This is a genomic window from Kribbella turkmenica (assembly GCF_004348725.1).
In the GTDB taxonomy this organism is placed as follows: Bacteria; Actinomycetota; Actinomycetes; order Propionibacteriales; family Kribbellaceae; genus Kribbella; species Kribbella turkmenica.
On sequence record NZ_SMKR01000042.1, the window covers coordinates 1 to 45,055 of the forward strand.

The following is a 45,055-nucleotide window of genomic DNA, read 5'->3' on the forward strand; positions in this document are numbered from 1 at the left end:
GGAGACGGGTGGTGGCACCCGGAGCGTCGAGCGCGCACTGTCCCTGCTCAACGCGTTCACCGAGGAACACCCCGAACGGCGAGTGTCGGAGCTGGTCGGCCTCACCGGCCTCGGCCAGTCGACGGTCTCCCGGCTGCTCGGCGCCCTGGAGGTGCTCGGCTTCCTCATCAACGACGGCCGTTCCGGCTTGTACCGGCTGGGCCCGCGGGTGGTGAGCCTGGCGGGTGCCGCCCTCAATCAGTCGCAGGTGTATCTGCACGCTCGCCAGATCGTCCAGAACCTCGCCGCCGAGCTCGGACTGGGCGCGAACGTCGCCGAACGGGATGGCAGCAGGCTGTTCTACCTTTGTCACTTCGAGGGTCGGTTGGCCCCGCGGGCATTCACCTTGATCGGGCATGCCATGCCGCTGCACGCCACCGCGATGGGCAAAGCACTGTTGTACGAGATGCCGGCCGAGGAACTGCAGGAACTGATCGGCACAAGCTATCCGGCCTACACCCCCGGACGATCTCCGATCTCCAGGGACTGATCGAAGCACTGGGGCAGGTCCGCAGCATGGGGTACCCGACCGAGCTGGAGGAGTTGTCGTTCGGTCGGTCGTGTGTCGCGGCAACGATCCGGAACCGCTCCGGCAATGTCATCGCCGCGTTGTCATTGTCGGGGCCCGCTGTCCGCGATGGACCTCCTGGCCTGCCAGGACGAACTGGCGATGAAGGTCATCGAGCACGCCGACCAGATCTCCACCTACCTCGGCTGCCACTCGATGTCCGTCGCCGGCTATACCCAAACAGGTTTGCTCATCGCTTGCGTATCCATAGTGTGAGGCAGCAGCCCATACGGCTGTTCTTCGATTGCCCTCACTCAGGGTCTCTTCTTGGCGTTCCGCACGTTGTGGATGGGTGACCTGCGCTTATGGGCTCTGCAAACCAGACTGTGGATACCAATCCTACTATGTCGTTGACAGAGTCACATTCGGGCCCTAGCGTCGCTGCTATGCCCCACACCCCGCCCGTCGTCGGAGCGCGGAAATCTCTCGGAACCTCCGCGAGCCGCTTCGATGGCGATCAGACCGGGCCCCCAGCCCTCGTACGCACCCGGCGGATCGCCATCTCGGACCGATCCTTCGGCATCCTGCTGGCGGCGCCCGCCTTCGCCCTGTTCGTCGTCATCGCTGTCTATCCGTTGGTGGCGAGCATCGGAATGAGCGTCTTCGACCAGACCCTCCTGCGTGAAGGAAGGTCCTTCGTCGGACTGTCCAACTACGCCGAGGTGCTCTCTGAAACGTTCTGGGGGCGGTTGCGCACCACCGTGGTGTTCAGCCTGTTCGCGACCGTCGCACCGCTGGTCATCGCGGTAGGCGCGGCGCTGCTCCTGAACAGCAGGCTGCGCGGCCGGACCATCCTGCGCGGCGCGTTGATGGTCCCGTGGATCCTTCCCAGCGTGGTGACATCGTTCCTCTGGGCCTGGATCTTCAACACGAACTATGGGCTGTTGAACCAACTGCTGCTCCGACTGGGCCTGACGGACGGCGCGACGAGTTGGCTGGGTGACGACCTGGGCGCGATGGCTGCCGTGGTAGTCGCCAAGACTTGGCAGTCCTTCCCGTGGATGATGGCCGTGACACTCGCGGCTCTGCAGACAGTGCCCGCCGAGCACCTCGAGGCAGCGGTCGTGGACGGCGCCAACCGGTGGCAGCGCTTCTGGCATGTGACACTGCCGCACATCTCAGTCGCCGTCGGACTGGTGAGCCTCCTGGAGTTCATCTACAACTTCGGCAACTTCGACACCATCTTCGTGATGACTGGCGGCGGGCCGGGAGAAGCGACCTCCACGCTCGCACTGAGTGTCTTCGACATGGCCTTCCAGACCTTCGACCTTGGCGGGGCAGCGGCACTCGGCTCCCTGTGGCTGGTCGTCCTCGGTCTCATCTCGGGCGCGTACCTGTTCCTCAACCACAGGGCGGAACAACGATGAGAAGGCGTGATGTCGGCACCGACATCGTCAACCCGCGGCTGACGCCGCTCGGCTGGGTGGGCCTGGTCGCGGTGGTGGTATTCGGCTGCCTCCCTACCTACTGGCTCGTGGCAACCGCGCTGATGCCGCGGGAGGAGGTCTTCGCACCGAACCGCTCGTTCCTTCCTCGGGCGATCAGCCTGGAGAGCTTCCGCACGTTCAGCGGAAACGCTGAGTTGATGCAGAACCTCCTGAACAGCGTGATCGTTTCCAGCCTGACCGCGATCCTGTCCGTCGTCGTCTCGATCCTTGCGGCATACTCCCTGTCGAAGTTTCGCTATCGGGGCCGTGGGGCGTTGATGGTGCTCCTGCTTTCTGGTCAGCTGTTTCCCGGTGCGTTGCTCCTCATCAGCCTCTATCTCCTGCTGAACACCGTCGGCCTGCTTTACACCTACACCGGACTTGTGCTGGCGTTCACGACGTTCACGTTGCCCCTGACGGTCTTCCTGCTCAAGGGATTCTTCGACGCGTTGCCAGACGAGATCCTCGAGGCGGCCCGACTCGACGGAGCGTCGAACCTGGCTGTGCTGCGCCGGATCGCGCTGCCGCTGGTCGCCCCCGGCATCGCCACCGCCGGTCTGTTCGGATTCATGCGCGGATGGAACGACCTGCTGTTCGCGCTGACCCTGGGTGGACAGGACAAGCGAACTCTGCCGGCCGGTCTGGTGCAGACGTTCATCTACCAGGGCGCCGCGGACTGGCCCGCCCTGATGGCCGCATCGATAGTCACGTCACTGCCGATCGTGGTGACGTTCGTCATTCTCCAGCGATTCCTCGTCTCGGGCCTGTCCGCCGGGGCCGTGAAGGGCTGACGGCCCCATCCGGTCGATCGGAACCGGCCTCTCTGCGAAAGGAACTCCGTTATGTCCAACCTTCGTCAACTCAATCGCAGAACCCTCCTGATGGGGGTGGGGGCGTCAGGCCTGCTCGCCGCGTCCGGATGCTCTTCGAGTCCGCCGCGTCCCGACGCCGGCGGAGACGCGGATGCGAAGCTCATCAACTTCTACGGTGACTCACTTGGCGGCGAGACCACCGGAAAGTTTTGGAAGCGGGCGCTCGAGAGGTTCGAGACAGATCGCGGCGTAACGGTCAAGCCGGTGACGTACACGTTCGACCAGGCGCCGACCCAGCTCCTGCTGGCCGCCCGGTCCGGCAACGCCAGCGGCGTGGGTGAGGCGGGGCCTTGGCAGGTCCTCGTGCCGCTCGGTGTCCTGGCGGACCTGTCCGAAATCGCCAGCAAGCATGACTATCCGAAGGCGCTGCTCGACGGCTTCACCGTGGACGGCAGGTTGTACGTGTTACCCCAGTATGTCGACGCGATCGGCCTGGTCGGCAACGGCTCCATCCTGTCGTCCGTCGGCTTCACCGGGGACAAGGTGTCCGTCGATGACTTCGCCGCCACGCTGGAGAAGATCAAGGCGCAGGATCGCAGAGTTATCCCGTACGCCGGGGCGACCAAACAACCCGCCCTCAAGGACCTGATTCCGTGGATGTGGACGTTCGGCAGCGAGGTCATCACTGCCGACCTGAAGGTGACGCTCGGCGACGCCGCGAGCGTCAAGGTGCTCGAATGGTATAAGCAGCTGGTGTCCGCCGGCCTGATCGGCAAGGAGGTCCACCGCGACGACGCGCGGGTGCTCCTCGCGCAAGGCCGGACAGCGCTGTACGACGACGTGGGGCTCGCGCGGTCGTTCGCGAAGACCAACGGTGCACCGAAACCGTTGCAGGACGGCTTGCTCTCGATCACTCGCCCGGCGCTCAAGGCCGACGGCGACTCCTACAACCGGGGCTCGGCTGGCGGTCTGTTCGTCTTCGCCGGAGCAGGCGAGGCGACGTCCCGCGGCCTGGCCGAGTGGATCTGCACCGACCCGGCGCTGGCCGGGGACTTCTTCACCCTGAACTCGCGGGTGACCGCGCTGTCGTCCGTGGCATCGGCCATCCCCGAGATCGGCAAGGACCGGTTCCAGACCAGCTGGAACGAGCGGTCGATCGGACACGCACGGTTCCCCGCGTACAACAGGCTGCCCACCTCGGCCGCACTCGACGACCTGATCGGTCAGGGAGTCGCCAAGATCCTGGCCGGCGAGCAGACCTCCCAGGAAGGGCTCAACGCACTGCGGGCCAAGGTGCAGAAACAGGTCGACGACAGCAAGTGACCGCAGCACGCCATCCGTCCAGATCGAAGTCAGGAGTCTCACATGCTGCAGGATCCCGATCGATGTGTACGACGCCGCGTCGCCGTGGCGGCAACGCTGCTGGCCGTGACGGCGGCAGTCCTCACGGTGCCGCCGGCCTCGGGTGCCGGGCGCCCGGAGCCCGTCGGATCGCAGACCGGACGGACGGTCTTCGTGGACGACCATGGCGCCACCGCGAACGACCAGGTGGACGATGGTCCGGCGATCCGGAACGCTATCGAGGCTGCCCGCACGCTCGGACCGGGTACCACGGTTGACTTCGGGGCGGGGTCCTATGTCGTGAGCCCACCACCACGCTCGTGGGAGTTCCAGAGCAGCGAGGGATGGACGAGTGACGATGGGGTGCCGGCGACGGTGGTCGCGGGTGCGGTCACGATTCCCGCCGGTGCGGACGGCTCGATCGACTCTCCGAGAAACCTCAACGTCGAGGCCAGTAAGCACCGGCTGGCAAAGTGGCGCCTGAGGAACCCGACCCCGGCCTCGACCCTGCGGATCAGCTGGACCACGCAGACCTCGCCCGAGTGGAGCGATGAGCAATCGACCACGGTCGCGATCGCGCCTGGTTCTGATGGCTTCACGGACTACAGCGTGGACCTCGGCACGAGGACCGGCTGGTCGGGCCTGATCAAGCAGGTCCGGTTCAGCCTGCCGGACGGCCCGTCCGGCGGCGCAGCCGAGCTCGACGCCCTCCAGTTCGACCCGGCGTCAGCGCCGCAGACCGGCAACTTCGCCTTCCTCTACGAGGGACTCGACGACCTATCGTTCCGAGGCCGCGACACCCAGATCGTTCTGACGGACCCGCTCGCCGGCGGCTTCCGACTCGTGCGCTCCAGCCAGGTGTCCTTCCGTGGCTTCACCTTCGACTACTCCACTCCGCCGTTCGCTCAAGGTGAGATCACCGCGACGGACAAGGATCTGGGCACCTTCGACTTCCGTCCCGAGGCCGGGTATCCGATCCTCGAGGATCCGCGCCTGCGGCAGGTCCCGGACACCTGGGGCACGACCCGCGATCCGCTCAACCCCTTCTTGCAGAAACAGACAGCGAAGGACTTCATCCGGGTCAGCTCCTGGACCGCGCTCGATAGCGGGGTGTACCGCTTCACCGTGCCGGCCAACACCAAGGCATTCATCGGAAACCCGGCCCACCTGGTAGCGGGCGACAAGTTCGTTCTCAACCAGCGCGGTACAGCACCGCTCATCAACCTCACGGACACCACGGCTGTCTCACTCCGAGACGTCGACGTCTACGCCTCGCCGGCGTCCACCCTCTCGGCGCTGTACAGCGACAGCATCACGGTCCACAACCTTCAGGTACGCAGACGTCCCGGGAGCGGTCGCTGGGTGAGCACCAACGCGGACGGCGTGCATGTTCAGTCGGCCCGAGTGGGCCCGATCATCCGAAACTCCAGCTTCGAGGGAATGCTCGACGACGGCGTCAACATCTACACGACGCCGAGAGCGATCGTCGAGGTCCTCGCCGACGACAAGGTGGTGGCGGTCGCCACCGGAAGCGGGAGACTCCCGCTCGTCGGTGACTCCGTTCAGGTGTACGACCCGATCCTCGGGCGGGTGAAGGGCACCGCCGAAGTGGTCGACGTAGCGGCGGTGCCCGGCCACACACCCGACCGACGCGCCGTCCTCACGTTCGATGGAAGTGTGCCTGGGATGGCCGCCGGAGCCGACGTCCGTTCGGGCGACACCTTGTACAACCTCAGTACCAGCGGAGCCGGATTCCAGGTCACGAACAACGACTTCCGGGACTCCCGCCGCCACGGCGTCTACGTGAAGTCCAAGGACGGCCTGATCGCCGGCAACCGGTTCTCCTACCTCGGCGGCGCCGCCGTGATCAGCCAGAACGAACCCAACTACCCCGAAGGCCCAGGATCCACCGGGATCACCATCCGCGACAACGTCATGGATCACGTCGGCCACCTTCGCGCATACGACTCCCCCGAGTCGGCGGCCATCAAGATCCGGGCCGACCGTCTGCCCTACCGACTGGCCGAGGACCGCGCCCAACGAGACTTCCTCATCGAGGGCAACACCATCAAGCATCCGCCCCGCAACGGCATCTACATCGGTGGCGCGGAGAACGTTCAGATCCGGGGAGAGAACCGAATCGTGTCCAGCAGCGATGACTACGCGTTCGGCGGGGACATCACCGCAGTCAAGCTGGAGAACGTCGCCTCCCTCGGCATCGACTCCCTGAGCGTCGAAGACCCACGCACAGCCCTCAACGCGGGCGTGCAGATCGGCTCAGCCGCACATGACGTCAAGACGTCGAACCTCACGTTCAAGCTTGCCGACGGGGTCCCGTCGGTTCTACGGCTCGCCCCCGCGGCGCCGACCAGGCTGAGAGCGGCCAGGGCGGAACCGGACGATGTCTCGCTGACCTGGTCCGGCGACGGTGGGACGGATGCGCCGACCTACTCGGTCTACCGAGGGGACATCCCATCCTTCGTGCCCTCCTGGCGGAACCGCGTGGCTGCGGGGATCACGACGACCGGATTCGTCGACCACACGTCCGCTGGGTCGGCCACCCACTGCTACCGGGTCACGGCCGTCAACAGCTCGGCGCTGGAGTCCGCAGCCTCAGCCGCGACCTGTGTCCGGCGTTGACCAGGCCCAGGTCGACGGATGCGGTCCCGAGGCCAGGCGCGGCGGGCGGCTCAGACCTATCGCCTCGACCGGCCTAGCCAGGTCCAGCCGGTCGCAGATCGCGCAGGTGCGCGTCGTACGGCCCGCTCCGAGAGCCCCAGACGCTGGGCCACCGACTCGACCGACCGACCGGTCACGAGCAGCCTAAGCAGATGCAGGTATTCCTCCGAAGACACGGATCTCCCTGCACCCACGCGGCGGCCATTGCCCCGAGGTTGGGACTGCTGCACGGCTAGGTGATATCTGAGATGGCTTGCCGTGAGGTGGGCCTGGAAGGATGTTGCTGTGCCGAAGCCCTACCCTCGCGAGTTCCGAGACGATGTTGTTCGCGTTGCTCGTGACCGGGAGCCCGGAGTGACGGTCGAGCAGATCACCAAGGACTTCGGGTTCACCCGATGACGTTGCTGAACTGGCCGCGCCGGCCGAGGTCGACGAGGGCGCCAAGAGTGGTGGGCCGGGTGTGGCTCGTGGTGAGTCGGCCGAGCTGCGCGAGGCTCGCCGGCGGATCAGGAGAACGAGATGCTGCGCCGCGCGGCGGGTTACCTATCGCAAGCGCACTACCGGGAGAAGGCTCTACCTGCTCGTGAGCGAGCTGGCTGCCGCCGGGGTCTCCGGTGGGCGGTGACCTGCCGGGTGCCGAAGATCGCTCGCCAGCCGTACTACCGGTGGCTGGCCCAGTCGGTCACTGCGGCCGAGCTCGAGCGGGCCTACCGGGCGAACGCGTTGTTCGACGTGCACCGCGACGATCCGGAATTCGGGTACCGGTTCCTTGGTAGACGAGGCCAGCGCCTCACCGACCGCCGCCAGTGACTCAAGGAGAGCCTGCGCCACCAGGTGGTCATCGCCGTCTTGTCCGCCGGTTCTGTCGATGCCCGGTGCCCCCTTGTCATCAAGCGGATCGGAGAGGTCGATATGACCAGCAATACAGACGCGCGAGCATGGACTGGCGGTGCGTGTCCAGGGAGCTCGGTGACCGTTGCTCTTCGGCGACGAGCTCCGCGAACCTTGTTCCTCGAGCGATCGCGTGCCGGATCTTGGGCATCGCGGTCAGCTGACCCGCGAGGCTGATCTTGGCGAGCTCCTTGAGCTTCGGGTCGCAACCATCGGAATGGTCGACGGCGGTCGGACGGTCACGGACCGTCACTGCACATCGCCTCAGCTGGCCTCAGTCTCGCATGAACCTTGAGTGTCTGGCCTGGACGACGCCCAACTCGTGCCGGGAGTGGAACACGCCAACCAGGCACCGACCCTGAAAGGTAGGCCCGCCGGGGCTGCCTGCGTTGGAGCAGACAGGCGACAGGTTCCGGTCAGGTGGAACACTGAGCGTATGGCATCTACGATATGGAATAGAAAGCCAGATCATTCGAAGGGGCCCCATGGCGCGCACGATCAATCGGGAGACAGGCACTGGAACACAGAGCGTCGAGCGGGCTCTGTCGTTGTTGTCGGCGTTCACGGAGGCGCATCCGCAGCGCCGGGTCTCCGAACTGGTCGAGGTGACCGGTCTAGGTCAGTCCACGGTGTCCCGGCTCGTCGGCGCGCTGGTAACACTTGGCTTCTTGTCGTACGACCAGCGCAGCGGCCTATACGGCATCGGCCCGCGGGTGATCACTCTTGCCGGTATCGGGCTCAACGAGATGCCCGTTCATCGGCAGGCTCGACAAGTCGCGCAGACCTTCGCAGCCGATTTGGGCCTAGGGGTGAATGTCGCTGAACGGTGTGGTGCCGAGTTGTTCTACTTGTGCCACTTCGAGGGCCGGGCGGCCGGCCGGTCGTCGACGCTGGTCGGCCGGACTGGTCCGCTGCACGCCACAGCGTTGGGCAAAGCATTGATCAGTGAGTTGCCCTCGCCAGAAGTGGAGGATCTGCTTGGCCATGGATTGGCCCGATACACTCCGCATACCGTGACCAGCTTGGACAAGCTTGAGGCAATACTGCAGGAAGTGCGAGACCGTGGCTATGCAACGGAGGTCGAGGAGCTAGCCTTCGGCCGAGCTTGTCTGGCGGCACCTATCCGGGACCGGACTGGAACCGTTGTCGCGGCCTTGTCGGTTTCCGGACCCTTGTCGGCGATGGACCTGCCGACGCGAGAGAATCTGCTGGCCCTACAGGTCATCGAGCAGGCGGATCAGATCTCGTCGGGTCTGGGATACCACTCCGCCGCCGCGGTGAGCTGACGTGCCGTCTCAGACCGAGAAGGCGAGCTCCAGCAGGGTGCCGGCGAGCGCGCGGCCGGGACGATCGACAGTAGTGCCGAGAGCGCAACGGTCAAGATCGTTCGGCGCGTGACCGGGTGATCCTCGAGTGGTAGCCAGGCTCCGACGTCCGGCTTCCCATAGGCAAGCCCGGGCAAAACTCGTCCCGTCGTATCCCGCCAACATCTGGATCAACGGGCACGAGTGGGCCAAACGTCACGCAATCCAGGTCGGTATCGGGTTCGCCGGCCTGTCCAACGGGGTTCGCCGCCACTGACAACCCGGTGGGCCTACAGGCGATCTCTGACCGGCTCGGGTCAGGCACGATCACGGTGTTCGCCGAGCGCTGGTGGTCGATTCTGCTGCTGCCCCCTGACCGATCACGATCGCATGCACGGCTACTGGTGGGAGCTGTCGATGCATCAGGTCAGGTTTCGCGCACCAGCGTGTTCACCCAGCCGCGGCACGCCGGGGCTTCTTGGAGGCGCTGGTCGCCACAATCTCGACATCGGCCGCCCAGAACAAGTCGAGGTCACCTTCAACCGCCGCAGCCACGCCCCCGATCCCGGCGGACGCGTTCGAAACCGAGGTCGTCATCCGCGGTATCGACGTCACCGTGAACGCCTCTACAAGCACTCCACGGATCGAGTGACACTCAAAAGACGGCCGCGCGCTACGGATCGAGAGCGTCATTGGCGACGCCTACGACCTAGGCTGTCAACGCCGCCTGCACAGTTTCGACGAACTGCGAACCAGGGCCCGCGCCGCAAACCGCCGACTGTTGGATACTGAACGCATCGGCCAGGGCTGCGTCCCCGAGTCCAGCCTCTGAGTGGATCGCGCATCCCACCCTCACCGAGGATGGCAGGAGGGCCCCGGGCCTACGGTTGGGCGCCCCCGGGCCAAGTCCTGGCCGGCGCCCCTGTGCCACGCCCTGCTCGCCGTCACCGGCATCACCAACAAGAGCCTGCGCGCCTTGACGACCAGACTCCACGACACCAGCTGAACCATGATCCAGGCCAGCTACGACCTCACGCGACTCCGCCGCAACGGCCTCATCCAACGCGTCGAAGCCGCAACCGCTACTACACCCTCACCCCTGATGGACTCCGCTTCAGATCTTCTACACCAAGGTCGGCCACTTGGAGCTGCCGCCTAAGCGATGCGAGTGCTAGTGCCTCGCCCGGAACCGTTGGGGTCGTAACTGTTGACGAGCGTGGTCGCGTGGTGGGTGCCTGCGCCGATCCTCCGACACCTGATGGGGACTGGGGCATCTGGTCGGCTGTCCCCAGTCCTGATTTGCTGTCCGCGGTTGGGGGATCCGGGGTGATGTGTGCAGTTCGACAGGAGGTGTCCGGCGATCGAGCCGGATTGCTGGTCTGCTCAGGCGTGCGTCGTCGGCAGTGGGCGCATACGTCCTGTCGAACTGCAGCCAACGCGGGCTACGACCTCAACGTTTCTGGACGCGGCACTAGGTCAAATCCACCTCAGGGACGTTTCGCCTCAGTCGTCAGCTGAAAGCCGCGCGCGTAGATCCGCTCGACCGACGGCTGATGGCGAGAGCACCGACAATCCTCCATCGACAGGGAGTACAACTCCCGTGATCGCGGATGATGTCGCCCCGGCGAGAAACGCCACCGCGGCGGCGACCTCCTCCGGCCTGATCGTGCGGCCCAGCGGGTAGCCGGCGGCGGCATCAGGCAGCCCTTCGCCACCGACAATTCCTGGTGATACCGAATTCACCCGGATGCCTCGGCGGCCGTAGTCGACCGCGAGCTGCCTGACAAGCGCGTCGATGCCTCCCTTGGCCGCGGAGTATGCCGCCGTCCATGGAGCGGCGAGGAACGCATTGACCGAGGACACCGCTACCACGCTCGCGCCGCTGTGGAGGTAAGGCAGTGCGGCACGGACGGGGAAGAAGAAGGTGTCGAGAGTGTTCGCCAACGCATCGCGCCATTGTTCATCCGAGGTTCGGTGGGCGGGGGCAATGGGCATGTAACCGGCAGCGGTGACCAGAATGTCAAGTACGCCAAGGTGCGCCAGCGCCCGTCCGACCGCTTCAGCCGCACCAGTCGGGTCCGCGCAGTCAATGGCGAGGTGGAGCTCGAGTCCGTCGACATGCTGATCGTGCAGTGATACACCTACGACTCTGCAACCGTCCGCAACCAATGCTCGCACGATCGCCGTGCCGATCGGACTTGTTGCGCCGATCACCAGCGCGCTGCGACTCATGCCACGCACGCCGCGCGAACGGCGTCCTCGTCGACCGTGATCCCGAGTCCAGGGCCGTTCCGTACTGCAAATCCGGTGGGCCCGGGTTCAATCGGGGTGTCGAGAATATGGTTGACTGGTTCGAACAACGTCGGGTGGAACTCGTAGGCGAGCAGATTCTGTACCGCCGCGCTGACTTGAATGCTTGCAGCCATCGCGATCCCGAGCCCGGCCGAGTGGTGCGGGGCGAGCGGCGTGAACCAAAGGTCGGCCATGGCAGCCAAATCGACCAGCTCGGTGATCCCTGTCCGACCCACGTCGGGCTGCAGGATCCCGGCGGCGCCGGCCTGCAGCCAGGGCCCGAACTCCAGCCGGTGCCGGAGGCTCTCGCCGATCGCGATCGGCGTGTCGATCCGGCGGGCGACCTCGGCATGGCCCTCGATGTTCTCGAATCCGACCGGCGCCTCCAGGAACCAGGCACCGATCCGATCCAGTCCGCGCCCGAGCTTGACCGCGTCGGCGACGTCGTAGACGCCGTGAACGTCCACCCCGACCTGCAGGTCGGGGTGGACGTCTCGTAACGCTTCCACGGTGGCGAGGTCGGCACGCACTCCGTGCCCGATGCCGATCTTGATCCGGCGCACATCCTGCTCCACCCAATCCCGTGCTTGTGCGACCCTCTCCGCGTCAGACTTCCCAGGCAGCCCGGACACATAAGTGGGCACAGTGTCTCGGTAGGCGCCACCCAACATCTGTGTCACTCCCACACCCGCGATCCGAGCCGCCAGATCCCAGAGCGCGATGTCGACGGCAGCGATGGCGTCGCCTTGGTGACCGCCGAGGTGACCGCGCTCCCGCATCAGTGCGCGCAGCGATCCGACGAGCGGGCGGACCCTGGTCGGGTCAGCGCCGAGCATGGCCGGTTGCAGCAGCAGTTCGACAATCTTGGCAGGCACCTCGGGTGCGACCGGGGCAAGTGCCTCGCCCCAACCGACAGTCCCGTCGTCAGCCGAGACCCTCACAACCAGCGCCTCCCGGTGGGAGCCGTAGATGCTGGGCCACGGCGGCTTGGTGGTGTAGCTGCGTGCTGATGCTTGGTCCGACGCGGCCAGGACCAGCGGGAATGCCTCTACAGCGGTGATTTTCGGCATCAGCGAAGTCCAGTCTGTGGTGTGAGCCGCGTAAGGCCGAGTCGGTCAAGTATCGCACTCAGCCCCACCCGTCCACGTGCGTCGAGAGCGCGGGCCGGCAGCCGCACGGTCGGGTGCTCGATCAAGCCACGCCGGACCAGTACCTCCTTGTGTACAGCCCAGGCGATGCCTGGCTGCAACCCGTACGCCAGCAGTGGGAGTAGGAGGTCGAACTGCGTCCTGGCGTCGTCGTACCGACGCTCTCGCCAAGCGGAGATGACGGGTTCGAGTAGGTCCGGTATCTCACAGGCAGGCATGGTGCCGACCGCGCCCGCGGCCAGTTCGTCTAGGAGAAACTGCGCGTTGAGGCCGCCGAGGACGACGAAGTCAGGCTCGGCGATCTGGTCGACCACTGCAGCCACCTTGGCCGCGGTCGGTGGTGCTTCTACCTTGACGGAGCTGACGCCAGGGATCCGGCTGAGGTCTGCGATCTGCTGTGGTGAGATCGCGACCCCCGTGACACCGGGCGCGTCCTGCACCATCACTTCGCTGCCCGTCGCCGCGACCGCAACGTAGAACTCGATCAGTTGTGCCGGGTCGGCCTGGACCATGAACGGCGGCAGGACCATGACCGCATCGGCGCCGGACTCAATTGAGTCAGAGGCCTGTTCTGCAGCAGTCACAGCCGACGTCGCTGCCACTCCGACGATCAGCGGTACGGCGCTGCCGACAACCGTTGACACCTCCTCGGTGACAACGCGGCGCTCCGCTGAGGTCAACGCGAAGGCCTCGCTCGCCATCCCGAGGACGGCGACCCCGTCCACCCCGCTGGCGAGCTGGAACTCGGTCAGTCTGCGCAGGCTAGGCAGATCAAGGCTGCCGTCGGGCGAGAACGGCGTCGCAAGAATTGGGATCAACCCTTGGGCGGTGGGTGACATTCAGTACTCCTCTGCGAGCGCGCTGACGGCGTCGTAATCGATCTCGACGCCTAGTCCTGGGCCGGACGGAACTGCGACTGCCGCAGGCTGGAAGACCAGCGGGTCGGTGAGTATCGAGGCACCGACCTTCACAGACGTCGGCTGGTATTCGAACGCGAGCAGGTCTTCGACGACGGCGGACAACTGGATGCCGGCTGCGAGCGCGATACCTAAGCCGCTCGAGTGATGTGGCGCAATCGCGACATGTCGGGCCGCCGCGAGTTGTGTCATCGCCATTCCCTCGGTGAGGCCGGTGCGGCCGACGTCCGGCTGGAGCAGATGGAGCGCGCCTGACGTCAGCCAATGGTCAGCCTCGAACCTGTTGCGCAATGACTCACCAACTGCGATCGGGAGGCGCGCCGCCAGCGCCAATCGTCGGTGCCCGTCTACGTCTTCGGGATTCAGCGGTGCTTCCAGAAAGGCCACTCCCCGTTCGGCGAGCGCGTCCGACAGCCGCAGTGCTTCAGGCAACTGGTACCGCCAGTGCGCGTCGACGGCCACCGTGAGACCCGGTGCTGCATCGATCACGTCGTCCACAGTCTCAAGGTCGGCTGCGATGCCATGTCCGAGGTGGAGCTTCACTGTGGTCGCGCCGTCATCCAACCATCGCTTGGCCAGGTCGCGGCGGCCCTGACGCGTCGACTCGGGCAGGCCGGACACATAGACCGGGACCTCGTCTCGTAGTGCACCACCCATCAGTGCCGAAACTGGCCTCGCGGAGACGCGTCCTGCGAGGTCCCAGAGGGCGATGTCAACTGCCGCAAGAGCGTCAGCCTGGTGGCCGACCAGATGACCACGCTCCCGCATCAGGTCACGCAGCCGGAGGAACGTCGGCCGCGGACGAGTAGCGACCGACCCAAGCACCACCGGAGCCAACAGCGTTCGGATAGCCGCGGCGACGATCTCCGGGCCGACTGGTGCCAGCGCCTCGCCCCACCCAGATGTGCCGTCCTCCGCGACGAGCCGCACGAGCACGGTCTCGTATCCGCCGGAGTAAAGACTGCGCCATGGCTCCCTGAGGAAGTAACCGCTTCTCTCGGTCTCTTCTTGCTTCTGACCCAAGTACGTGTCCCCGCGCAGTTTCAGAACGAATACCTCAACCTCGGCAATTAGCATTCGAAATCCCCGAGATGCTTGACTAGATCCACCATGTGCGCAAGATTGCCATATGATGGATGCCAAAGTCCATGGTTGAGGCTAGGAGATGCTGTTGAGCGCCGAGACAGGAACGAACCGGAGCGTCGAACGCGCGGTAGCTGTCTTGCGCGCCTTCGCAGATTCGAGCAGGCTTCGAGTCGCCGAAGTGGCCAGGCTCACCGGGTTACGGCAGTCGACCGCTTCGAGGTTGTTGAGCACGCTCGAGCAGACAGGTCTGGTCGAGCGGGACCACGACGGGCGGTACCGGCTCGGCGTCGACTTGATCAGCCTGGCTGGTGTTGTCATGAACGGTCACCCGGTGCACCACGCTGCCCGGCAACCCGCGCAACTCCTGGCAGTCGCCACCGGGCTCGGTACCAACGTTGCGGTTCGTCACGGCATCGACGTGTTCTACCTGTGCAACTTCGAGGGCGCTGCCGCGCCACGATCCGTCGCGCTGGCCGGACGACGCAATCCCTTGCACGCGACCGCGCTTGGCAAGTGCCTGCTACTCAGCCTCACCGCCACTCAACGAAGACAGGTGCTCGGATCGCTCACAAGGTTCACCGCGCAGACGATTACAGACCATGCCAGCCTCGACGCCGTCGTCGAACTGGTCGAATGGCGCGGCTACGCGACCGAGACCGAGGAATTCGCTCTCGGCCAGACATGCCTCGCGGCGCCGCTGCGCGACCGGACAGGACGAGTGATAGGAGCACTGTCGCTCTCCGGTCCCTCCAGCGTTGTCGATCTCCCCGGACGAGAACTGGAGCTGTCCCGGCTCGTGGCCGAGACCGCCGACGCCATCAACTCGCAGCTGGGTTACCACAGCCCAGCAGACCACCAGATCCCGGCGCCCGCGCGCCACGACCTACGGAGCTGATCATGAAGGTCCGCCCTGCTCTCACCGCGTTCACGTGCGCGGTGGCACTGGCCCTCTCGGGCTGCAACCTCGTCGGCGGCAGTTCCGAGTCCGGCGATGACGCCGACAAGGTGACTGTCACCGTCGGGCTTGTTCCGGACCCGCCGGGCGCAAGCCAGTTCTACCGGCAGCAGTTCGACGAGTTCGAGAACGCCAATCCCGGCATCACCGTGAAGGTGCTGGAGAACCCGTCGGACCAGCAGCTGAACGCGATCGAACTGATGTTCCAGCAGAACAACGCCCCTGACGTCTTCCGGGCCCAAGACGACGGGATGGATCGGATGGCGGCCCGCGGTTGGGTCGCGCCGCTCGACGAGTTCGTCACGCCGGACTTCCTCAAGCGGTTCCCCGAGGGCAGCATGGACCCGGCCACCTCCGGGCTGCACCGTGACGGCAAGCTGATGAGTCTGCCACTCGTTTGGGGACCGTGGTCGACCCTGCGGGTGTTCCTCTACAACGAGGATCTGCTGAAGAAGTCCGGCTTCGCTCAGCCGCCGAAGACCTGGACCGAGCTCGAGCAGATGGCCGCCAAGATCTCCGCCGACGGGAATGGCAAGTACTTCGCCTACGCTCCAGCCTCGGCAAAGGCGCCGGCGGTGGAGATGCTCGCGTCCACAGCAGTTCCGTACTCCGTGCCCGCGACGGGCATCGACTACCGCACGGGCAAGCCCGCCACCGCCAGCGGCGGCATGGTGGAAGCAGTAGAGCTGCACCGCCGGATGCAGTCCGCGAAGGCAATGATGCCGGGTTGGGAGAGCTGGGACGGCAGCAGGGCGTTCAAAGAGTTCGCCGCCGGCCGGCTGGCGATGTACCCGACCGCGCCCTGGCACGTCGCAGAAGTGCGCAAGCTGGCGCCAGAGATCAAGATGGGCGTCGCTGGACTGCCGGTGCCGACTACCGGCCGCGGTGCCTACCTCCCGCTGAGCATGTCCTTCAGCCCGTTGTGGTCGATGTCGTCGAAGACGCCGCACAAGGCCGAAAGCTGGAAGGTAATGGACTTCTTGTCCTCAGCGGCCTTCCACAAGGCGTACTACGAGAAGTTCGGCACCCTGACTGCGTTGGAGAGCGCCTGGAAGGCCGAGGCGGAGAAGAACCCGGATCAGGCAGCCATCCTGAAGGCGGCGCAGGAGACCATGCGCAGAGCGCCGAACCCGGCGCTGGCCAGCAAGGGCGGCAAAGCGATGCTGGATGCTCTGGCGGAAAAGAAGGACCTCAAGTACACCGACGCTTCACTCAGGTCGATTGTCAAGAACCAGCCGTTCGCCCCGGCGGCAGCCCAGCTGGACAAGGAACTGCAGAGCTACCTGGACCAGGTCTCGGCCAGGTTCACGGCGAAGGGACAAGAAGGTTCGGCGGCGGATCTGACGTTCGCCAACTGGGACCCGCTGCAGGACTTCACGCCGGGAGGCTGACCAATGAAAACTGACACGGTCGAGCGCGCGCTCGACGTGTCTGCCCAGAGTGCACCGGGGCCGCGGCGAGGCCCCGGTGCACTCCGGCGGAACCTGTGGAGTTACCTGTTCTTGGTACCGACGGTGCTGCTGTTCGGCGGTTTCACGCTCTGGCCGATGGTGGCCAGCTGGTGGTACTCGTTCTTCAACTGGGACGGTGTCGGCAATCCGACCGACTGGGTCGGTCTCGCGAACTTCCGCGAGGTGCTCGGCGCGGACGCGTTCTGGCGGGCCTTCTGGCACTCGTTCGCCTTCTCGCTGGCGGCGATCTTCATCGAGATGCCGCTGGCGCTGGTGCTGGCGATCCTGCTGAACAACAGCTGGCTGCGGTTCCGAAACCTCTACCGGCTGGTCCTGTTCCTGCCCGTGGTCGCGACCACTGCGGTCATCGGGATCGTGATCGCCATCCTGCTCGACCCGGCCGGCGGGCTGGTGAACCGGGTCCTGCTCGACACCGGCCTCGTGGACCGGCCGGTGAACTTCCTCGGTGGTACGTCGACCGCGTTGCCGACGCTGCTGTCGATCGACGTGTGGAAGGGCTTCGGAATCACCCTGATCTACTGGCTCGCCGCATTGCAGACCGTGCCGAAGGATCTGCAGGAAGCGGCGGCGATCGACGGCGCGGGCTTCTGGCGGGCCCTGCGGTTCGTCACCCTGCCGGTGGTCACCCCAATCGCGATCGTCATCCTGCTGCTGGTGTTCCAGCGGAGTCTGAACACGTTCGACCTGGTCCAAGCCGTCACCGAGGGCGGGCCAGACTACGCGACCGACGTAGTACCGACGTACATCTACCGGTATGCGTTCGACCCGTCGCTGCGGGCGCCGCGGTATGGGTTCGCCTCGGCCGCCGGGGTGGTGTTCGGGCTGCTGACGCTGGCGATCACGTTGCTGCAGGCTCCTTTCATGAAGCGACGGATGACTAGGAGCGCCTCATGACCGGCCGGTGGCAGCTCTTTGCCCGTCGCAATGTCTGGCACCTGTTGTTGGTCCCGCTTTGCCTGGCCTGGATCTACCCGTTCGTCTGGATGGTCGCGGCGGCGTTCAAGACGCCACGGGAAATGCTGATCGGTGGGCTGTCGCTGCTGCCCGACGAGGCAACGTTCGAGAACTTCCGCCGGGCCTGGACGACGGCGAAGTTCGGTACCTACACGGCGAACACCATCACCTTCTCGGTCGCGGTCGTCATGCTGGTATTGCTGGTGGCGTCGACTGCCGGCTACGCACTGGCGAGGCCGAGGTTGCCTGGCAAGAAACTGCTGGTCGGGGTGCTGATCGCGACAATGTTCATCCCGCACGGCTACACGATCATCCCGACCTTCGTGCTGGTCAACGGCCTCGGACTGAGCAACGGCCTACTCGGGGCCGCGTTGGCCCAGGCCGGCCCCGCACTCGTCGTACCGGTGCTGCTCTTCATGGGGTTCTTCAGCGGTATCCCCAAAGAGTTGGAGGAGGCGGCGCGGATGGATGGCGCGGGCTACTTGCGGACCTACTGGAGCGTGATGCTCCCGCTGGCCAAACCGGTGATCGGCACGGTCGCCCTGTTGAACTTCATCGGTGCCTGGAACGCGTTCTTCGTTCCCTTGGTGTTCACACTTGGGAACCCGGATCTGCGCACCCTGGGGGTCGGTATGTACGGCTTCTACGGGCAGGACACGACCGACTGGACCGGGCTGGCCGCGGCGGCCTGCATCGGTGTGCTGCCGATCGTCGTGGTCTTCCTGTTCCTGCAGCGCACCTTCGTCGAGGGGATCGCCGGTGCCGTCAAGAACTAGGCTCATCGCAGATCAACTCTCGAGCTTCTCATGTCGCCAGGGAGAGTCTCCGCGGTACGACGCACGCACCAGTGAGCTGGTCTGGGTGGACACCGTCGCCGGGCGGGTCTTCCGGGGACAGATCCGTGCCGGTGCACTGACCGACGTTACCCAGTATGAGATCGGCGCCAGGGTCGGCGTCGCCGTACCAATGGCGGAGCCGTCGGCCGGCTGGGCGCTCGCAGTAAGCGATGGATTTGCACATCTGGCGCGGGACGGGACGGTGACCCCGCTCGTGACCGGTCTGGTCACCGGCGCCGACCAGATGAACGACGGCGTTTGCCATCCTGATGGAAGCTTCTGGGCGGGGTCACAAGCCATCCCTCGTCAGCCTCGAGCAGCCTTGTTCCGGCTTGGGCCTGACGGCGTCGTGACCACGGCGCTGGACGGCCTCACCGTGTCGAATGGCATCGACTTCGCCGCAGATGGCGAGGCCTTGTACCTGGTCGACACGCTGCCACACCGTCGCCTCGAGCGAATCGAGGTGCACGGCGCGACGTTGGGGGACAGGCAGGTCGTCACCGAGGTCTCCGGCGGCAACCCTGACGGGCTCGTCGTTGATGACGATGGCTGTGTGTGGGTCGCGGTCTGGGATGGCGCCGAGGTTCGTCGCTACGCGCCCACTGGTGAGCTGCTCGCGGTCGTCGGACTGCCGGTGCCTCGACCGACGGCGGTGTGCTTCCAGGGCGGCACCCTGATCATCACCACCGCCTCGATCGGACTCGACGAGCCGCCACCTGGCAGTGGGCACCTTTTTGCAGTCGACACCGGCGTGACAGGACCCCCGTCGCGGCCATGGGCCGGCATCGCTCGATGACCAGGGGTCTGTCAGATGAGGGTTGGGCCTGGTCGACTCATTGACCTGAAGCGGTCACGCCGACCTGTTGACGAGTATCAAAACTGCATCATAGCGTAAGGATCCATATAGTAGATCACTATCTCACGGAAGCGCCTGGTGGTGCCGCGTAGGTGGTGCGCTCAGTACAACCCTGGAAGAGGACGACATGCAGAACTTCCGCCACGTCCCGAGCCGCCACCGCGTGAGACCACTTCTTGCGTGGCTGCTGTCGTTGTGCCTGCTGGTTGGTCTCGTGCCCGCCCATCAAGCCGCCGCGGGCACCGCGGCCGTGTTCTCGGCGCCCTTACGCGAGATCTCGAAGCCGAATCTGACGGTGAGCGACGAGCCGGTCGCCACGATCGAGGGCGCGACTCATCGAATGCGCTTCTACCGGGCCACCTGGTCCGGCGGCCAGACCTACCTGCGAGACATCGCGGTACGTCGTGGCAACGAGTGGCTGCAGGTTACTCAGCCGGACCGATGGTTCGACGAACAATGGATTGTCTTCACCGGTGCCGGGGGTTCGCCGTTCGACTACTACAGTTCGATGACGCCGAACTGGGTCGGGTTCGACACTCTGCACAGAATCAATGCGCGCACGGTGGAGATGAGGTCGTCCGCTCCTGGAAGCTACGGACTGCGCGTGCGATGGTCCGTGGAGGACGTCAATCCCGAGGCTGCCTGGACGCTGACCGCGCAGCGGGCTGACCACTTCGTGGTCGGTTATCAGTCGACGGACATCACCACGCCCGCCGGCGTTGATGAGGTGCTCTGCGGCACCCGTCAGCACGCCCGTGTCATCTATGGCTCCGAGTCTCTCGGCGCCATGGAGTTGATGACGCCCGCATGTCTCACCGAGCGAAAAATCGGTGGCCAGCCCGTCACGCTTGGCGTCTACACCCCGGCTGAGGCGATGACTTTTGCCCACGAGCGCGAGCTCGGGCCGGACGGCCAACCGTTCGGTATGAGCCTGCGCAATGAGCAGGCCGGTGTTCAGCCGGTCGTATACGCGCCCCAGGTCGGCCGTCTGTCTGCCTTGGCGGCCGGCGAGGAGCGGCAATTCAGTTTCGGCGTATACGCCAGAACTGGGTCGGTGTACGACGCGTACGTGGACCTCGCGCGAAACGAGTACGACTACACCGACTACCGGCGCAACGTCTACGACACCTCACTGACCGAAACCACGCACAACCTGATTGACCTCGTCATGCAGGAGCCGCCCAAAGACGACTCCGAGACCTTCCAGCCATCAGCGAGCGGTTGGTGGAACAGAGCCAAGGGATTCGTTGACACCGAGAACGACCGAGCGGTGCGAACCGCCGTCAGCGGCGTCCTCTTGTCGGCATCTCAGCTCACCGGCGACCAGGAGCTCTACGACAAACGGGCCCGACCGATGGTGGAGTACCAGCTCTCACGCAACGGGCACGGCTGGACGCCGATCAAAGACAATCCGATCTACGGAGATCGCACCCGTTGGAAGCTCGGAGCAGTCCCCGGCGATGCATCCACCCTGGTGCCGTTGAGCCAGCAGACCGGCGGTGCGAATGCCGGCATCCAGGAGTTGGCCATGCGGTCCATCGCGGAACGCCCCAACCGGGACAACCGCACTCCGATCAGCACGCCATTGGCGGCGTACAGGCTCACCGGAAACAAGGCCTACCTTGCCGAAGCGCGAGCCGAAGCGAATCGGTATATCCAGAACGAAATCGACCCTGCATACACGACGAACGTCCCGGAGAACCACTTCCAGTTCAACTACTCCAAGGGCTGGATCGAACTGCTCGAACTGTACGAGGAGACGCGCGAGCGGCGCTGGCTGGACGCTGCCTATACCGAGGCGAAACGCTACGTCACCCAGAGCATGGTGCGCCCGGTGCCCGGCGGCACGGTCACGGTGCCCGATGGGCCATGGATCGACAACCAGACTGACAACTGGCTCGGGGACGGCGCCACGTGGAGCTACCCACGAAAGGACGTCCCGACGGAGGAAGTGCCGGCCTGGATGGTCTCCACGAATGGTATGACCTTCGAGCAGCTGACCACCTACAAAGTCGCTGCAGGTCGCGAGAATCCAGGCGGTGGGCTGGTCTTGAATCCAATTTGGGCGCCGTTCCTGCTGCGACTGGCCGGTCACACGAACGATCAGATGATGGCCGACGTCGCGCACAACCTGACTGTGGGGAGATTCACCAACTATCCAGGTTACTACAACCGGGAGTTCTCGGCGATCAATATGAAGCCGGACTTCCCTCTCCAGGGCCCGCCCGGGGTGAGTTCGATCTACTACCACCACATTCCTGCCCAGCTTGGCCTCGCCATGGATTACCTGTTCACCGAACAGTGGCACCGCTCTGGTGGAAGGATCGACTTCCCAGCGGCTTTTGAAACAGACTATGTCTATTTCAAATACCACGTCTACGGCCATCAACCCGGTACGTTCTACGGAGAGGGCGGCGTGCGCCCGTTCCTTCCCAGGGGCATCGTTCACGTCTCCGACCCGCAGTTGAACTGGGTCACTGGATACGGCAACGACAGCCTGTACCTAAGCCTGACCAACGAGAACGACCGGGCTGCGCAGGCCGTCGTCCGATTTGATCCCACCATCTCGGGGATCCGGCCGCACCGGGCGTACCAGGTGGAGACCATCGCGGACAACGGTCAGCGACAGACCGCCACGATGCGCGGTGCAGCTTTGCCGGTTGCCGTCTCCGCGAAGGGGATCACGGCCGTGATCGTCCGCGGCGTTGAGACGCCCAAGTCGGCTGCCCCGGTGACGACCGTCGCTGACTCCGGCCCAAGCAGTTACCGGTTCGATGACAACAGCCCGATTGGCACGGCCCGCGCCATGGCACTCGTCCGACCGGACCGCACGGGCTACGACGCTTACGTGCAGGCGGACACCGAGGCGCCGGCGACGCTGCACTGGTCGACAGATGGCGGAGCAACGTGGCACGACGAGGAGGATCGGATCTACCCGAACGAATGGACCATTCGTACAGACGACATCGACAAGTCGTTCACGTATCGGATCAGTGCGGCTGACAAGCAGACGGACACCGCCACGTTGCAGCTGCCGCCGTCAGTGACCGGGCAATGTCTGGACGAATCGGCCGTTTGTGGCCTGATCCGCCCGAGTTCACCAGATACCACGCCGGGTGACACGGTGCAGGTCCAGAGCGAGGTGCTCAATGCCACGTCTGCCACGATCGGCGCCCCAGAGGTCCAGTTGGAGGTGCCGATGGGATGGTCTGTCACCGAGGTCGGCAGCCAGCCGACACAGATCCCGGCCGGCCGATCAGCTGTCTGGACCTTTGCTGTCACCCCTCCGAACGATGCTCCAGTCAGCACAGTGAATATCGGTGGAAGAGTCAGATGGACCACTGAAGGAACATCGCACGAAGCGGTGCTGAGCGCTGGTCGACTTGGTGTTCTCAACCCACTCAAGCTGAGCTCTGTTTCTGCTGCACCGACCGAACTGTCAGAACCCGGCGACACCACAACCGTGACCGCCACGGTACTCAACACAGGATCTGTCGAACGCACCGGAACGCTGCGCGTCACTCCGCCGCCAGGTTGGACCATCACGCCGGACAACAGCACGTACAAGGTTGCGGGAAGGACAGAGAAGGCCTACACCTTCACCCTGAGGTCTCCCGAAACAGCGCAGCGGGATCAGGCTTACCGCATCGCTGCAAGGATCAACGACGAGCCAGAGGCGACCACGTCGGTCAGAATCAAGGGCACCGACATCATCGTGGACAACCAGGACTTCCGGCCCAACTACACCGAAACCGGGCAGTGGCTGACCAGCTCGCTGAAGGGTTGGGACGGCGGTCCCACGAGATACAGCGGTGAGGGTCAGCTCGGTGGAACTGTGACGTGGAGGCCAGATATTCGGACGGCAGGCTGGTACGAGGTTGCCGCCTGGTATCCGTCCAACGCCGACACGACTACAAGCGCCGACTACCTGGTGCATCACGCCGATGGAGACACGGCCGCCGTCGTCAACCAGCAGGACAGTCCACAGACATGGCGCTCGCTGGGAACCTTCCGGTTCGATGCCGGCTCCGACGGCTTCGTCCGTCTCACGGTTGACGACGCCGCGTTCCACCGAGTGAGCGGAGTCCGGTTCAGGCCGATCGATGTCACGCCGACTCTGTCCAATGTCACCGCGCCTGGAATCGTGGCGCCGGGACAGTCCACTACCGTGTCGGCGCAACTGACCGCATCCGCGGCCGCGCCTGCGGTCGGCTGCGCCACTGTCGGTGTCCCACCCGGCTGGGAGGTCGAGCCAGCCGAGGTGACGGTCAACTTGGCTGCGGGAACCAGTCGCACGCTGTCGTTCACCGTACGAGCGCCCGAGGACGCGAAGACTGGTGGACTGTACGAAATCCGATTGTCTGCAGCCGGCGCAACAGCGCAACTGGTGGTACCGATCGGCGCGCCCGACGGGTCCGCAGAGATCGTGGTCGACGACGGCCAAGCCGGATACAGCGAGCAGGGTGTGTGGAGCGCGTCAAGCTTGCGCGGATATCTCGGCAGCGGGACGAGGTTCACTTCGGGACAAACCGAGGCGGTGGCTACCTGGAAGCCCGAGTTGCCGGCCGCAGGGCGATACCAGGTCAGCGTGTGGTACCCGGCCACCACCAGCTCAACGACAGCAGCTACCTACGTCATTCACACCGTGGGCGGAACCGAGATGCTCACCGTCGACCAGACGGCTGGCGCCGGACAGTGGCGGGTCCTCGGCTCATACGACCTCGACCCAGCCAATGCGGCCGTCCAGCTCTCATCCCTCAACACTGGTCACCACCGGGCCGATGCCGTCCGGTTCGAACCCCTCGTTCAGGCCACAGATCCACCGGGTTGCTAACGCCGTCGAGCATCCTTCGCGCACCGAGCACGAGTTTGCACGTGTCAAACCGGTTCGAAGCACCGCCCTGCCCACGAACAGGAGGACATCGTTGAGTACGAATGTTGGCGAGCACGCCCATAGGCGCCGGGTCAGATGGATCGGTGGCATGACTGCCTGCATCATGGCGCTGGCCACAGTCACCTTCACAACGTCCAATCAACTCGAACCCGCGTTCGCAGCCGACACGGGTAACTGCAAGGGGGTCTGGACCGGTCCGCCTGAGGAGGTCGTATCGGCGGCGACTCGGCAATCGCTGGATCTGCAGGCCTGGCCCGATGGAACCATGGGGGTGCTGCCCAACGCGGACGGAACCTATCGGTTCTTCGCCATTGACGCGCTCGGGGGGACAGGTGCTTTGCGGCAGCGCCCGACTGTGACAGAGGGCACGCTCGAAAACCCGGTGAGAGGTGGCGTTAACCGGCACACCGTCCTCAACACGGGCAGCGAGTTCACATATATCGGCGGTAAGGAGGTCTACGAAGATCCGGCGACCGGAACGGTAATTCAATTGCTGCACGAGGAGCGGAACCTCAGTGTCGGCAGTTCGTTCTGGAGCGAGCTCCACCTTGGCCGCGTGGACGAGTCGACCAATACAGTCACGGATCTCGGCGCCATCATTCGACCACAGGTCACCTACGAGGAGGCCGATGCGGCCGGCCGTGGCCACCCCATCGGGGGTTCGCTCGGCACGATAGTCAATGTCGGTGGGGTCGACTACTTTTATTTGCACTACATCGACCTCCTCTGGGTTTCGGGACAGATCAGGAGAACGTCATCGTCCGTTGCCCGTGCACCGGTCAGTGCGGTCATCTCCGCCGCCCAGGCAGGTCAGGTCACCGCCTGGTCGAAGTACCTCAACGGGGCATGGACCGCGCCCGGACTCGGAGGTGCTTCGACCGACATCGACGTCGGCAGGCCAACGCAACATCCGAATGTCGCCCGTAGCGACATGCTCAACGCCTACCTGTTGGTCACTCCGCAGCAGAACGCAGCCAGCGTCTGGGAGGAGATGTCGATCGCGGCGTCGACAAACGGGATCGACTGGGCCCCACGCGTTCCACTATTTCGTGATCCTGGCCACCGGAACATGTATCCCACGATCGTCGGGACGACCGGGACGCATCCTGACAAACCGCTTCGATCGTTCTGGCTCTACTACAACCACGTTGTCGAAGGGGAAGGCTGGGCAACAGCAAAATTCCTCCGAAGGAGGGTCATCTGTACCACCGGAATAGCTGCAGAAAAGGTCAACTTCAAGCGCTACTTCAATGGGACAGATCATTGGGTCAGCATCGTGCCGCCCTCGGCCGGATACAACCTGGAAGGCAGTGCGTGGTACCTGCAGTCGACCAGCCAGCCCGGCACCCGGGCCTTGTATAGCTGCCAAGTCGGAGGTTGGGACCAATTTGTCGCCACAGACCCGAGCTGTGAGGGCCTGGACAACGCAATTCTCAACACCGAAGGCTGGATCTATACCAGTCCGCCGGCTGCACCCAACATCGCGCTGTATCGGTGCCGGAGGTCGAACAACGATCGGTTTGTCTCGCAATCTTCCAGCTGTGAGGGTCACACCAACGAGCTCCTCCTAGGTTATGCCCTCACGTAAGGACGTTGCTCCGGCGACCTGTCCTGGCGGAGATGTGCCACTATTTTCGCCGGACGGGTCGCTTGGGAGCGCCACCATTCTGGGTCGTCGTTGACGGCGTCGCCGAACCGTGGGAAGGACTGAGGTGGATTTGCTGGAAGCACTTGGCCAACAACGGGTACTTGCGATCATCAGGGCTGATGGGCCCGAATTGGCACTGTCCTGTCTCCGTACTCTCGTCGCGGCAGGCGTGACCGCCCTGGAGATATCGCTCACCACCCCGGGCGGTATCACAGCGATCAAGGCGGCACAGAGCGAGTTCGGGCCGGAGGTTCTGCTTGGCGCCGGCACGGTGATGACCACGGAAGAGGCAGACGAAGTCGCGGCCGCAGGGGCAGCCTTCGCTGTCACTCCTGGGATTACCAAGGGCGCCCGCCGAATTGTCGACCACGGTGTGCCGCTGCTGTGCGGGGCTCTCACGCCGACCGAGGTGATCGCAGCACTCGACCTCGGCGCCGTCGCGGTCAAGATCTTTCCTGCCAGGCTGTTGGGACCCAGCTACCTGGCCGAACTCCGAGCGCCGCTGCCAGGGGCGTCTTTCATCGCGGTCGGCGGTGTCGATGCCGAATCGGCGCCGCAGTACCTGCGAGCGGGAGCCCTGGCTGCCGGTATCGGTTCGACCTTGCTTGCCGACGCCGGCTCCGGCGGCGATCTGGCGGCCCTCACCCAGCGGGCAGAGCGACTGCTGAAGGCGGTGGGCGATGCATGACCGGGACTGCTGCACGAGTAGGTGACCCCTCCGCCACCCGGCCTGTCGTTGATGTCGTCATCTGCACTCCATCTCGTTGCAATCATCGCAACAATTCAGCCAGCCAGACATGGATTGATGCGTTGACAGCAACGAATGCTCCCGCTCGTCGCACGAGCTGTCTAGTGTGCGTTGACGTCGGCTGGCGGGAGGGAGTTCGAGAATGCTGTTCGGCACCCAGACCCGTCTGTCGCTGGAGAACTTCGACGATGGAAGGCGCCGACTCGGCGACGTACCGGCGTTCGTCCGTTCGTACGCGCTGGTCAAGAAGGCGGCAGCGATCACCAACCAGACCCTGGACGTCGTCGACGAGCCGCGTTGCGCTGCCATCGCAACGGCCTGCGACGAAATCGTCGCCGGCCTCCACAGTGACCAGTTCCCGACAGCGTTGCTTGTCGGCGGAGGCGGCACGACGGCGAACATGAACCTCAACGAGGTGATCGCCGCGCGCGCCACCGAGTTGGCCGGTCTGCGGGTGCACCCCAACGACCACGTCAACGCTTCGCAGTCGAGCAACGACACCTACCCGATGGCAATGGCTATGACGATCCTTACCCTGGCTATCCGTCCTTCGGAGGCTCTGCACGAGCTCGCCGACGCCCTGATGTCGAAGGCTGCCGAGTACGCCGGTACGCCGTACCTGGGACGCACCTGCGTACAGGACGCGGTCAGGCTGACCGCCGACAAGACACTGGCAGCGCAATCACGTGCGATTCTCCGTGGCGCAGCTGAACTCACAACCGCCATCGATGCGCTGCGAGCAGTACCGCTCGGCGCAACCGTGCTCGGCACCGGTGTCGGCGCACCGGCCGGCTTTGCGGAGCGAGCCGTTGCCACGGTGTCCACACTGGCTCGGCAGGATCTGACGCCGACGCCGGATCCGTACGACGCGTTGGCGCATCTTGACCCGTACGCCGCCGTCGCCGATGCATCGGCCCGGGTGTCGATGACCATCGCACGGATCGCCGCCGACCTGCGGCTGCGGTCGTCGGGTCCGCGCGGTGGCTTCGCCGAAATTACCCTGCCAGAGCTGCAGGCCGGCTCGTCCATCATGCCGGCGAAGGTCAATCCCATCGTGCCCGAGTACGCGATGCAGTTGAGCTACCGGATCCGCGGTGCGGCGCACACGGTGGGGTACGCCGTCGCCGCAGGTGAACTCGAGCTCAACGTGATGGAACCCGTGATTTTCGACGCCATGCTGGACATTGTCGACGACCTGGACCGATCCGCGACCGCGATGACCGAGCAATGCATCATCCGACTGCGATGGGACGGCCCGCGCCGAGCGGAGAACCTCGCGCACGCCCTCGACGAACGAGTCGAACAAGCACTCCACAACGGCTACACGGCCACCCTCGAAGACTAACGCAGTCGGGTACCGCGGAGGTGACTCATGCGACTCAATCCTGGCGAGGCGGTGTTCTGAGGTCCCAGGCGGCAGGGTGAGCCCGGTTACCTTGTGTCGCCAGTGTCGAGACGTCGGTGAATCTTCGACAAGGTCCTCAGGAGCTCGAGTGAGGTCAACGATCCTCGGCCTTCACCGCAAGGCAGCGTCGAAGCGTCGGCAGCGCCCGGCATCGAGGCGATCGACGCGTTCTTCGATTGCATCGGCGGCCGCCCGCGGGGCGGCACCTGGCCTCGGCGAGTCGGGCGCCGAGGCCAGGTCCGCAGCCCTGCCTGGGTTGTGAGAACCGTCAGCCGAGGGGCTTTGTCGGGCTGGATTGTGGTGGGTCTGCCAATGGTCGCCCGCCAGTGGTGCCAGTAAACGTCTGCCATACACCGATGGGTCGCTGCTGTCCGACCCCAGGCTTGGTCCAGTCGCAGACACCACTGGGGAATGCGAGGCGCAACTGCTGCTTCTGCCCCTCAGTGAACTTCACTGAACCGTAGGCATCCCAGTCAATGGGCGTGAGTTGGCATTTCACGATGTCGTTGGCCAACGGTCCGCCGGCAACCATCCGTGGCATTTGGTAGGTCGGCAGGCAATGAGCCGATGGTTTGCCGCCCTCCCAACACGTGCTCTTGGCCTTCGCCGGCTTGTGCCTGAGCACCTTGATCTCCAGCGGAGCTTGGCTGGTGTCGCGTTTGACTCCTGCAAGCCATTCATCGAGCGTGGTAAGGGCGGTGGCAAACAGCTGTCGATACAGCGCCGGGTCGGCCTCATTCTGTGCCCACGAAACGAGGTTCGCGGCCGTGCCGTTGGCGGCGATCAGACGTTCGCGCTCCATCTGACTATGTACCTTGGCATGGACGTCGCTAGCGTCAAATCGGCGGATATCCATGATCGGCACCTGCGCGAGCTGCCGTCCGTACGTAATCCGCCCTGACCGGTACACCGCTTGTAGTGCCTTGTCGTCAGCCCGGGTTCGCTGCGGAATCCAGTTGTAATCGATGTCTCTGCCGCCGATCTTGACATTCAGATCGACGAATTGGTCGGGTGAGATCTCGCCGCGCAGCAGCGTCTCGAGTCCATACTGCAGGCCTACATTGTCAAGTGCTCGATTAGCGAATCCGTCGGAGGTCCGGTTTCCGAACACGTTAGTCATGTAGTCCTGATTTGTGCATCGAACGCCAGTAGGGTTTGTCTGTGGACTATAGACCCAGTCTGGCTCCGGGTTCATGAAAGTACATCCAACAGTCGGGTTGAACCATCCGTTTCCGACAGAGCCCCAGGTCTGGCAGGCTGCGCCCGGGTACGTGCCGCTCACTGCTGCCCGGTCGTCTGCATCTGCCCACAGCTGCGGCGAGATCTTGTTGAAGTAGTTGCCTAATTGATCACAGTCGGCTAGTTCAAAGGGCCCCCAGCTCCACATATCGGGGACGGCCATCTCCGGAATGAGACCATCGAGCAGCCCCGGGTAATTGTCAGCGATTCCATATTGCGCGGCCCCACCTCCCGATGCGCCGCTGCTCGTTGTATGACGCACTGGGCCGTAGGTTTCGATCACGTGCTCCTTGACCATCATGACCGCCTCCGCCATAACGACGTCGTTGACGTTGTTGGCGCCTACAGTCAGAGATGAGGAGGCAACTGCATGTCCCCGCGACAGCAATAGATCGTTCAGGACGTTGGGTACTCCTGCTATGCCACCCTGTCTGTGGCCCGGCGCGGAGGAACCACCGAACAGCCAGTGCAGTTTGCGGTTCCAGGCACGCTGTGGTGCCCATGGCTGCCACGCCTCGTCCGGGTCGAAGAGTACGGCGACGTCGTAGATGCCGCGATCGATGACACCGCGTTCGCGGCGCACGACATAGGGCACCGTCTTGCCCTCATCAGTTGTCGTCGTGGCCACCCGCGCCCGGGCCGGAGGCGAAGCCGGATCGTAGGTCTCGAAGCTGTTGGTGCCGGCAGCCTTGTAGAAGAAGTCGTAGCGGGTGGCGGCAGCGCAGGCCGGCCCGGTGGCTGGCCCAAGGCCGAACTGCTCCGTCTCGCAGACCCAGGGTTCAACCTGCTTTCCGGCGAAGATCGGGCCCTGCTGCGAATGGTTCGTGATCGTGAGTTGCGCGCCGTGTCCACGGCCCGTCCCCTTTTCTCGAACGGTGAGTTTGTTGGAGCCGCCGCGCAGCCCCGTGACGAGGCCTTGGTAGCGCCCGTTCGGGCGACGGTCGAACAGTTCAGTGATGTCCCGGCCGTTCAGCGAGACCCTCACGGTCCTGGTGTCGCTGCGCCAAGGAGCATCGACCTCCACGAGCGCGTCGCCGCCCGAGACCAGATCTGCTCGATTCGAGAGGACCTCGATGCGCACCTCGCCTCTGCTGGACCGAGACGGATCTCCCGCAGCTTGCCCGTTGGGCGCGATGGCGAATGTTGTCGCCACCGCGAGGACAGTCGCCACCGCGGCGCGGCGGCGACGTCTGATGTGGACGTTGGTTCGGTTCATGGCTTCTCCTTGGGCGTTGCCGGAGCTCGGGTCCGTTAGAAACGCGCTTTGGCAGAACGTATTCGCCCGCGGGGGATCGCAACTATCGCCAGGTGTTAAGGTCCGTTTGCTACTCGTTCAACACCTGTCCAACGGGTGCCTATCGCCAAGGGATGGCGCACCATGCCCGATTTCGCATGGATCGAGACTCGTCCTTCGAGGCGATTACGCACATCGGCCAGCTGGATCACGCATCGCAGCCTTATGGTCCGCCTGTGCGGACCATAAGGGCAGACGCTCGAGTCCCCTGATGGCTCAGGCAACTTCGCCAGGATTGGAGCGCGGCCTGTCGCCTTGTGCGCCGCTGCCGAGCCTGGCGATGATCTCCGGAAGGTGCTCTGTCTGAACTGGCAAAGTCTCGCCGGCAGCCTCCCGACGATGCCGGGCCGTGATCCGGGCAGCGCCTCGTACCTGTCGCGGAAGCCCTTGAAGCGGAGCGCCAATCCCCAGCGCCTCTCTCGCGGGAGGGCACATGGAGCATCATCATTTGATCCGAGACATGTGGAGGGCGACATGAGATCCGAGATCGAGTCACTCGTTGAAGAGGTAGGCCGCCGGTTGTCGGCTCCGACATCGCTCACGGATGCGCGGCTGGACTCGATCGTGTTCGGCCCTCAGGACGGAGAGATCGACTGGATCCGACGGACTCCTTATTGCATCGGACAACGTCGGCGGAGGTGCGCATGTGGTTCGAGCAGCGCGGTCTTCGAGCGGCGACAGGGCCGATGCGGATGCCGTCCGATGTCGAGCGGGGCATCATGAGCCGTGTCGTCATCCCCGTGGGTTGCGGGGGAACGACGTACGGCTATCTGTGGCTCATCGACGATGCGCAGACCCTCGACGAGTCTCATCTCGACGAGATCGTGGTGATTGCGGACCGGATCGGAGTACTCCTCCGTCAAGAGGAGAGCAGTCGGCAACTCGAAACAGAGATGTTGCTCGATCTGCTCAGCCACAGACCGGAACTACGTCGGGTGGCATCCGAGGACTTGGCCAACCGCGGCAGAGTTGCGCTAGGCAACACAGTCGCAGTAGCCGTTGTGCGTGGCCGGTACGGTCAGCTCTCCGAGAGTGTGACTCATCGCCTTCAGGTCGGTCTGCGATCTGCTCCTCATCACATGCTGCGCTGCTGGGCCGGCGACCACGCCGTGCTGCTGGAGCCGGTCTCGGGCGAGTCGGCCTCAGGACTTCGATCAGCGATCGACAGTCTTCTTCGGTCGGTCTCAGGGTCAGTTACGTCGCAGGCGTTCGCGCTGGTGGCCGGCATCGGTGACTCCGTGCCCAAACTCACCGATGCGGCTCGGTCCTACGAGCAGGCGGAACGAGCCGCACGAGTCGCTGCGGCAGTGCCGCAGTTGGGTCCAGTCGCAGAGTGGCGACTGCTTGGCGCCTTCCGAGCATTGACCATGATCCCGGGCGACCAATCGCTGGTAGAAGCGGTTGATCCGCGTGTACGGCAACTCGCCGAAGTGGGTGACCCTGACCTGTTGCGTACGGTCGAGGTCTTCCTCGATACGGGATGTGACGTCAAGTCAGCCTCAGCTGCATTGAGCGTCCACCGCGGCACGCTGTACTACAGACTGCGTAAGGCCGAGAATCTCTCCGGCCTGTCGCTCGAGAGCGGGTTCGACCGCCTCACGCTGCATCTCGGTCTCCAGATCATGCGTCTCCAGGCTAGCTGGCCGGACTGATCCATCCGGCCGTTATCCCATGCACCAACGAATTATGCACCTGTTCAATCGCTGCGCAGCGACTTGGAGCGATCGTCGATGGTTGGGGTCTCGGTTGCGCGTCTAGGGTCCGGATCACACCTGCTCCCACGGAGGGCCAGGTAATGTACCCGAACTCCAAGGATTCTCATGACGAGCCTCTGGTTGCTGAATGCGCGGCTGTTGGATGGCACCGGCAGTGATCCGGTCGACGGCGCGTGGTTGCGGATAGCACACGATCGGATCGCAGAAGTTGGCGTGGGCCCCGTCACGGTGGGCAGCGACCCAGTGATCGATTGTGCCGGCAGAACGGTGATGCCAGGGCTCATCGATTGTCATGTGCACCTGGCCGCCGTCGACATGATCCACCTCCTGGACCGGCATCCCAAACCGGTGCTCGCGGCGCAAACGTTCCGCAACATGACCGAGACGCTGCGCTCCGGATTCACGTCAGTCAGAGACGCTGGCTTCACGGACTATGGATTCAGGCACGCTGCGACAGCGGGTTTGGTGCCATCGCCGAGATTGTTCCTCTCCACCGGCCCGCTCAGCCAGACAGGTGGGCACAGCGACTTCCGTCCCCGGGACGATCATCTTCCGCAGAGACCAACCGATGGACTGGTTCATCTAGGCCACGTCGTGGACGGCGTTGACGCGTGTCGGTGGGCGGCTCGTGAGGTGCTCCGACGCGGCGCCGACCAGATCAAGGTCATGGCCGGAGGCGGATGTGCGTCGCCGAATGACGATGTATCGCACACGCAGTTCACCGTCGAGGAACTCGAGGCAGTCGTGTATGAGGCTCGCGCCCGGCAGACCTATGTCATGGCTCACGCCTACAATCCCGACGCCATCAAGAACTGCGTCAAGGCAGGAGTCCGCTCCATTGAACATGTCAATTGCGTGGATGAATCCGCAGCAGCCGCAATGGCCAAGGCTGGCACGTACGCGGTGCCGACGATAGCCACGTACGAACTGCTGGCGAACGACGGCACCGATCAGGGCATGCCTGCCGACCAGGTCGAAAAGGTCAGGAGAGTGCTTGCGGATGCATACGAGGGACTGAAGATCCTGCTCGCGCACAAGGTTCCGATCGGATCTGGCTCTGATGTCCTTGGGGCACATCAATCGAGCAAGGCGCTGGAACTCGAACTCAAGGCGCGTGTGCTCGGCCCGATGGGTGCACTGGTAGCCAGCACCCGGACCAACGCTCAGATCCTCGGCCGCGCTGAGGATCTCGGAACTCTACAACCTGGCCGGCTCGCCGATGTCTTGATCGTAGACGGTGATCCACTCACCGACATCACCGTTCTCCAAGAACGCAGCCGCCTGCACTATGTGCTGCTCGGCGGCCGCATCGTGTCCGCCGCAGACGAAATCTCGACACCTACTCCTACGAGGGCTGAATCGTGAACCACATCGCGCGCCTGGAGCGCCTGCCCATGGGCCGGCCACACAGGAAACTGCTCGTCATCGGCGGACTCGGATACACATTCGACGCCGCCGACGCGGCCGTGATCGCCTTCATTCTCCCGGTTGTCTCGAAGCAGTGGGGCCTCAACTCAGGCGAGGTATCTCTTCTTGCCAGTTCCCTACTTGTAGGATATTTGTTCGGAGCGCTGGCCGCCGGTGTGCTCGGCGACCGGTTCGGTCGGAAGAAGGTGATGATCGGATCCCTCATCGTCTACACCCTCATGACCGCCGCGGCAGCCTTCAGCCCGAACTTCGAGGCCCTGTTTGCGTTCAGAGTTCTCGCCGGTGTTGGCATCGGAGCAGAAAGCGCCATCATCGCGCCCTACCTGGCCGAGTTTGTGCCAGGGCGATACCGTGGCCGCTTCATCGGGTCTGTGGCCGGGTTCTTCGCCTTCGGCTACGTCCTCTGCGCGGTCCTCAGCAGGATTGTCATTCCTACTGGCCCCGACGGGTGGCGCGTCGTGCAATTGATACTGGTTGTGCCGATCGTCATGGTGATCTGGTGGCGTCGGGCGCTACCCGAGTCGCCTCGGTATCTGCTCGCGAAGGGCCGTGAAGACGAAGCCAACAGGATCGTCAGCGCCTTCGAGGCGGCGGTACGTGCTGACACCGGAAGAGACCTGCCTCCTCTGCCGGCCTCCGACTCGACCTACCATCCCGTAGACGTCGAGCTCGCGAGAAGATCCATCGGGGCGAAGCTGGCAACATTATGGACACCGCGGTTCGTGCGACGCACGACCGTCACCTGGGTTAGCTGGTTCGCCATCACCTTCGCGTACTACGGCTTCTTCACCATGATGCCCAAACTACTGGCCGACCAGGGCCTAACCATCACCAAGAGCTTCACTTTTGCCATCTACATCTATATCGCGCAGATTCCAGGCTATTTCAGCGCGGCATTCCTATCCGATGCTCTCGATCGCAAACGCGTCATCGCGCTCTACCTAGTCGGGGCAACAGCCAGCGCAGTCCTCCTGTCTCAGGCCCAGACGAACTGGCAGATCATCGCCTGCGGCGCCGCACTCTCACTGTTCATGACCGGCACGTACGCAGTGCTCTACACCTACACGCCGGAGGTGTACCCGACTGAGATCCGCACAACCGGCCAGGGCGCAGCCTCTGCCTTCGGCCGCGTCGGCGGGATCGCCGCGCCCTTCGCATTCACCGCCGCCGCGGTGCACGGATTTGGCTCCGTGTTTATCCTCACTGCCGCCGTGCTGGCAGTATGCGTGATTACAGTGATGACGCTCGGACTCCCGACGCAGGGCAAGACGCTCGAGGAAATCTCACCGCCCAGTTCCAGCCCAGCAGAGCAGCGATCGACACCCGAATCGGAGCCGCTGCGCTGACGCATGATCTTCCGCCACTCATGATGCAGCAGGGAGGCTGGTTGGGGCCCTGGAGGACGTTCCGATCAGCTGTATGCCGTCCGCGAGCAGTGCGGCGAAGTCCTCAACGTCCACTGGTCCTCGGCCAGGCCGCCACCGAGACCGCGTGGGGCCGACTGCGGTCCGGGCCTCTGTTGTCGTTGCGTTGAGCAACGACAACAGGGCCCCCGCGTGCGGCACGGCGATCGTCATCTCGTCGCACCTGCCTGTTCGGCACGCAGCTCCGCCAACGGAGCCGACGTCCGTACCTAGGTTGTGGCGACTTGGGATCTTGGGGTGCGGAGAGGATCGTTGCGCCGCCACGATGCAGCCGACGACATTGAGCGTACGCTGCCAGTGTCTGCCCCGACCACTGGATGGAAGTCCTACTGCGACCGCTCCACGGCCTGGTCTTCGGCTCGGCCGGCCCAGATGCCTCGTGCGTGTCGGAGGTGGGTGTCCATGATATTTGCGGCGTCGTCGCCGCGGCCCTCGAGAACGGCGTCGAGGAGGGAGTCGTGTTCACGGGTCGACTGCATGAGGATGTCAGTGCCTGCAACTCGATCCAGGCCGTAGAGACGGCTTTGATCGCGGAAGATGCCGACGAGGTCGAGGAGCCGCTGGTTGCCGAGGTGCGCGAGGATTCCCATGTGGAAGTCGCGGTCGTTGTCCAGGAAGCCGACCCAGTCGCCTGATGCGACGCAGGTCTCGCTTGCTGCGGCCAGTGCGCGAAGTTCGCGGGCTTCGGTCAGCAGCTTGCGTTCTGCTATGGAGCGCACAGCCGCGACTTCGATCATCCTTCTGAGCTCGACGATCTCGTCGAGGTCGTGCTCGGTCATCGCGCGCACCTGGAATCCCCGGTTGCGCGCGAGTTCGACCAGGCCTTCCTTCGCGAGGTCGAGCACCGCCTCGCGGACAGGCGTGACGGAGACCCCTAGCTGCTTGGCAATGGTTCCGAGGGCATAGAGCCTGCCTGGGCGGAGCTCGCCGGAGATGATGCTGGCTCGGAGCACCCGCAGTGCCTGGTCGCGCAGGCTGGAGGCCTTCAGCGTCGCGCCACCCAGCTCGTGATTGAGGTCCGTCGCTTGCTCGGTCATGCGCCCACTCTTCTCTTACTGACGACTCATCGCCGGAGTCCTGCTACGACTCGTACGAGGCAAGACCTTAAGTATAACACCTGACATAGCAAGTATCCGTGGCTAGGGTCCACATCCATCTGACGCCACCACGCTGAAGACAGGTGCGCCGAGCATGTCTTCGTCTACCTCGACGCCGAGACCTGGCGATGACGGCACGTTCCCGTACCCGTCAGCGGAGCGCGGCTGGTACTCGGCGATGTGTTCAGTGGTCCAGTCGTTCATGAAGGAAGCGTGAAGCAGGGCATCTTGGGGAGTGCTGGCGGCAAGATGGCTTACCGCTGCGGTCGTGAGGTCGCCGCCCCACGTGTCCTCGATGGTCAGCCGCAGTCCGAGCGTCGCCCCCAGGTCACGAAGAAGGCGGGCTTTGGTCAGGCCACCTACGCGAGAGATCTTGAGGTTCATCCCGTCGAGTCCATTGTTGCTGTATGCATGCATCAAGGTCTGGACGTCGGTGATGCACTCGTCGAGGACCATTGGCAGGGTGGTCCGTTGGCGAACGGCGAGGCATTCTTCGAGGGTTGGGCACGGCTGCTCGAGGATCAGCCGCGGCAGCGGCTCCAGGAGTCTCGCCGCGATGGTGGCGCTCTGGAGTCGCCAGCCACCGTTCGCGTCCGCGATCACGAGGTCGTCGTCTCCGGTGGCGTCGACGATGGCTCTAGCACGCTCCGCGTCGTCGACAGGCTGACCACCGAGCTTCAGCTGGAAGCGCCGTAGTCCGTTTTCCCTCTGGATGCGTACAAAGTCCGCCATCTCGGCCGGATCGCCGTGGGGAACTGCGATGTAGAGCGGAAATCGCTCTTGGTGAACACCCCCAAGCAGGGTTGCCACAGGTAGTCCGGTAGATCGCCCGAGGATGTCCCAGCAGGCGATGTCGAGAGATGCCTTCGCGTAGTCGTGTCCACTCAGGGCCATGTCCATCGTTGCGTTCAGCCGGGAGAGGTTGAGAGCATCCTGACCAATCAACTGTGGCGCCAGTTCGGCAAGTACCGCTCGGACGCCGGCGGCAAAACCGGGCAAGTACGCCGGACCCAAGGGACATGATTCGCCGTAGCCGGTCAGACCGCCCCGGGTGCGGACCCGCACGACCGTACTGGGCAACGTTGTGATCACCCGGTCCTTCGACATGACGTAGCGCCCGTGTGCGTAGCTCAGGTCGTAGCTGAACACGTCGATCCGATCGATCGCGGTTTCCAGACTCGTCATTGCGGTACCTCGTTTCCGCCCAGTTGCCTTGACTGACGTGCGCGCCGGGGGCTGGCATCGACATGCATTGTCGGCAGTCTCCGCCAGCCTCCGACGCTATGAAGAGCAGTTGCGTTACCGCCGGATTGGCTCGGAACGCGGTGGCGGGCCGAGTGGGTCGCCACCGGTTCCGTTCATGAAGGTCAGCCACGTGGCTTTCGGCTCCTGTTGCCCGACGCCGCGCTTTGTCCAGTCGCAAACCCCTGTGGGGAAGGCCGTGCGCAGCATGTGCTTCTGCTCGGTGGTGAATTTGATTGGGCCGTAGTCCTTCCAGTCGAGGGGCTTCAGTTGACACTTGAGGATGTCGTTGGCGACAGGTCCTCCTGCGACGATCCGGGGCTTGGAGTAAGTCGGACGGCACTCGGCGCCGGGTTTCCCGTCCGTCCAGCATGTGTCGCGCGCTTCGGTTGGCTTGTGTCGAAGCACCTTCACCTCAACCGGCGCGTTGCTCACGTCGGCTTTGATTCCCGCTACCCATTGGTCGAGAGTGAGGAACGCTTCTCTCGCCATTGTCGTCCACTCCGAGAAGGAGTTGGCGTCCCAGAGGACCATGTTCTTGGCATGGCCGTTTGCGGCGACGAGCCGATCACGGAGCATCATTGGCCGCACCTTTGCATGAATGTCAACCCCGTCCGGAGATTCGAGATCGAAAATCGGCACCTTTGCGAGCTGACGGCCACTGACAATTCGGCCGGCTTGATAGGCAGTATGAAGTGCGCTCAGATCAGCCTTGGTTCGAGCAGGAATCCAGTTGTTGTCGATGTCGGTGCCGCCGACTTTGGCGTTCAGGTCGACAAACTGAGCGGCTGAAATCTGCCCGCGCAGTAGTGGAGTAAGTCCGTATTGCACTCCGACATTGTCGACGGGTCGCATCGCGAACCCGTCCGACGCGCGTGGCGCGAACACCCCACGTAGATAGTCCTGAAGTGTGCAGCGAGTGCCGCGGGTGTTTGTTTGGGGGTTGTAGACCCATTCAGGCTCCGGGTCCGACGAGGTACAGCCAAACCGCGGGTCCAAGTTGGTCCTATCTGTGCTGACGGAGAGGCTGTGCGTGGGTCCACACCACGACCCATCCGGCGGTGCGCCACCTACAGCCGCTTTGTCGGCTGGGTTCGCCCACAGTCGTGGATCGGCTTTCTCGAAGTAGTGGCCGAGCTGGCTGCATTCGTTGACGTCGAGCGCGGTCCATGTCCACCAATCTGGGGCGCTCCACCAAGGGGCGATCCCGTCCAGCAAGCCTGGGTAGTTGTCCGCGATCGTGTACTGCGGAACCGATCCTCCGGACCAGCCGACGCTCAATGTGTACCGGACTGGGCCATAGTCTTCGATGAAGTGCTCCTTCATCATGGTTAGGGCCTCGGCTTGCACGATGTCGTTCATGCTGTTAGCGCCGAACAGGAGTGTAGATGTCATGACGGCGAAGCCACGAGACAACGGCAGATCACCCAGGTTTTGCACGTTGAACACATCTGGAATTCCGGCTCGTCCGCCCTGCTTGTGCGAGAGCGAGGCGCCGGCATGGAAGAAGGCCAGCAGTTTGCCGTTCCATGCTTTCTGCGGTGCCCATGGCTGCCAGGCCGCGTCCGGATCGAACAGGGCGGCGATGTCGTAGATGCCGCGATCCATGACACCGCGCTCGCGGCGCACTATGTACGGCACCGTGACACCTTCGTCGGTGGTGGTCGACGCTACCAGTTGGCTCGCTGGCGGCATCTTTAGGTCGTAAGGTTCGAACTTGTTGGTTTCAGTGGATTTGTAGAAGTAGTCGTAGCGTGTCGGCGCGGCACAGCCTGAACCATTTGCGGGACCGAGGCCGAACTTCTCGGTTTCGCAGATCCAGGGTTGGACCTGCGGGCCGGCGAAGATCGGGCCTTGATCCGAGTGGTTGGTGACGGTGAGCTTCGCGCCGGTATTGCGGGAGCCCCCCGATACCCGTGCGGTCACCTCGTTGCGGCCATCGCGAAGCCCTGTCAGGAGCGCCTGGTAACGGCCGGTTGGCCGAACGGCGAACTTCGCCGTCACATCCTTCCCGTTCAAGGACACTGTGATGCGGTCGGCCGCGATGTGCTTGGGAGGTTGAACCTCGATCAAGGCGTCGCCGCCGGAAACCAGGTCGGCTCGGTTCGAGAGGACGCGAATCTCTGGTGCGGTTCCTGCCATCGCTGTTCCGGTGTCAGCGACGACGAAGGAGGCGGCCGTCAGGGCGGCCGCGGCCGCCGCGGCGAGGGTCATTCGACGACGTCGGCGACGTCCCGGCGGGGCCAAGCGCTGGTTGGATCGGACTTCGGGCATGTTGAACTCCTCTTCTCGCCCCGAGCTTGTCGTGCGTGTTGGTCCGGCGGCCGCAGAGCTGCTTCCGTTCTGTGGCGCGCGTGGATACTTCTCAGGTGTTGCGGGCGACCTCGGCGAGGACTCTCAGGAGATTCCGGCCCATGACTTTGCCGATGTCGGCTTGGCTGTAGCCGTGATCGGCGAGCTTCAGGGCGAGGTCGAGAGCGTTCGAACCGTCCAGCGGGTAGTGCCACGGTGGCTCGGGCCAGTCACCGGGCGACCAGTTGCCGAGTTCGATGTTCGGCCAGTAGCCCTCGTCGAAGAAGAAGTCGACTCCGAATCCGACGTGATCTATGCCCGCAACCTGCACGACGTGGTCGACGTGGGCGACCACGTCATCGACGCTGGGTCGGTCTGTCTTGTCGGTGATGAATGCAGGGAAGGCGCAGACGCCGACGAGACCGCCCGTGGCCGCGACCTTCGAGATCTGTTCGTCGGTGATGTTGCGCGGGTGGTTGTGGACGGACTTGGCGTTGGCGTGGCTGAAGACAACCGGACTGTCAGAGTGTTCGATCGCGTCGAGGCTGGTGCGCTCGCCGGTGTGCGACAGGTCGACCAACACGCCGTGGCGGTTCATCTCGCGGACGACCTGCCGGCCGAACTGCGACAGCCCCGCGTTCTCCGGCTCCATACAGCCGTCACCGAGGTTGTTGCGATGGTTGTAGGTGAGCTGAATGACACTGACGCCCATACGTTGGTAGAGCTCGACCATCCCCGCGTCGCGACCCAATGGTCGCCCGTTCTGGAACTGAAGCACCAGCGCCAGCTTGCCGTCCTGCTTCGCCTGTTCGATGTCGGCCACAGACTCGGCGATCATGAGTTCATCGGGGTTCGAACGAACCAGTCGATGAAAACCAGACAGTCGCTCGATCGTGCCCGGGAGATCGTCGCTCGTGGTGACCGTCGCGAGGATCGCCGTCGCTGCCCCGTCGCGGTAGCGACGCCAGGTGCGCATGTCTTGCATGAGCGCCGGTGCGCAGCCGTCGATGATGACGCTGTCGCGAAAGAGCCGCGCGATGCTTTGCGTGTCCGCCTCGTCAGTTGTCATCGGGTCTCGCCGCCCTGGGAAGGAGCCGGCTGCACGAGTGGCCCGGCGGCGCCGGCCCGCAGCGGCGCTGTCTCCCGCTGCAGCGCAACGAAAATGAGTCCGCCGACAGCTGCCACCGCGACGTAGTAGGCAGGCGCCAGCGCCTGGCCGGTCGCCTCGATCAGCCACGTCGCGATGAACGGGGTGAAGCCCCCGAAGACAACAGTGGCGAGGTTGTACCCGATGGCCATCCCGGTCGAGCGGCTCTCGACCGGGAAGTACTCCGCGAGCGCGGCCGGCGCCGCGCCGCCGTACAGCGCGAGAACGGCACCGACCAGGAAGACGGCAGCGAAGACCGCGAACAGTGGGCTGTCAGCCGACAGTCCTGCGAAGAGGGGGATCGGCAGCAGAATGAAGCCGATGCACCCAGCGATGAGCAAGGGCTTGCGGCCGAACCTGTCTGACATCAAGGCCGCGACGGGCACGAGGACGACGTGGCACAGCATCGCGGCCGACGTGATCCACAGTGCTGCAGTGCTTTCCAGTCCGAACTCGCGCGAGAGATACGTCGGCATGTAGGTCAGGAAGAAGTAGAACGACACCGACCAAAACGCGGTGAGCGCAAACGCCCGCGCAATCCTGGTGACTGCTGTTCCGGAGGTCGGCGGAACAACCGTCGACGCATCGGGCCTGGAGTCTTCCCGACGCGAGGCGTCCTGTGCGGCGGTGAACTCGGGAGTCTCGTCCGCCCTCCGTCGCAGGACGTAGCCAACGACGATGAGCACACCACCGACGACGAACGGCAGCCGCCAGCCCCAGTCCTGCATCGCCGACTTGCCCAGAGCTGTCGAGACCGCCGCGACGATCAGTGTTGCTCCGAGGAAGCCCGCGATGCTGCCGATCTGCAGGAACGACCCGTACAGTCCACGACGGTGCGCAGGTGCCCACTCGACCAGGTACGCCGTCGCGGTCGTCGCCTCGCCACCTGCAGAGAACCCCTGCAGCAGCCGACAGCAGACCAGCAGGATCGGAGCCAGGATGCCGATGGACTCGTAGGTCGGCAGCGCGGCGATACCGAAGGTGCCGACCGCCATGCAGGTCAAGGTGGTCAGAAGAACCATTCGTCTACCTCGCACGTCACCGAGGCGGCCGAAGACCACGGCTCCCACCGGGCGGGCGGCGAAGCCGACACCGAACGTCGCGAACGATGCCAGAAGTGCGGTCGTCGGATCGCTCGTCGGGAAGAAGTTCTTCGCCAGGATGGCCGCGACATAGGCGTAGATGCCGAAGTCGAGCCATTCGAGCATGTGGCCAACACCACCAGCCGCCAACGCCTGTCTTGGCGTGGTGCGTCGCGCAGTCAGTAGCCCTGTCCGCCCATCCGTGGGCCTGGCTGACTCGCTGTGAGTTTCACTGTCCATGGCGTGCTCCGTTTGAGATCACCGCCGGCGTGCCCATCAACTGGCTCGGTCTGCCGGCGTGCTGTGGTGCCCCCGAGGCTGATTAGCCAAGAAACTTGTTTGCGAGCAGGCTGGTGATCGCCCAGTCCTGCATCGCGACCCCCACGGTCTTGAAGACGGTTCGTGGACCGTGGTCACGGGCTTCGACGAGCGCAGTACCGAGGCTGGTCAGCGCCTCGGGTGTGATCGCCTTGGTGTAGATCGCGTGTACGATCTCGCCGGATTCTTCGAGTACCGCCTGCACATCGTCGACCACGACCGAGCTCGACCTGAGCAACTTGTCGGGCAGCTCGCGCATCGTCGTCCTGTACGCGCCGATCGCATTCACATGAACGCTGTCCGGGAGCGCAGATGCTTCGAACAACGGCTCCGCCGCGTTTGTGGCGCAGCACACGATTTCCACGTCGCCGAGAGCAGTGGCCAGGTCGACGCCGACACGTAGTTCGGTTTCCGGCATCTCTGGCCGGAGCACGCGGATGAGCCCTTGGGCGCGGGCAGGATCAACGTCGACCACCGTCAGCCGCCGCAGGGGCCGTACGGAGTGCACCGCTCGAATCTGGTCAGGGGCTTGAGCACCGGCCCCGATCATCGTGAGCACACCAGCGTCGGCCGGCGCGAGCAGATCAGTTGCCACTCCGACAGCCGCTCCGGTGCGGAGTGTGGTGATCGCAGCGGCGTCGGCGATCAGCTGCTGGGGATGCGCAGTCTCGGACCAGACCACACTGCCCGCAATGGACGGTGCCCGATGAAAGTTGACGCTGACCGTCTTGACGATCGCTGAGGCGGTGGGCCGGTGATGTGCGGACATCACCAGAAACCGCCCCTGGCGCAGCGAGATACGGCTCGGCATCTCGAACTCACCTTTGGCAAGGTCGACAAACCCGCGGCGGACCGCGGCAATCGCCTCCGGCATCGACACCGCGGAACGGACCTGGCTGTCGCTGAGAGTTACTGTCACAATCCGTCACCGCCCTTCACTGTCATGTCACGTTCTGTTATGATACGTAAGGTATTACGCCTTAGGTCGATTGACAAGAGCTCCGAGTGCATCAAAATGGCAACCCGCGCCGGTTCAGCTCGCCGCATGACCGCGTCAGCGTCGGCAGGTACGACCTGTGGTTCGAGGATGGCGGCGCCCAACGAGCCGAATCTGGGTTGGGGCTCGTGCTCGGATGCCCAGGAGTGGAGCTGTCGTCGATTGCATCCTGCACGTGGGCATAGCGTTCGACTGCTGCAACATCGACGGCGCCCGGGGGGAGCGGGACGAGCTCTCACGTCGTGCAGGGTGTCGGCAGCCATCCTTGCTGGATACCTTGGAAGGCTTGAACACTCCGGCGGGTGAGCGAAGATGGACGACACCTGGCCCGGCAACGACCGTGTGTCGAGATCGTCAGATCCCACGTCGGCCAGCGCAAGAGTTCGGTGAAGTCTGAGGCTTCCGAGTAGCCGGCGCAGATTTTCGTCTCCAATGACTACTGGTACGCCGAGTTGCTGGGACAGCTGTAGGTGTGGCGCGTGTCTGTCGCGTACTACACCGACGACGATCCTTGGCGGGCTTTCAGATGCGCACAGAGCCTCACCCCAGCTGCCCCATGCCGACGGCCACCAGGTGCCCTTTATGTGCGACAACTCTGGACACGAGACCTAACAGCCGCGGCTCAAGCAGTCCGTCAACCCGCAGTAAGCAAGGCCGTGAGAACAATCGCCGCAAGCATGGCAACCGCTGCCGCTCGCTGCTTCGGTCCGAGCTGGTCACAGGTGGCGACGACACCGCCGCCTCGAGGAACGACTGCGCGATTCCGTGCTTCTCTACGAGTACCGGCCAGCACCAGTCGGCAGGCAATGGATCCAAGCGATCAGACGCAGCTCGGGAGCAATGTGCGTCAGCGCTAGCCCATAGCTAAGTGCGACGACGTCATCGCGGATCAAGACAGCGGCAGCGGTCATCTGATTTCGTCAGGCTGCAGTCAGTTCTGCTTCTGTTGGTGTGACCAAGTTCGCCACTCGGCCGACGCGCCAATCCTCGGCTAGGGTCGCGCGGACCCTGCGTGCGACCGGAATCTCTCCAATGACCAGAAGCGTTTCGCCAGCCTCTGGCGGTGTGGCCTTGGGCACTACAGCGCCCAGCGGCAATCGTCGGACAGATAGGGCTCGCAGTTCAGACACCTACGCTGACCGCAACCCTCGCACGCGTCCAGCTGCTGACCGCAGTGGTCACACTCGTCGTTATTGTTCAAGCGTCGGTGCTGTTTCGCCGCCCACCCGGTCTGTGCGACCAGCCCTCGGATCGACGACTCTTCCTTGCTGCCATCCATTCTGAACCTCCGTCCCGGCGTCCATTCGCATGTGGCGTTGCCTCAGGCCCCTTCTGCGACCGGCGACGGTGGCAGTCGACGGGCGCCGTATCGCGGTTATCTCTGGTGCGGGTAGTGGTAGTCGGTGGGTGGTGCGAAGGTTTCCTTCATGGAGCGTGGGCTGGCCCAGCGGATGAGGTTCCACATCGAGCCGGCCTTGTCGTTGGTGCCGGACGCGCGGGATCCGCCG

General features: G+C 64.3%; 31 protein-coding genes and 1 pseudogene. 20 read left to right on the forward strand and 12 right to left on the reverse strand.

Annotated elements, in window-relative coordinates:
* Window positions 1-82 precede the first annotated feature (82 nt).
* The 8 genes and pseudogenes from E1218_RS37200 to E1218_RS12145 all read left to right on the forward strand — a co-directional run.
* Window positions 83-615: pseudogene (locus E1218_RS37200) on the forward strand (IclR family transcriptional regulator); the annotation flags it as partial.
* A gap of 61 nt (window positions 616-676) precedes the next feature.
* Complete coding sequence (locus E1218_RS37205) at window positions 677-823, forward strand: hypothetical protein (RefSeq protein ID WP_233712182.1); 147 nt, start codon at window positions 677-679, stop codon at window positions 821-823.
* Window positions 824-912: 89 nt separating this feature from the next.
* Window positions 913-1,974 (forward strand): carbohydrate ABC transporter permease, encoded by a 1,062-nt coding sequence (locus E1218_RS12120; protein ID WP_202865941.1) that lies wholly within the window; start codon window positions 913-915, stop codon window positions 1,972-1,974.
* Between the two features lie 56 nt (window positions 1,975-2,030).
* Window positions 2,031-2,825, forward strand: coding sequence for a carbohydrate ABC transporter permease (locus E1218_RS12125; protein ID WP_202865943.1), 795 nt, complete (start codon window positions 2,031-2,033; stop codon window positions 2,823-2,825).
* A 90-nt stretch (window positions 2,826-2,915) separates the two neighbouring features.
* Window positions 2,916-4,169 (forward strand): ABC transporter substrate-binding protein, encoded by a 1,254-nt coding sequence (locus E1218_RS12130; RefSeq protein ID WP_267900300.1) that lies wholly within the window; start codon window positions 2,916-2,918, stop codon window positions 4,167-4,169.
* A 42-nt stretch (window positions 4,170-4,211) separates the two neighbouring features.
* Complete coding sequence (locus tag E1218_RS12135) at window positions 4,212-6,827, forward strand: right-handed parallel beta-helix repeat-containing protein (RefSeq protein ID WP_132319375.1); 2,616 nt, start codon at window positions 4,212-4,214, stop codon at window positions 6,825-6,827.
* Window positions 6,828-7,499: 672 nt separating this feature from the next.
* Window positions 7,500-7,676, forward strand: a complete 177-nt coding sequence (locus E1218_RS36615) for a hypothetical protein (protein ID WP_202865944.1) — start codon at window positions 7,500-7,502, stop codon at window positions 7,674-7,676.
* A 566-nt stretch (window positions 7,677-8,242) separates the two neighbouring features.
* Window positions 8,243-9,043, forward strand: a complete 801-nt coding sequence (locus tag E1218_RS12145; RefSeq protein ID WP_132319377.1) for an IclR family transcriptional regulator — start codon at window positions 8,243-8,245, stop codon at window positions 9,041-9,043.
* Between the two features lie 468 nt (window positions 9,044-9,511).
* Here E1218_RS12145 and E1218_RS12150 read toward each other — a convergent pair whose 3' ends face one another.
* The 5 genes from E1218_RS12150 to E1218_RS12170 all read right to left on the reverse strand — a co-directional run bounded on the left by E1218_RS12150 (window position 9,512) and on the right by E1218_RS12170 (window position 14,495).
* Window positions 9,512-9,754, reverse strand: a complete 243-nt coding sequence (locus E1218_RS12150; protein ID WP_132319379.1) for a hypothetical protein — start codon at window positions 9,752-9,754, stop codon at window positions 9,512-9,514.
* 810 nt (window positions 9,755-10,564) lie between these two features.
* Window positions 10,565-11,293 carry an SDR family NAD(P)-dependent oxidoreductase gene (locus E1218_RS12155; RefSeq protein WP_132319381.1) on the reverse strand — a complete coding sequence of 243 codons (729 nt, stop codon included), beginning with the start codon at window positions 11,291-11,293 and terminating at the stop codon, window positions 10,565-10,567.
* Window positions 11,290-12,423 carry a mandelate racemase/muconate lactonizing enzyme family protein gene (locus E1218_RS12160; RefSeq protein WP_132319383.1) on the reverse strand — a complete coding sequence of 378 codons (1,134 nt, stop codon included), beginning with the start codon at window positions 12,421-12,423 and terminating at the stop codon, window positions 11,290-11,292. Before E1218_RS12160 ends, E1218_RS12155 begins: the two co-directional genes overlap by 4 nt.
* Window positions 12,423-13,340, reverse strand: a complete 918-nt coding sequence (locus E1218_RS12165) for a dihydrodipicolinate synthase family protein (protein ID WP_132319385.1) — start codon at window positions 13,338-13,340, stop codon at window positions 12,423-12,425. The genes E1218_RS12160 and E1218_RS12165 overlap by 1 nt, the downstream gene beginning before the upstream one ends.
* Window positions 13,341-14,495: a mandelate racemase/muconate lactonizing enzyme family protein gene (locus tag E1218_RS12170; RefSeq protein WP_132319387.1), complete on the reverse strand. Its 1,155-nt coding sequence runs from the start codon at window positions 14,493-14,495 to the stop codon at window positions 13,341-13,343.
* Between the two features lie 94 nt (window positions 14,496-14,589).
* Here E1218_RS12170 and E1218_RS12175 point away from each other — a divergent pair, with 94 nt between their 5' ends.
* The 9 genes from E1218_RS12175 to E1218_RS12215 all read left to right on the forward strand — a co-directional run bounded on the left by E1218_RS12175 (window position 14,590) and on the right by E1218_RS12215 (window position 28,212).
* The gene (locus E1218_RS12175; protein ID WP_233712184.1) at window positions 14,590-15,399 is read left to right on the forward strand and encodes an IclR family transcriptional regulator; all 810 of its coding nucleotides are present in this window, start codon (window positions 14,590-14,592) and stop codon (window positions 15,397-15,399) included.
* 2 nt (window positions 15,400-15,401) lie between these two features.
* Entirely contained in the window at window positions 15,402-16,850 is a 1,449-nt protein-coding gene (locus tag E1218_RS12180; RefSeq protein ID WP_132319391.1) for an ABC transporter substrate-binding protein, read from the forward strand.
* 3 nt (window positions 16,851-16,853) lie between these two features.
* Entirely contained in the window at window positions 16,854-17,825 is a 972-nt protein-coding gene (locus tag E1218_RS12185; RefSeq protein WP_132319393.1) for a carbohydrate ABC transporter permease, read from the forward strand.
* Window positions 17,822-18,661, forward strand: coding sequence for a carbohydrate ABC transporter permease (locus E1218_RS12190; protein WP_132319395.1), 840 nt, complete (start codon window positions 17,822-17,824; stop codon window positions 18,659-18,661). The genes E1218_RS12185 and E1218_RS12190 overlap by 4 nt, the downstream gene beginning before the upstream one ends.
* Window positions 18,645-19,517 carry an SMP-30/gluconolactonase/LRE family protein gene (locus E1218_RS12195; RefSeq protein ID WP_165949239.1) on the forward strand — a complete coding sequence of 291 codons (873 nt, stop codon included), beginning with the start codon at window positions 18,645-18,647 and terminating at the stop codon, window positions 19,515-19,517. The genes E1218_RS12190 and E1218_RS12195 overlap by 17 nt, the downstream gene beginning before the upstream one ends.
* A 187-nt stretch (window positions 19,518-19,704) precedes the next feature.
* Window positions 19,705-24,411 carry a golvesin C-terminal-like domain-containing protein gene (locus E1218_RS12200; RefSeq protein ID WP_132319399.1) on the forward strand — a complete coding sequence of 1,569 codons (4,707 nt, stop codon included), beginning with the start codon at window positions 19,705-19,707 and terminating at the stop codon, window positions 24,409-24,411.
* Window positions 24,412-24,559: 148 nt separating this feature from the next.
* Window positions 24,560-26,059 (forward strand): hypothetical protein, encoded by a 1,500-nt coding sequence (locus tag E1218_RS12205; RefSeq protein WP_132319401.1) that lies wholly within the window; start codon window positions 24,560-24,562, stop codon window positions 26,057-26,059.
* Window positions 26,060-26,183: 124 nt separating this feature from the next.
* Window positions 26,184-26,807: a bifunctional 4-hydroxy-2-oxoglutarate aldolase/2-dehydro-3-deoxy-phosphogluconate aldolase gene (locus tag E1218_RS12210; protein ID WP_132319403.1), complete on the forward strand. Its 624-nt coding sequence runs from the start codon at window positions 26,184-26,186 to the stop codon at window positions 26,805-26,807.
* 202 nt (window positions 26,808-27,009) lie between these two features.
* Entirely contained in the window at window positions 27,010-28,212 is a 1,203-nt protein-coding gene (locus tag E1218_RS12215; protein ID WP_132319405.1) for a lyase family protein, read from the forward strand.
* A 328-nt stretch (window positions 28,213-28,540) separates the two neighbouring features.
* Here the strand turns inward: E1218_RS12215 and E1218_RS12220 are convergent, their stop codons facing one another.
* Entirely contained in the window at window positions 28,541-30,727 is a 2,187-nt protein-coding gene (locus tag E1218_RS12220) for a DUF6351 family protein (protein ID WP_202865946.1), read from the reverse strand.
* Between the two features lie 722 nt (window positions 30,728-31,449).
* Between E1218_RS12220 and E1218_RS12225 the strand changes: the two genes are divergently transcribed.
* From E1218_RS12225 to E1218_RS12235, 3 genes are all read left to right on the forward strand, one after another.
* Window positions 31,450-32,457 carry a PucR family transcriptional regulator gene (locus E1218_RS12225; RefSeq protein ID WP_132319407.1) on the forward strand — a complete coding sequence of 336 codons (1,008 nt, stop codon included), beginning with the start codon at window positions 31,450-31,452 and terminating at the stop codon, window positions 32,455-32,457.
* Window positions 32,458-32,625: 168 nt separating this feature from the next.
* A complete protein-coding gene (locus E1218_RS12230) occupies window positions 32,626-33,885 on the forward strand; it encodes a metal-dependent hydrolase family protein (protein ID WP_132319409.1) in 1,260 nt (419 codons plus the stop codon).
* Complete coding sequence (locus E1218_RS12235; protein WP_132319411.1) at window positions 33,882-35,294, forward strand: MFS transporter; 1,413 nt, start codon at window positions 33,882-33,884, stop codon at window positions 35,292-35,294. Before E1218_RS12230 ends, E1218_RS12235 begins: the two co-directional genes overlap by 4 nt.
* A gap of 404 nt (window positions 35,295-35,698) precedes the next feature.
* Here E1218_RS12235 and E1218_RS12240 read toward each other — a convergent pair whose 3' ends face one another.
* The 6 genes from E1218_RS12240 to E1218_RS12265 all read right to left on the reverse strand — a co-directional run bounded on the left by E1218_RS12240 (window position 35,699) and on the right by E1218_RS12265 (window position 43,469).
* On the reverse strand, window positions 35,699-36,409 hold the full coding sequence (locus E1218_RS12240) for a GntR family transcriptional regulator (protein WP_132319413.1): 711 nt from the start codon (window positions 36,407-36,409) through the stop codon (window positions 35,699-35,701).
* 102 nt (window positions 36,410-36,511) lie between these two features.
* Complete coding sequence (locus tag E1218_RS12245; protein WP_132319415.1) at window positions 36,512-37,654, reverse strand: mandelate racemase/muconate lactonizing enzyme family protein; 1,143 nt, start codon at window positions 37,652-37,654, stop codon at window positions 36,512-36,514.
* 114 nt (window positions 37,655-37,768) lie between these two features.
* The gene (locus E1218_RS12250) at window positions 37,769-39,925 is read right to left on the reverse strand and encodes a DUF6351 family protein (RefSeq protein ID WP_202865948.1); all 2,157 of its coding nucleotides are present in this window, start codon (window positions 39,923-39,925) and stop codon (window positions 37,769-37,771) included.
* 151 nt (window positions 39,926-40,076) lie between these two features.
* A complete protein-coding gene (locus E1218_RS12255) occupies window positions 40,077-41,072 on the reverse strand; it encodes a membrane dipeptidase (RefSeq protein WP_132319417.1) in 996 nt (331 codons plus the stop codon).
* Entirely contained in the window at window positions 41,069-42,358 is a 1,290-nt protein-coding gene (locus E1218_RS12260; RefSeq protein WP_165949240.1) for an MFS transporter, read from the reverse strand. The genes E1218_RS12255 and E1218_RS12260 overlap by 4 nt, the downstream gene beginning before the upstream one ends.
* Before the next feature lie 196 nt (window positions 42,359-42,554).
* Window positions 42,555-43,469, reverse strand: a complete 915-nt coding sequence (locus E1218_RS12265) for an ornithine cyclodeaminase family protein (protein ID WP_233712186.1) — start codon at window positions 43,467-43,469, stop codon at window positions 42,555-42,557.
* Window positions 43,470-45,055: the final 1,586 nt, after the last annotated feature.

Excerpts from the sequence above, each read along its gene's own strand:
- E1218_RS12240 (WP_132319413.1), bottom strand. The coding sequence starts at position 36,409 with ATGACCGAGCAAGCGACGGACCTCAATCACGAGCTGGGTGGCGCGACG.
- E1218_RS12155 (WP_132319381.1), bottom strand. The coding sequence starts at position 11,293 with ATGAGTCGCAGCGCGCTGGTGATCGGCGCAACAAGTCCGATCGGCACG.
- E1218_RS12165 (WP_132319385.1), bottom strand. The coding sequence starts at position 13,340 with ATGTCACCCACCGCCCAAGGGTTGATCCCAATTCTTGCGACGCCGTTC.
- E1218_RS12190 (WP_132319395.1), top strand. The coding sequence starts at position 17,822 with ATGACCGGCCGGTGGCAGCTCTTTGCCCGTCGCAATGTCTGGCACCTG.
- E1218_RS12250 (WP_202865948.1), bottom strand. The coding sequence starts at position 39,925 with ATGACCCTCGCCGCGGCGGCCGCGGCCGCCCTGACGGCCGCCTCCTTC.
- E1218_RS12260 (WP_165949240.1), bottom strand. The coding sequence starts at position 42,358 with ATGCTCGAATGGCTCGACTTCGGCATCTACGCCTATGTCGCGGCCATC.
- E1218_RS12185 (WP_132319393.1), top strand. The coding sequence starts at position 16,854 with ATGAAAACTGACACGGTCGAGCGCGCGCTCGACGTGTCTGCCCAGAGT.
- E1218_RS12220 (WP_202865946.1), bottom strand. The coding sequence starts at position 30,727 with ATGAACCGAACCAACGTCCACATCAGACGTCGCCGCCGCGCCGCGGTG.
- E1218_RS12215 (WP_132319405.1), top strand. The coding sequence starts at position 27,010 with ATGCTGTTCGGCACCCAGACCCGTCTGTCGCTGGAGAACTTCGACGAT.
- E1218_RS12255 (WP_132319417.1), bottom strand. The coding sequence starts at position 41,072 with ATGACAACTGACGAGGCGGACACGCAAAGCATCGCGCGGCTCTTTCGC.
- E1218_RS12170 (WP_132319387.1), bottom strand. The coding sequence starts at position 14,495 with ATGCTAATTGCCGAGGTTGAGGTATTCGTTCTGAAACTGCGCGGGGAC.
- E1218_RS12120 (WP_202865941.1), top strand. The coding sequence starts at position 913 with ATGGGCTCTGCAAACCAGACTGTGGATACCAATCCTACTATGTCGTTG.
- E1218_RS12225 (WP_132319407.1), top strand. The coding sequence starts at position 31,450 with ATGTGGTTCGAGCAGCGCGGTCTTCGAGCGGCGACAGGGCCGATGCGG.
- E1218_RS12150 (WP_132319379.1), bottom strand. The coding sequence starts at position 9,754 with ATGACGCTCTCGATCCGTAGCGCGCGGCCGTCTTTTGAGTGTCACTCG.
- E1218_RS37205 (WP_233712182.1), top strand. The coding sequence starts at position 677 with ATGGACCTCCTGGCCTGCCAGGACGAACTGGCGATGAAGGTCATCGAG.
- E1218_RS12130 (WP_267900300.1), top strand. The coding sequence starts at position 2,916 with ATGGGGGTGGGGGCGTCAGGCCTGCTCGCCGCGTCCGGATGCTCTTCG.
- E1218_RS12145 (WP_132319377.1), top strand. The coding sequence starts at position 8,243 with ATGGCGCGCACGATCAATCGGGAGACAGGCACTGGAACACAGAGCGTC.
- E1218_RS12230 (WP_132319409.1), top strand. The coding sequence starts at position 32,626 with ATGACGAGCCTCTGGTTGCTGAATGCGCGGCTGTTGGATGGCACCGGC.
- E1218_RS12205 (WP_132319401.1), top strand. The coding sequence starts at position 24,560 with ATGACTGCCTGCATCATGGCGCTGGCCACAGTCACCTTCACAACGTCC.
- E1218_RS12245 (WP_132319415.1), bottom strand. The coding sequence starts at position 37,654 with ATGACGAGTCTGGAAACCGCGATCGATCGGATCGACGTGTTCAGCTAC.
- E1218_RS12135 (WP_132319375.1), top strand. The coding sequence starts at position 4,212 with ATGCTGCAGGATCCCGATCGATGTGTACGACGCCGCGTCGCCGTGGCG.
- E1218_RS12180 (WP_132319391.1), top strand. The coding sequence starts at position 15,402 with ATGAAGGTCCGCCCTGCTCTCACCGCGTTCACGTGCGCGGTGGCACTG.
- E1218_RS12160 (WP_132319383.1), bottom strand. The coding sequence starts at position 12,423 with ATGCCGAAAATCACCGCTGTAGAGGCATTCCCGCTGGTCCTGGCCGCG.
- E1218_RS12200 (WP_132319399.1), top strand. The coding sequence starts at position 19,705 with ATGCAGAACTTCCGCCACGTCCCGAGCCGCCACCGCGTGAGACCACTT.